Here is a 57,671-nt window from a genome sequence, read left to right on the forward strand (position 1 = left end):
CGAGCCAGCGTTCAAACGCCGGCCAGACTTCGCCCAGCGGTTGCGCGGCATCGATGTTGGCTTGGGTGATGTGCGTCAGCTCGCGGCAAAACGGCGTCAGCAATGGCCGTCGCAAGGGGCGGACGAAGCGCTGGAAGTGGTCCAGTTCACGTCCCTTGCGGTCCACCAGGGTGGCGCCGATTTCAATGATTTCCATATCTTTAATGGGCCAACCACCCTCATCGGTGGTGGCCTCCAGATCAATGACCAGCCAATGAGGCATTGCAGGGTTCCTGGTATCCGCGTCCTGTAGGGTTTGAGCGTAGCCAAACCCGACGGTTCCGCCTAGCGGCTTATTCGACCTCCAACAGAATCTGCCGGTTTTTCACCTGATCCCCGACTTTGACTTGCAGGCGTTTGAGCACACCGTCGATGCCCGATTTCAATGGGTGCTCCATTTTCATCGCCTCCAGGACCACCAGCAACTGGCCCTTGGTGACCGGGCTGCCTTCGTTGACCAGGACGTCGACAATCGCCCCGTCCATCGGTGCCTTGAGGGTGCCGGAGCTGACACTGGCCTGGCCGGTAACCTGCGCCTGAGTGCGATCCACGAACTGCAGACTGCCCGGCCGGGTAAACAGCCAGAGTTGCCCTGCTTCCAGTCGATAGGCATGGCGTTGGCGGATGCCCTCGATTTCGAGGGTGGCCCAGCGTCCGTCGCTGTGGATGAGCTTCAGTTCGAGGCTGCGCTCGGCGACCTGAATGCGCAACGGCTCGCCCGGGGTTGCCTGCAACGCTACCGGCCAGTCCCGGTCCTCAAGGCCAATGCAATAGTGCAATGGCATGCTGGCGTTGTTACGCCAACCGCAAAGGGGGGCCGGATGAGCCTGCGCCGAAGCTTGATAGAACAGGGCGGCGGCGATGGCTACAGCGTGCACGCCCGGATTGTGGGGATGCAGGCAGGCGTGGTCGGCGAAGTGCTGCGGGATGAAGCCGGTAGTGAATTCACCGCAGGCGAACTGTGGGTGATCCAGCAGGCTGGCGAGCAAGCGCTGATTGCTTTGCACGCCCAGCAGCACGCTGTCTTGTACTGCCCGCAGCAATTTGCGCCTGGCTTCTTCGCGGGTGGCGCCGTGGGCGATGAGCTTGCCGAGCATCGGGTCGTAGAAGGGGCTGATGACCTGGCCTTCGATCAGGCCGTGGTCGAATCGAACGCCGTCCTGCAATCCCGGTTCCCAGGCCACCACGCGCCCGGTTTGCGGCAGGAAACCCTGAGCCGGATCTTCGGCATACAGGCGCACTTCCATGGCGTGCCCGTGGAGTTGCACCTGCTCCTGGCGCAATGGCAGCGGGTGCCCTTCGGCGATGTTCAACTGCCAGGCCACCAGGTCCAGCCCGGTGATCAGTTCGGTGACCGGGTGTTCCACCTGCAACCGGGTATTCATCTCCAGGAAGTAAAACTTCCCGCGCGCATCCAGCAAAAACTCCACGGTGCCCGCGCCGACGTACTGCACTGCCCGCCCGGCCTTGAGCGCCGCTTCGCCCATGGCCTGGCGCAGTTCAGGTGTCATCACCGGGCAGGGTGCTTCTTCGATGACTTTCTGATGGCGGCGCTGCACCGAACAATCACGCTCGCCGAGGTAAATCAGGTTGCCGTGGCGGTCACCGAACAGTTGAACTTCGACATGACGTGGTTCGACCAGCGCCTGTTCGAGAATAAGTTCGCCGCTGCCAAAACCGTTCAGGGCTTCGGAACGCGCGGTACGGATCTGTTCCAGCAAATGGCCGGCGTCGTGCACCAGGCGCATACCGCGTCCACCGCCGCCAGCACTGGCCTTGATCATCAACGGATAGCCGATGCGCCCGGCTTCGCGGCTCAGGGTGGCGTCGTCCTGCCCGTCGCCTTGATAACCGTCGATGCAGGGCACACCGGCTTCGATCATGGCGATCTTCGAAAGGCGCTTGCTGCCCATCAGTTCGATGGCCTCGGGGCTGGGGCCGATGAAGGTGATGCCGACGTCCTGGCAAGCGCGGGCAAACCCGGCGTTTTCCGAGAGGAAACCGTAGCCCGGATGGATCGCATCCGCGCCTGTGCGCCGGGCTGCGTCGAGGATGGCCGGGATATTCAAATAAGACTGTTGTACCGCGGCCGGACCGATGTTGACGGCCTCGTCGGCCATCTGCACGTGCAGTGCATCGGCGTCGGCGTCGCTGAACACGGCGACCGTGCGATAGCCCAGCGCCTGGGCCGTGCGCTGGATGCGGCAGGCGATTTCACCGCGGTTGGCGATGAGGATTTTTTTGAGTCCGGGCATGGGTTGGCTCTCTGTATTTTGCGGTGTTTGTTCGGGCCTCTTCGCGAGCAAGCCCGCTCCCACATTTGAAATGCGTTCCAATGTGGGAGCGGGCTTGCTCGCGAAGCTTTTAAGTGGCCCACCCCGGTTTGCGTTTTTGCACGAAGGCCATCGTTCCCTCGACACCTTCTGCCCCGGTCACCGCTTCGCCGAACCATTCGGCGGCCTGATCCAGTAGAACATCCGACGGTTGTCCGGCACTCGCCAGCAGGAGTTTCTTGGTCATCGCATTCGCCTCGGGCGCACAACACAACACATGCGCCAACACCTCATCGAGACGCTCAGCCAGGGCCTGCGGATCATGCTCGACAAAATGCACCAGCCCCATGCGCCGTGCCTGGTGACCATCAAAACGCGCCGCGGTGAGGGCCAGGCGCCGGGTTTCGGTCAGGCCGATGCGCTGCACCACGAATGGCGCGATTTGCGCCGGCAACAGGCCAAGGCTGGTTTCCGGCAGGCCGAATTGCGCCTGATGATCGGCCAAAGCGATATCGCTGACACAGGCCAGGCCGAAACCACCGCCGAGCACCGCGCCTTGCAGCACCGTGATTACCACTTGCGGAGCCTGTTGCACCTCTTGCAGCAGCGCACCGAAGACCCGATTCAAGTCGCGCTGTGCGCTCGAAGCCTGAGCACGGGCGCTGGCCATGTCCTTGAGATCGCCGCCGGCGCAGAAGTGGCCGCCGGCACCGCCGACCACCAGTGCCCGAACGCCTCGGTCATCGCGAACGGCGGCCAGTACCGAGCGCAACTCGCTGACCATCTGCACGCTCATGGCGTTGCGGCTGTCCGGGCGATTGAGGGTGATGTGCAATACGCCGCTGTGCAGTTCCAGCAGCAAGGTCTGGCAAACCGGCAGGCTGCTCATTTCTTTTTCCCCGGCAGAATGCCCATCAGTTTGCAGATGATCCCCAGCATGATTTCGTCGGCGCCGCCGCCAATCGACACCAGCCGGACATCGCGGTAGGCCCGGGCCACCGGGTTGTCCCACATGAAGCCCATGCCGCCCCAATATTGCAGGCAACTGTCACTGACTTCGCGGCCCAGTCGCCCGGCCTTGAGCTTGGCCATGGAGGCCAGGCGCGTCACGTCCTGGCCTTTGACGTATTGCTCGGTGGCCTGGTAGACCAGCGCCCGCAGGCATTCGATTTCGGTTTGCAGTTCAGCCAGGCGGAAGTGGATCACCTGATTGTCGATCAGCGCATTGCCGAAGGTTTTGCGCTCCTTGCAGTATTCGATGGTGCTGTCGACGCAGTACTCCAGGCCCTTGATCATGTTGGCCGCACCGAACAGGCGTTCCTCCTGGAACTGCAGCATCTGCATCATGAACCCCGCGCCTTCATGGCCGATGCGGTTGCGCTGCGGTACACGCACGTTGTCGAAAAACACTTGGGCGGTTTCCGAGCTGCGCATGCCGAGTTTGTCCAGGTGAGAACTCAAGCTGATGCCCGGTGTGTTCATTGGCACCATGATCAGCGATTTATTGATGTGCGGTTTGTCGTCCGAGGTATTGGCCAGCAGGCAGATGAAGTCAGCGCTCGGCGAGTTGGTGATCCACATCTTGCTGCCGTTGATTACGTAGTCGTCGCCGTCCTTGCGCGCGGTGGTTTTCAATCCGGCGACGTCGGAGCCGGCACCGACTTCGGAGACTCCGATGCAGCCGACCTGCTCGCCGCTGATGGCCGGGCGCAGGAATTCGTCGCGCAATTCATCGGAGCCGAACCGTGCCAGTGCAGGCGTGCACATGTCGGTCTGTACGCCGATGGACATCGGTATGCCACCGCAATGAATGGTGCCGAACTCTTCGGCGGCGACGATCGAATAGCTGTAGTCGAGCCCCATGCCGCCGAATTTTTCCGGTTTGGAAATGCCCAGCAAGCCGAGGTCGCCGGCCTTGCGGAAGATTTCGTGGATGGGGAAGCGCCCGGCCTTTTCCCATTCCTCGACGTGCGGGTTGATCTCGTGCTCGACGAATTGGCGCACGGTGCGGCGCAGTGCTTCGTGTTCCTGGGTGAAGATCATTCTTATTGTTCTCCTGTTAGTCGGCTTAGAACCGCGCCACACCAAAGCTGTTGGTTTGCAATGGCCGCACCTCGGCCTCGTGACAAATATCCAGTAAGTAACCCAGCAAGGTCCGGGTATCGCGCGGGTCGATCAAACCGTCGTCCCACAGATTGGCGCTGCCGTAGAGCGCCGTGGACTGGCTGTCGAGTTTCTGCGCGGTGACCTGTTCCAGCATGTCGAGCATTTTCGGATCGGGCACCAGGCCGTCCTTGGCCTGCTTGGCCTCGGTGACGATGCGCAGCACTTTGCCCGCTTGCGCGCCGCCCATCACCGCCGTGCGGCTGTTGGGCCAGGCGAAGATGAATCGCGGGTCGAGGCCGCGTCCGCACATTGCGTAGTTGCCGGCGCCATAAGAGCCACCAACGACGATGGTCAGTTTCGGCACGCGGGCGTTGGCCACCGCTTGAATCATCTTCGCGCCGTGCTTGATCACGCCTTGTTGTTCCGATTCGGTGCCGACCATGAACCCGGTGGTGTTGTGGAAAAACAGCAACGGCGTCTGGCTCTGGTCGCACAGCTGGATGAACTGGGCGGCCTTGCTCGCGCCTTTTGGCGTGATGGGGCCGTTGTTGCCGATGAAGCCGCAGGCGCGCCCCTGAATTTTCAGGTGACCGCAGACGGTCTGCTGATCGAACTCGCCTTTGAATTCAAGAAAGTTCGAAGCGTCGGCGAGACGGGCGATGATTTCGCGCACGTCGTAGGGTTTTTCGGATCATCCGGGATCAGGCCAAGCACTTCGTCGATGGGGTAGAGCGGCTCCTCCCAGCGACGCTCGGGTAGTCGGGGCAACTGCTCGTTCCACGGCAGCAGGCTGACAATCTCGCGTACCTGGCGCACACCGTCGACGTCGTTTTCGGCCAGGTATTCGGCGGTGCCGGCGGTTTGCGCGTGCATCTCGGCGCCGCCCAGCTCTTCATCGGTCGCGACTTCGCCGGTGGCCGCCTTGAGCAGTGGCGGGCCGGCGAGAAACAGCTTGGCCTTGCCGCGCACCACCACCACGTAATCCGACAAACCCGGCTGATAGGCACCGCCCGCCGTGGCCGAGCCGTGGACCACGGTCACCTGCGGCAAGCCCATGGCCGACATCCGTGCCTGATTGGCAAAGCTGCGCGCGCCTTCGACGAAAATTTCCGCCGCGTAATTGAGGTTGGCGCCGCCACTTTCGGCGAGGGTGATCACCGGCAGTTTGTTTTCCATGGCGATCTGTTGCAGGCGCAGGGATTTTTTCAAACCGCTGGGGGAAATGGTCCCGCCCTTGATCGCGCTGTTGTTCGCCACCACCAGCACGCGCACGCCGCAGACATAGCCGATACCGGCGATCAAGCCGCCACCGGCGGAGCTGCCGTCCTTGTCGTCGTGCAGCTTGTAGCCGGCCAGGCTCGCCAGTTCGAGAAACGGCGCGCCGGGGTCCAGCAGCAGGTTGAGGCGCTCGCGGGGCAACAACTGACCGCGTTTTTCGAACCTGGGTTTGGCTTCGGCAGCCTTGTTCAGCAAGTTCTGTTCGAGCGCGCGCACTTGTTCGATGGCGCTCAGCATCGCCGCACGGTTCTGGGCGAACGGCTCGCTGTGGGGATCGAGTTGCGACTGAATCACCGGCATGGGTTATTCCTTGTCCTTCAACACGTCTGGTATGTAGGCGCGGTGGAAGCCGTTGTACGACTCACTGTTGGTTGCCTTGTGGATAGGCCAGGCGCGCCCGCCGAGGCTGGCGGCGCCGTCGATGCGCAGGGTGCTGCCGCTGACGAACGCCGCCGCCGGGCTGAGCAGGAACACAATCGCCGCGCTGACCTCTGATTCGGTGCCGATGCGCTTGAGCGGCACGTGTTCGCGCAAGGTCGGAATCACGGCCTTGAAGGCGCCTTCGTAGGTGTCCATGCCGCTGGAGGCAATCCAGCCCGGCGCCACGGCGTTGACCCGCACCCCGGCATGGCCCCATTCGTACGCGGCGGTCTTCGTCAGGTTGTCCATGCCCGAACGTGCCGCGCCGGAATGACCCATACCGGGCATGCCCCCCCACATGTCGGCGAGCATGTTGACGATGGCGCCGCCGTGCTTGCTCATGGACTGGTTGAACACTTCCCGGGCCATCAGGAAACCGCCCACCAGATTGGTGCGCATCACGGTTTCGAAACCCTTCTGATTGATCGAGGCCAAGGGCGACGGATACTGCCCGCCCGCATTGTTGACCAGGCCATGGATGGGGCCATGCTTGCGGATCAATTCGCTGACCAGGTGCTGCACCGGTTCTTCCTCGCGGATGTCGCAAACCGCCCAATCGGCCGTGCCGCCGTCTTCGGCAATCTCTGCCGCAACGGTTTTGAGCTTGTCGGCCTTGCGCCCGACCAGCAGCACATGGGCGCCGAGGGCCGCCAGTTCGTGGGCGGTGCAGCGGCCGATGCCACTGCCACCACCTGTGACGATGATGTTTTGGCCGGCAAACAGATCGGCTCTGAAAATCGAATCGTAGGTCATGGCGGCGATCCTCTAGTTGAACTGGTCGGCGATGCGTTGCGGCACCGGGATCTGGATTTCCAGCAGTTGCTGGGCGAAGGCTTTGCCTTGCGGATCGATTCGCAGGCTGGCGACACCGCCGCCGCCGAGGGCGTTTTCCAGCAGGAAATTCAGGCTATGGCTGGCGGGCAAGTACCAGCGTTCAACCCGTCCGTGGATTGGATCGAGGACGTGGCCCATCCAGTCGACGATCACTGCCGGGGTCAGGGCTTCGGCGATCCATGGCAGGAATTCGGGCTCGCGGGCCATGACGCCGATGTTGCAGTGGTTGCCCTTGTCGCCAGAACGGGCGACTGCCAGCTTGACCAGAGCCACGCTGGCGTCGGCCAGGCCAATCGGTTTCGGTGGCGCGAGCAGGGCTGGCAGGTCCAGCGGGTCGAGCACATCGAGGGCGGGCAGGGCACACGGGTGGCGTTGACCCATGAAATCAATGTCCAGCGTGCAGGCGGTTTTGTCGATGAGGAACGAGAACAGCCGGATCAGCGGATACACCGTCGGCCGGCCACCGACAATGCCGGTCAGCCCTGGCGCCATGCCGGTGGCGGCCTGGGCGATTTCCCGGGAGAACACGACCAATGCCTGCTTGTCCGGGTGGCGCACCGCGAGTTTGATCACCACTTCGCGGCTGTCCTGACGCTGGCCGTGGGGGCCGTAGGTGGCCTCGCTGCCCAGCAACTCGATATTCACCTCGCTGTACGGCGCCCAGCCGCGCTGGCGGAACATTTCCGAGGTCTTGTCGATGATCGCCGCGCTGACTCGTCGCGCCTTGTCGACGGCATCGATGCCGGCAATCAGGCAACTGGCGGTGCAGCGAAAACCATCGGGGTATGTGGCGCTGACCTTGTATTGAGCCGTCGGCGGCAGGCCTTTGGCGCCGTGCACCTGTACCGCGTTCCTGCCTTGTTGCAGCAGTTTGACCTGAGTGAAATCGCACACCACGTCGGGCAGCAGATACGCGCGCGGGTCACCGATTTCGTACAGCATCTGTTCGCCCACCGTCAGCGGCGTGACCAGCCCGCCGGTACCTTCGGGTTTGCTGACGATGAACTGGCTGTCGGCGCTGACTTCGACGATGGGAAAACCGATGTGTTCGTAGTCGGGGACGTCGCGCCAATCGGTGAAGTTGCCGCCCGTGCACTGGGCGCCGCATTCGTTGATGTGCCCGGCCAGTGCCGCCTGGGCGAGCTTGTCGTAGTCGTGCCACGACCAGCCGAACTCATGCACCAGCGCAGCGCTGACCACCGCACTGTCGACCACGCGCCCGGTGATCACGATGTCCGCGCCCAGACGCAGGGCTTCGACGATGCCGGGGGCACCGAGGTAGGCATTGGTCGAGACGCACATCGATGGCAGGGGCGCGCCGCTGAACATTTCATGAATGCCCAGGCTGCCCAGTTGTTTGAATTGCGGTTGCAGGTCATCACCCAGCAGCACGGCGATCTTCAAGGCCACCCCGGCCTTGTCGCAGGCCGCTTGCAGGGCGGCGGCGCAGGCTTGGGGATTGACGCCACCGGCATTGCTGATGACCCGGATGTTGTGCTGCGCGAGCTGCGGCAACAAGGGGGCGAGGACTTCGATGAAGTCGCCCGCATAGCCGGCCCGGGGATCTTTCATCCGCGCGCCGGCCATGATCGACAGGGTGATTTCGGCCAGGTAATCGAAGACCAGATAGTCCAGATGCCCGTGTTCCACGAGTTGCGCGGCAGCGGTCGAAGTATCGCCCCAGAAGGCGCTGGCGCAACCGATGCGAATTGTTTTAGGCGCAGTCCATTCCATAGCCACCTCCAACCGAAGTGTGCTGACATTACCAAGCAAGCGCTTGGTTTGTAAATGACTTGATTTTCTTCTGCCCAAGCGCTTGCTTGGTGCCATCCGTCAGCTTAAATTGCCGGCGCAACTCCGGTGTTTTCGGGGGATCGGCGTTATCGATTGATCGACTGTAGGAGAGAACGGGTGGACGAGCAAAAAGCCCTGAGGGTCATGCGCGAATTGGTCAACGACGGCCAATTGACCGACCCGGACAGCGCCCGTGGCAAGCTGCTGCAAGTGGCGGCCCACCTGTTCCGCAATAAAGGCTATGAACGCACGACCGTGCGCGATCTGGCCGGCGCCGTGGGCATTCAGTCCGGGAGTATTTTCCACCACTTCAAAAGCAAGGACGAAATCCTGCGCGCCGTGATGGAAGAAACCATTCGCTACAACACCGCGCTGATGCGTGCGGCCATCGCCGAGGCCGGCGATGTGCGCGAGCGGGTGCTGGCGCTGATCCGCTGTGAATTGCAGTCGATCATGGGTGGCAGCGGCGAGGCCATGGCTGTGTTGGTCTACGAATGGCGCTCGCTGTCCGAAGAGGGCCAGGCCAGGGTCCTTGCGCTGCGCGATATCTATGAAGACATCTGGCTGCAGGTACTGGGCGAAGCCAAGGCCGCCGGTTTTATCCGCGGCGATGTGTTCATCACGCGGCGGTTCCTGACCGGCGCATTGTCCTGGACCACCACCTGGTTTCGCGCCGGGGGCAGCATGACCCTCGATCAGTTGGCCGATGAAGCGTTGATTCTGGTGCTGGAAGACCGGCAATAAAGTGGTGTTGGCCAACTTTAAACTGGCTAACTGGATGAAACCGCCTAGCTTGATAGCATTGATGCCGATTTATTGGGGAGTGGGGTCGTTTTGATGGGTTCGCCAATTCGAAAAGCTTCGCGGCTTTTGCTGGCAATGCTTGCAGCGTCAGCGATGGTGCCGTCCCAGGCTGCACAACTGGTGCGCATTGGTGCCGCGCACTTTCCTCCCTACACCGTGCGCCCGGAGTCCGGAGTCGATACCGGGTTGCTGCCGCAACTGGTCGAGGCGATGAACGCATCGCAAAGCGACTACCAGTTTGTCCTGGTGCCCACGTCCATTCCCCGGCGCTTCGGTGACTTCAAGCAGGGCCGGGTCGACATGGCCATCTTCGAAAATCCGGCCTGGGGTTGGAAAGACATTCCCCATACCGCCGTCGACATGGGGCTGGAGGACGCCGAGATTTTTGTCGCGCAACGCCTGCCCGATCGGCAGCAGAGCTATTTCGCCGACCTGAGCGGCAAGCGTCTGGCACTGTTCAGCGGCTATCACTACGAGTTCGCCGACTTCAATGCCGATCCCAAGTACCTGGAGAAAAACTACAACGCCACGCTGACCTATTCCCATGACAGCAATCTGCTGATGGTGTTGCGCGGCCGGGCCGACATTGCCCTGGTCACGCGTTCGTACCTGAGCGACTACTTCCTGCGCAATGAAAAAGTTGCCAGCGAGTTGCTGGCGTCCCAACGCATCGATCAGGTCTATCACCACTACGCCATCCTGCGCCCGACGGCTCCCATCAGCGGCGAGGCATTCGCCAAGGTGCTGCAAGGCTTGCGGGACAACGGCCAGATGTTGAAGATTTTCGATCCGTACAAGATTGCGCTTGTGCCGGCGATCCGGGAATGAGGCGACATCGAAGGATGGAGACGTTTTTGTCCGCGTCATTCGTCGAAAAAGTTCTTTTTTCAGTACAAAACTGTCAACTCTGACAGTAGCCACGATTTCTTGCCGAAGGTTAGATCTCCGTACAACCCTGTGTGGTAACGGGTGCGGTTAACTCTCGATCTGCAAGGAAGATTCGGCATGAATACAATAACATCTGAAAAAGTCCCTCAGGCGCAGTCTTCCGTTGCGGACCTACCGGTTCCGATTGTTGAGGGCGCGACGTCCAATAACATGCTTGATCCCTTTCTGGCGAGGGACGGCGTCAAGGTCACGGTCGAATTTCCGGGTATGAGTGACCGTCACAAGATTCATTTGCGCTGGGACGGTCCGTTAGGTGCAGGCAATCCGACGATACCCGTCAAGGATGGCAGTAACAGCGGCAGTATCGAATTTGAGATCGGTGTCTCGGTGATCGCTGCCTGTATGGGCTACACCGTTGGTATCTGGTACACCGCGATACTTGACGATCAACCATCTGAAGAGTCCATCACGCTTGATTTGACGGTACAGAAACTCAAACCGCAAGTTTCACCGGCGCCGGAACTTCCTGATGTGGTGACTTACCAGGGCACGCGTTGGCTGGACATGCGCAAATTCAGTGGCGACGCCCGGATTCAACTGCAGCCCTGGCCACTTATGGTGGAAGGCCAGCGGCTATGGATTCTGGCGGTCGGCAATGAACACCATGCCGGCAACTACAGGTTCGAGTGGGTGCTGGAAAATCATCGGGTGACTGCGCTGGAAGTTCGACGGGGTTTCACACAGTTATTGTTGTCCCGAGATTGGTTGGAGGGAAATGACGACTACTCGTCAATAACCGTGCAAGCGGCTTTTACTTCCGACGGTTCCATGGGAACACCACCAGCGGATCCGACGGTTTCCTTGCTCCCGGCAAATGCCCTTGAACTCAGGTTCACTACTGAAAACCTGCGGCTGGGTGAGCCGGAACTGGACCTGAAAGCGCCGAACGTGCTGGAGGCCACCGAATGCGGGGCTGAGGGCTGCCTGCTCAACCCGATCAACGCAAAGCATGGCGCGACGATTCGCGTGGTTTACGCAGGGATGGCACCGACCGACTGGGTGTGTGCCTTTTTCGAGGGGGCTGCCGGTGCCGGGACTCCGCCGCTGGAGTGCGTGTATGGTTCGAACAAGGGTTTTGTCGAAGTCCCGGTACCGCCTTCGGCTATCAGTGCCAACTTTGGCCGATCGGTCACTGTGCGCTACACGGTCTTGCGGGACCAGATACAGTGGCCGTCCCTGCCGCTGAACCTAAAGGTGCTTGGTCTCACTGATTTGCCCATGCCAGAGGTCACCCAAGCCACGCTTGGCGAGTTGGATCTCAGAACGTTCTCGGGAAATGCCGAATGCACAGTGGCCCCGTGGTGGTTTATCGCCGAAGGCCAGCCGACCTGGTTATGGGTAACAGGGGAATTGGAAGATGGCACGCCTTACCGCTTCGATGTCTTGATGGGGCAAGGGCTTCCCGCGTCGGGTGAGGATGACGGTGTCATCAGTTGGTTGCCGCGTCATGAGTTGGAAAAACTGGCGGATTGCAGCAAGCTTCAGGTGCATTTCGCGGTCAACTTCAATGGCCAGGTCGATCATCCTAGCTCAGTCAGGTTCCCGTTGCGGGAGCTGACGGTGCATCAGCAAGACCTGAACTTGATCCCGCCGACAGTAGACGAGGCGGCAAGGGATTTCCTCAACCCGGTAAACGCCACAGACGGCGTCACGGTACGAGTGATGTATGACCGTATCAGTCCTCGCCACACGATCCAGCTTCGCTGGGAACGCCCGGATGGAACGACTTTGCCGATCCAGGCCAAACCGGGTAATGACGTGCCAGGTTATGTGGAGTTTAAGGTGTCGCTGGAGGAGGTGATCGCTTGTATTGGCCAGACCGTTTCCCTCGGTTACACCGTGACAAGTCCCTGCAAGCAAGCAACTTCTTTGGATCTCAACCTGAAAGTTCTTGTGCCTAAGCATTGGTCGAAACTCGTCGTGCTTGAGGCGACCCTTGGCATCTTGGACTTGAGTAACTTTGATGGTGACGCCACGATCAAGGTCAAACCGTGGGCCCCTTGGATGGTTGTGGGACAAAGGGTCTGGATCCGCGGTGAAGGCACTGGCAAGGATGGTAGCCCTTACGAATTCGATGTGATGGTCGGTGAGCCAGTGTCTGCGACAGAGGTCGATTCAGGCTTGCAGCGGGTATTGCTGCGTTCAGAGCTTGAGTCGCTGAAGCGTCTTAGTAAGTTGGTCTTGACTTGCCGGTTGACGCCGGATGGCGATACCGATGTCAGCAAGGCCATCGAGCTCCAGCCGTTGGAGTTGATTGTGCGATCGGCATACGAAGATCTGACCGACTTTAAAGACTACTACTGGAATGGCTGGCAAAAAGGCCCTGCTGCGCAAGATGAGAGAGATCTCGTTGTCAGGAGTGATGGCACTGGATGGTTTCTTTTCAATTGGGGGTATACAAGTCCCAACAATGGCATTCATTTGCATAAGACCTACCGCGACCTGGAGCCGAATCGTCTATATGCATTCAACGTGGAACTCCGACGGAATTCCACGGCTAACCCGATTCCCCAACTGTCACTCGAAGCAGACGGGTTGACTGTTGCAGGGCCCATGACGCTCAGTTCACGAACATGGGTAATGCTTGGCGGTGAGTTTATCGCCACTTCCAGCGAGATGGAGCTCACACTCGTGAGTCATGTGAATTCGGTTCCCGGGAATGACTACGATGTAACCCGTATTCAACTCAAAGAAATTTAAATGGACTTGTAGGGAAGCTACGTCCAGGAGGGCCACAGCGTAATTTCGATTACGGCCTTAAATTTTTACCTGTGGCTCACGTCACATCGTTGAATCGTTGACGATTATCGTGAGCCCACCCCATGCCTAATCTGAATCACCTGACTGCCCTGGCCTTACCGTCAGGCAGTCGACTTGCAGCCGATGAAACCGAAAGCCGGCTGAGCCTCAGCCTTGAAGATCAACCGTTGATCCAGCTGCGGCTGACCCGCGACTCCGAACTGCGGTTTCAAGTGGAGGACGCTTTCGGTCGTCTTGACCACCACGTAATCTGGGCTGCCTGTTACTGGCTGTTCACCCGTGACCCGGCCTGCCAGCGCCTGACCTGGCAGCTGGATGAAACCCCGACTGAAGCCTTGTCCAGCGGTTTGCTGATCCCTGCGCAATCCGCTGGCGACTATTGTTGCGAGCGCACCTTTTTCTGGCAGTTGCCGCAGCCTTGGCTGGGGCAGTCGCCCATCAGCAGTTATCCACAGCAAATGGTCATCAGTGGTGGCAAGCGCCATTCGCTGCGTCCGGTCAAGCCGCGTGGAGAAGTCTACCGGCGTTTCGATACACGCCTCGGGATGTGGATTTCCCTGCGCACTGTCGACATCGAAGACGACTTGCCGCGTTTCAACCGTTGGCAGAACAGTCCGCGAGTCGCGAGTTTCTGGCAAGAGGAGGGCAGCCTCGAACAGCATCGCGAGTACTTGAGCAAACTTCAGTCTGCCCCCCACACCCTGACGTTGATCGGCTGTTTCGACGATCAGCCTTTCGCCTATTTCGAAGCCTATTGGGCCAAGGAGGATCGCATCGCACCCTTCTACGATGCTGGTGATTACGACCGTGGCATCCACATGCTGGTGGGCGAAGAAAACCACCGTGGCCCGCACAAGGTGGCGAGCTGGCTATCGGCGCTGGTGCATTACCTGTTTCTCGATGATCCGCGCACGCAGCGGGTGGTTGCCGAGCCGCGTGCCGATAACGCGAAGATGATCGGGTACATGCAGAACCAATGCTTTCACTGCGAGAAAGAGTTCGACTTCCCGCACAAGCGCGCGGCCTTGATGGTGTTGGGGCGGGAGCGGTTCTTTGATCGGTGCACACTGGCGTAATGCTTGAGGCTCAAGATTCGCTGCGGTCCTGAGTCAGCCTTCGCGAGCAAGCCCGCTCCCACAGGGTACTGCGAACGCAGATCAAATGTGGGAGCGGGCTTGCTCGCGAAGGAAGCGACGCAGATTTCAGATATTAGTGGCGAGCAGCCGTATCCCCACGCTTGCCCGACACCTTGCGGCAGTGCACCAGCGCATCGCGAATCATGAAGTTCACCAGGGTCGGCGAGACGCCGAGTTCCCTGGCGATGTCTTTTTGCGGTACGCCGTGCAGGCGATACATCTCGAAGGCGTAGCGGGTGCGGCTCGGCAACTCGGTCAACGCATCGGCAATGTGCTCCAGCGTCGAGAAGTTGATGTGCGACGTTTCCGGTGACGCACCCTGGATCACCACATTCAGCCCTTCCTCTTCAGGACCGGAATATTTCTGCTCCAGCGCCTGCTTGCGGTAGTGGTCGATCGCCAGGTTGCGCACGATCTGGAACAGGTAGCTGAGCTGAGCCTTGATCGAACTGGTGATGGGCGGAGCCGATTGCAACCGGAAGAATGCATCCTGCACAACATCTTCGGCACGGGAGCGGCAACCGGTAATTCTGGCGGCGATCTTCACCAGAATCAGTCGATTGTCGACGAATGCCTGAAGTAGCGGTGTATCGCACCTGCTTGTGGATACTGGTTCCATCATGGAGATCACCCTGCTGCCAAAAGGTTAGCGGGACGGCGAATGAACCGGGGGGGCCGTCCTGCACATCGAGCGACAAATTATTCTTAATGATAATTATTGTCAAATGAGAAAGATAACTAATGCGCCATGAAAGTGCAGAGTGAGAACGGCGGCGCGCTGACTCACTTCGTCCCCCTTCGCGTTCCAGCCTGGCGACTAATTAATTCAAGACGTCATCCGTTCTCATTGGTGAATGGCACAGCGCAATCCTCATAACCCTGTAGGAGCGAGCTCGCTCCGGGCGGCGTTCCGACGATGGTCGTCAACGATAACGCGTAAAACCAGATGCCCAGCGGCGTCCTTGGTTTTTTCGCGAGCAAGCTCGCTCCTACAGCCGAAACCAGGCAGGAAACCTCATGACCGACGCGTTCGAACTCCCCAGCACAATGGTCCACGCCCTTCAGCGTCGCGCGGCCCTGACGCCGGATCGGGTGGCCTTGCGCTTTCTCGCCGAGACCCCGGATCAGGCTGTGGTGCTCAGTTATCGCGAGCTGGATCAGCGGGCGCGGACGATTGCCGGCGCGTTGCAGGCTCAGGCGGATTTCGGTGACCGCGCCGTGTTGCTGTTCCCCAGCGGCCCGGATTATGTCGCGGCGTTCTTCGGTTGCCTGTACGCGGGCGTGATCGCGGTGCCGGCCTACCCGCCGGAATCGACACGCCGTCATCACCAGGAACGCCTGTTGTCGATCATCAGCGATGCCGAACCGCGCTTGCTGCTGACCAGCGCCGGGCTGCGCGATGGGTTGCAGCAAATCGACGGGGCGCCGCCGATGCTGTGTGTCGATACCCTCGACGGTGCCTTGGCCGAACGCTGGATCGCGGCAGACTTGCAGGACGACCACATCGCCTTCCTGCAATACACCTCCGGCTCTACCGCGCTGCCCAAAGGCGTGCAAGTCAGCCACGGCAATCTGGTGGCCAACGAATTGCTGATTCGCCACGGTTTCGGCATTGACCTGAACCCCGACGACGTGATCGTCAGCTGGCTGCCGCTGTACCACGACATGGGCCTGATCGGTGGCCTGCTGCAGCCGATTTTCAGCGGCGTGCCTTGCGTGTTGATGTCACCGGCGTATTTCCTCGGCCGGCCGTTGCGCTGGCTGGAGGCGATCAGCGAATACGGCGGCACCATCAGCGGCGGGCCGGATTTTGCCTATCGCTTGTGTTGCGAGCGGGTCAGTGAGTCAGCCCTGGAACGGCTCGATCTCAGTGGTTGGCGCGTGGCGTATTCCGGTTCCGAACCGATTCGCCTCGATACCCTGGAACGCTTCGCCGGGAAGTTTGCGACCTGCGGCTTCACCGCGGACAGTTTCATGGCCTCCTACGGTTTGGCCGAAGCCACATTGTTTGTGGCCGGCACACCGCGCGGCCAAGGTATTGGCAACCTGCGGGTAGACGATCAGGCCCTGGCGCAAAACCGTGTCGAAGCGGGCGAGGGTAGCCCGATCATGAGTTGTGGTATCAGCCAACCGGGTCACGCCGTGCTGATCATCGAGCCTGTCTCGCTCACCGAACAGGCTGACAACGTCGTCGGTGAAGTCTGGGCCAGCGGGCCGAGCATCGCCCTCGGTTACTGGCGCAACCCCGAGGCATCCGCCAGGACCTTCGTCCGGCACGCTGGCCAGACCTGGCTGCGAACCGGTGACCTGGGTTTCACGCGCAACGGTGAACTGTTCATCACCGGCCGCCTGAAGGACATGCTGATCGTGCGCGGGCACAACCTGTACCCGCAGGACATCGAGCAGACCGTCGAGCGCGAAGTGGAAGTGGTGCGCAAGGGCCGGGTTGCTGCATTCGCCGTCACGATTGATGGACAGGAAGGCATCGGCATTGCCGCCGAAATCAGCCGCAGCGTGCAGAAAATCCTGCCGCCGGAATCCTTGATCAAAGCCATTCGCCAGGCCGTCGCCGAGGCGTATCAGCAAGCGCCGGGCGTGGTGGTGCTGCTCAATCCGGGCGCGCTGCCCAAGACCTCCAGCGGCAAATTGCAACGCTCGGCGTGCCGCAGTCGCCTGGCGGACGGCAGCCTCGACAGCTACGCGGTGTTCCCTTCGGTCGCCACCGAAAGTGCAGGCAAGATCGAGTCGGGCTCCGAGCTGCAAAGCCTGATCGGTCGCCTCTGGTGCGAGCAGTTGCAAATCGGGCAGGTGGGCGCCGACGATCATTTCTTCCTGCTTGGCGGCAACTCCATTGCAGCGACGCAAGTGGTGGCGCGCCTGCGTGAAGAGCTCGGTCTGGAGTTGAATCTGCGTCTGCTGTTCGAAGCCCCGACCCTCGGCGCATTCGCCGATGTCGTGGCCCGTCTGCAACAGGACGGTGGCCTGGCCCAGGGCGCGATCACTGCGCTGTCGCGCCAGCAACCGATGCCGCAATCCCTGGCGCAAAACCGCCTGTGGATCACCTGGCAACTGGACCCCCACAGCAGCGCCTACAACATTCCGGGTGCCTTGCGCCTGCGCGGCGAGCTGGATGAGGACGCCTTGCGCGCCAGTTTCCAGCAATTGATCGAGCGCCACGAATCCCTGCGCACGCGATTCTTCGAGCGTGATGGTGTGGCGTTGCAACAGGTCGATCCGGCCGCCGGGTTCAATCTGCAGATGATCGACATCAGCGACCTGCCGGTTGTCGAGCGTGAAGCCCGGGCGTTGCAGATCCGCGAGGACGCAGCGCGGGCCCGGTTCGATCTGGAGAAAGGCCCGCTGCTGTGGGTGACGCTGGTGCGCCTCGACGACGAAGACCATCAGTTATTGGTGACGATGCACCACATCATCGCTGACGGTTGGTCGCTGAATGTGCTGATCGATGAGTTCTCGCGCCTGTATGCGGCCGCCTCCCTGGGCCAGCAAGCGGTATTGGCGCCATTGCCGACGCAGTACGCCGACTACGGCAGCTGGCAGCGCCAATGGCTGGCGCAAGGGGAGGGCGAGCGGCAACTGGCCTACTGGAAAGACCGCTTGGGTGATGAGCACCCAACCCTGAGCCTGGCCACCGACCATCCACGCTCTGCTCAACAACTGCACAGCGCCGCTCGCCACACCGTGCGTCTGGGCGCTGCCCTGAGCGATGCGATTCGTCAGACCGCCCAGGCCCATGAATCGACCGCCTTCATGCTGTTGCTGTCTGCGTTCCAGACCTTGTTGCACCGCTACAGCGGCCAGCGTGATATCCGCATCGGCGTGCCCAATGCCAACCGTCCGCGCCTGGAAACCCAAGGGCTGATTGGCTTCTTCATCAATACCCAGGTGCTGCGTGCCGAGGTGGATTCACGCCAGCCATTCGCTGAGCTGCTGGCGCAAACCCGACGTGCCGCATTGGGCGCGCAGGCCCATCAGGATCTGCCATTCGAGCAACTGCTGGAAGCCTTCCCACAGGCCCGTGAACAGGGCCTGTTCCAGGTCATGTTCAACCATCAGCAACGGGACCTGAGCGCCTTGCGCCGCCTGCCGGGGCTGTTGGCTGAAGAGCTGCCGTGGCATAGTCGGGAAGCCAAGTTCGATTTGCAGTTGCACAGCGAAGAAGACCGCAACGGTCGCCTGATCTTGTCCTTCGACTACGCCAGCGAGTTGTTCGACGCCGCGACCATCGAACGCCTGGCCGAGCATTTCAGCCATCTGTTGCGGGCTGTCTGTGAACAACCGAACATCGCCATCGGCGACCTACCACTGTTGACGCCTGCCGAGCACCGTCAGCAATCGGAATGGGCCAGCGCAGCGTGCGCACCCGCCAGCCAATGGCTGCCTGAATGGCTCAACGAACAGGCGCACCGGACGCCGCAGCGCACCGCGCTGGTGTGGGACGGCGGCAGCCTGGACTTCGCCGAACTGCACACCCGGGCCAACCGTTTGGCGCATTACCTGCGCGACAAAGGCGTTGGCCCGGACGTCTGCGTGGCCATCGCCTGCGAGCGTTCGCCGCAATTGCTGATCGGCCTGCTGGCGATCATCAAGGCTGGCGGTGCTTATGTGCCGCTGGATACCGATTACCCGGCCGAGCGCCTGGCCTACATGCTCAGCGACAGTGGCGTTGAGCTGCTGCTGACCCAGACCCGGTTGCTTGATCGTCTGCCAGCCACCGAGGGTGTCAGCGTAATAGCCATGGACGCGCTCCATCTGGAGCACTGGCCGAGCCTTGCGCCGGGGCTGCATCTGCACGGCGACAACCTCGCCTATGTGATTTACACCTCCGGTTCCACCGGCCAGCCCAAAGGCGTCGGCAACACCCACGCGGCACTGGCCGAGCGCCTGCAGTGGATGCAGCAAACCTATCGCCTGAACGAAACCGATGTGCTGATGCAAAAGGCGCCGATCAGTTTCGACGTGTCGGTGTGGGAATGCTTCTGGCCGTTGATCACCGGTAGTCGCCTGGTGATCGCCGGCCCCGGTGAACACCGCGATCCGCATCGCCTCGCGCAGCTTGTGCAAGCGTACGGCGTGACCACGCTGCACTTCGTGCCGCCGTTGCTTTCGTTGTTCATCGAGGAACCGCTGAGCGCTGAATGCACCAGCCTGCGCCGGGTGTTCTCAGGGGGCGAAGCGTTGCCCGCCGAACTGCGCAACCGCGTGCTGGAACAGTTGCCGGCGGTGCAACTGCACAACCGCTACGGCCCCACCGAAACCGCAATCAACGTGACCCATTGGCACTGCTCCCGCGCTGATGGCGAGCGTTCGCCGATTGGCCGGCCGCTGGGCAATGTGATCTGCCGCGTGCTCGACAGCGATCTCAATCCCGTTCCGGCTGGCGTCCCGGGTGAGTTGTGCATCAGCGGCGTCGGTTTAGCCCGTGGTTATCTCGGTCGCCCGGCGTTGACCGCCGAGCGCTTCGTGGTCGATCCGTTGGGTGAACCGGGCGCGCGCCTGTATCGCACCGGCGACCGGGCGCGCTGGACGGCCGATGGCGTGATCGAATACCTCGGCCGTCTCGATCAGCAGGTCAAACTGCGCGGGTTCCGGGTCGAGCCGCAGGAAATCGAAGCGCGGCTGCTGGCCCGGGACGGCGTTGCGCAAGCCGTGGTACTGGTGCGCGAAACCGTGGCCGGTGCACAGCTGATCGGTTACTACACCGCTGCGGACTATGCCGGGGACGAAGCCGATCAAACCGCGCACCTGAAAAGCGCATTGGTCGCCGAACTGCCGGAATACATGGTCCCGGCGCAACTGCTGCGCCTGCAGGAAATGCCCCTCGGCCCGAGCGGCAAACTCGACCGTCGCGCCTTGCCGGAGCCGCAGTGGCAGGTGCGCGAACATGTTGAGCCAGTGACAGAGCTGGAACAACAAATTGCCGGTATCTGGCGCGAGGTGCTGGGCTTGGTACAGGTTGGTCTGCGCGATGATTTCTTTGCCTTGGGCGGTCACTCGCTGCTGGCCACGCAAATCATCTCCCGTACCCGTCAGGCCTGCGACGTCGAGCTACCGTTGCGGGCGCTGTTCGAACACAGCGAACTCGGTGCATTTGCCGAACAGATACGCTTGATCCAGGCCAGCGGCTGCACCAATAAACAGCCGTCGATTGAAAAGGTCGACCGCAGCCAACCGGTGCCCCTGTCCTACTCCCAGCAGCGCATGTGGTTCCTCTGGCAGATGGAACCGGACAGCCCGGCCTACAACGTCGGCGGCATGGCACGGCTGCGCGGGGTGCTCGATGTCGCGCGTTTCGAAGCCGCGTTGCAAGCCCTGATCCTGCGTCACGAAACCCTGCGCACCACGTTCCCGAGCATCGACGGCGTCGCCAGCCAACAGGTGCACGCGCAAACCGGCGTGCGCATGGCGTGGAAGGATTTCACTGCGCTGGATGCCGAAGGCCGCGAGTGGCAGGTCCAGCAACTGGCCGACGATGAAGCGCACCAGCCGTTCGATCTGGAAACCGGACCTTTGCTGCGCGCCTGCCTGGTCAAGACCGCCGAGCAGGAACACTACTTCGTTCTGACTTTGCACCACATCGTCACCGAAGGCTGGGCGATGGACATCTTTGCCCGGGAACTCAGCGCGCTGTACGAAGCCTTTGTCGACGACCGCGAGTCGCCGCTCGCGCCGTTGCCGGTGCAGTACCTGGATTACAGCGTGTGGCAGCGTCAGTGGCTGGAGTCCGGCGAGCGTCAGCGCCAGCTCGATTACTGGACCACGCAACTGGGTCACGAACATCAACTGCTGGAGTTGCCAGCCGACCGTCCGCGTCCGCCGGTGCAAAGCCATCAGGGTGAGTTGTATCGCTTTGACCTGAGCGACGACCTCGCAGCACGGGTCCGCGCCTTCAATGCGCAACATGGCCTGACGCTGTTCATGATCATGACCGCCGCCCTGGCGACGCTGCTGTACCGCTACAGCGGCCAGACCGATCTGCGCATCGGCGCGCCGGTGGCCAACCGCATTCGTCCGGAAAGCGAAGGGCTGATCGGCGCATTCCTCAATACGCAAGTGCTGCGCTGCCAGCTCGACGGGCAGATGTCTGTCGGCGAGCTGTTCGAGCAGGTGCGCCACACGGTGATCGAAGGCCAGTCCCATCAGGACTTGCCGTTCGATCATCTGGTGGAAGCCTTGCAACCGCCACGCAGCACGGCCTACAACCCGTTGTTCCAGGTGATGTGCAACGTGCAGCGCTGGGAGTTCCAGCAAAGCCGTACCCTGGCCGGCATGACGGTCGAGTACCTGGCCAACGATGCCCGCGCGACCAAGTTTGACCTCAACCTGGAGGTCACTGACCTCGACCATCGTCTCGGTTGCTGCCTGACCTACAGCACCGATCTGTTCGACGAACCGCGCATCGCCCGCATGGCCGGGCATTGGCGCAATCTGCTGGAGGCGCTGATTGCCGATCCGCAACAACGCTTGAGCGAGCTGCCGCTGCTGGCGTGCGACGAACACCAACGTCTGCTCGACAGCCTCGGTGTCGAGGCGGGCGAACATCGGCTGGACCAGTGCATCCATCACCTGTTCGCCGAGCAAGCCTCGATGCGCCAGGACGCTCCGGCCCTGACTTTCGCCGGGCAGACCCTGAGCTACGCCGAGCTCGACAGCCGCGCCAATCGCCTGGCCTGGATGCTGCGCGAGCGTGGCGTCGGCCCGCAGGTTCGTGTGGGGCTGGCACTGGAGCGCTCGCTGGAGATGGTCGTCGGCTTGCTGGCGATCCTCAAGGCCGGCGGCGCCTATGTGCCCCTGGACCCGGAGTATCCGCTGGACCGCTTGCATTACATGATCGAAGACAGCGGCATTGGTTTGCTGCTCAGCGATGCGGCGATGTTCAAGGCCTTGGGCGAGTTGCCGGCGACCGTCGGCCGCTGGTGTCTTGAGGACGACGCCGCTGCGCTGCCCAACTACCCAGCCACCGGGCTGCCGTTGATCAGCCTGCCGCAGCATCAGGCCTACCTGATTTACACCTCGGGCTCGACCGGTAAACCGAAAGGCGTGGTGGTGTCCCACGGCGAAATCGCCATGCACTGCCGCGCCGTGATCGAGCGCTTCACCATGCGTCCCGATGACTGCGAACTGCACTTTTATTCGATCAATTTCGACGCCGCGACCGAGCGTTTGCTGGTGCCACTGCTCAGTGGGGCGCAAGTCGTGTTGCGTGCCCAAGGGCAGTGGGATGCGCAAGAAATCTGTGGCCTGATCCGTCGTCATCGCATCAACGTCCTCGGTTTCACGCCGAGCTACGGCAGTCAGTTGGCGCAATGGCTGGCAACCCAGGACCAGACCTTGCCGGTACGCATGATCATCACCGGCGGCGAAGCGCTGACCGGTGAGCACCTGGCGCGCATTCGCGCAGCGTTCAAGCCGAGTCTGTTCTTCAACGCCTATGGTCCGACCGAAACCGTGGTCATGCCGCTGGCCAGCCTGGCTCCTGAAGTGCTGGAAGAGGGCACCGGTAGCGTGCCGATCGGCCGTGTGATCGGCGACCGCGTGGCCTACATTCTCGACGTCGATCTGGCGTTGGTGCCGCAAGGCGCGACGGGCGAGTTGTACGTGGGTGGCGCAGGCCTGGCCCAGGGTTATCACCAGCGTCCGGGCATGACCGCGGAGCGCTTCGTGGCCGATCCGTTTGTCGCTGGCGGCGGGCGCATCTACCGCACCGGCGACCTGGTGCGTCAGCGCGCCGATGGCCGGGTGGAATACCTTGGGCGGATCGACCATCAGGTGAAGATTCGTGGTTTCCGCATCGAATTGGGTGAAATCGAAACCCGTTTGCTGGAGCACAAGTCGATTCGTGAAGCGGTGGTGCTGGCCCTCGATGCACCGAGCGGCAAGCAACTGGTGGGTTACCTCGCCACTGACGTCGCCGAACAGAATGAAGCGCAGCACGCTGCATTGCGCGAAGCCCTCAAGGCACACTTGAAATCGCAGTTGCCGGATTACATGGTGCCCACGCACCTGATCCTGCTGGCGAGCATGCCATTGACTGCCAACGGCAAACTCGACCGCCGTGCGCTCCCGGCGCCGGACCCGGAGTCGGGTCGCCAACAATACGTGGCGCCCGTCAATGAGCTTGAGGTCACGCTGGCGCAGATCTGGTGCGAAGTGCTGAACGTCGGTCAGGTAGGCCTCAACGACAACTTCTTCGAGTTGGGCGGTGACTCGATTCTGTCGATCCAGGTGGTCAGCCGGGCGCGGCAGCAGGGCATCCACTTCAGCCCTCGCGACCTGTTCCAGCACCAGACCGTACAGACCCTCGCCGCCGTGGCCACGTGCAGCGAGCAGGTCAGCGCCGAGCAGGGCTTGATCTTGGGCGAGTCGCGACTGACGCCGATCCAGCACTGGTTCTTCAACACCGACATCCCGCAACGCCAGCACTGGAACCAGGCGTTGTTGCTGCAACCGACTGTCGCCCTGGAACCTCATCGTCTGGAGCAAGCACTGCTGGCGGTGATCGAACAGCACGACGCCTTGCGTCTGCGCTTCAGCCGTGTTGCCGGCCGGTGGCAGGCCGTGCACCAGCCGATTTCCGATGCACCGGTGCTGTGGCAGGTGCGCGTTGCGTCCATGGACAAGTGCGCCACCTTGTTCGCCGATGCCCAGCGCAGCCTCGACCTTGAAGAGGGCCGTTGCTGCGCGTGTTGCTGGTCGATGGCCCTGAAGGCCAGCAACGCTTGTTTATCGCCATTCACCATTTGGTGGTGGACGGTGTGTCGTGGCGGGTACTGCTGGATGACGTGCAGACCGCGTATCGCCAACTGGACGCCCGGCAGTCGGTGAAACTGCCGGCGAAAACCAGCGCCTTCAAGGACTGGGCTGCACGCCTGCAGGCCTACGCCGGCAGCGAATCCCTGCGCGAAGAGCTGGATTGGTGGCAGGCGCAACTGGCCGGGCCCGGTGCAGAATTGCCCTGCGATCACCCCACCGGCGGACGGCAGAACCGTCATGCACAAACCGTCAGCGTGCGCCTCGACAGCGAGCGCACGCGGCAGTTGCTGCAACAGGCGCCGAGCGCCTATCGCACCCAGGTCAACGACTTGCTGCTGACCGCTTTGGCCCGCGTGCTGTGCCGCTGGAGCGGTCAGTCATCGGCGCTGATTCAATTGGAGGGCCACGGCCGCGAAGCGCTGTTCGACGAGATCGACCTGACCCGTACCCTGGGCTGGTTCACCAGCGCCTATCCGCTGCGCCTGACGCCGTCGAACATAGAAGAAGCCGCCGGGCAGGGCGCGTCGATCAAGGCGATCAAGGCGCAATTGCGCGCCGTGCCGCACAAAGGCCTGGGCTATGGCGTGCTGCGTTACCTCGCCGATGAGCAGAGCCGCCACGGCATGGTGGCGTTGCCGCAGGCGCCGATCACCTTCAACTACCTCGGCCAGTTCGACCAGAGCTTCGGTGTCGACGCGTTGTTCCGTCCACTGGATGAAGCCATCGGGGCGGCCCACGATGCCAATGCCCCGCTGCCCAACGAGCTGAGCGTGGACGGTCAGGTGTATGGCGGTGAGTTGGTACTGCGCTGGACCTTCAGCGCCGAACGCTTCGATTCGTCAACCATCGGCGAATTGGCCGACGCCTACCTCGGTGAGTTGAGCAGCCTGATCGAGCATTGCCTGCGCGACGATGCGGGTGGCCTGACGCCGTCGGACTTCCCGCTGGCGCGGCTCAATCAGACGCAACTGGATGCGCTGCCGGTGCCGGCTGCCGACATTGAAGACGTCTACCCGTTGACCCCCATGCAGGAAGGCATGCTGTTGCACACCTTGCTGGAGCCGGGCACCGGCCTGTACTACATGCAGGACCGCTACCGCATCAACAGCGAACTCGACCCGCAGCGTTTCGCCGAGGCCTGGCAAGCGGTGATCGCCCGCCACGAAGCGTTGCGCGCCTCGTTCTGCTGGAACGTCGGCGAAGAGATGCTGCAAGTGATCCACAAACCGGGCAGCACGCCGATCGAATACCTCGACTGGAGCGACATTGCTGAAACCGAGCAAGAGCCGAAGCTGCAAGCCTTGCTCAAGACCGAACGCGAGGCCGGTTTCGACCTGCTCAACCAGGCACCGTTCCACCTGCGTCTGATCCGGGTCGGCGCGGCGCGCTACTGGTTCATGATGAGCAACCACCACATCCTCATCGATGCCTGGTGCCGTTCGCTGCTGATGAATGACTTCTTCGAGATCTACAGTGCCCTCGGCGAAGGCCGGGAAGCACAGTTGGCCGTGCCGCCGCGTTATCGCGACTACATCGGCTGGCTGCAACGCCAGAGCCTCGCCGAAGCGCGGCAGTGGTGGAAAACCAACCTGCAGGGTTTCGAACGGACCACACCGATCCCGAGCGACCGGCCATTCCTGCGCGATCATGCCGGCGACAGCGGCGGCATGCTCGTCGGCGACCGCTACACAAGGCTCGACGCCCGTGACGGCATGCAGTTGCGCGAACTGGCCCAGGCCCATCAGTTGACCATCAACACTTTCGCCCAGGCGGCGTGGGCGCTGGTGCTGCGGCGCGAGCGGTGATCGCGACGTGCTGTTCGGCGTCACCGTGGCCGGGCGTCCGGTGGACATGCCGCAGATGCAGCGCACCGTCGGCCTGTTCATCAACAGCATTGCGCTGCGGGTAAAAATGCCCGAGGACGGCCAGCGTTGCAGCGTGCGCCAGTGGCTCAGCGGTCTGCTCGACAACAACATGCAACTGCGTGAGTACGAATACCTGCCACTGGTGAACATCCAGGAACAGAGCGAACTGCCCAAAGGCCAGCCGTTGTTCGACAGCCTGTTCGTGTTCGAGAACGCCCCGGTGGAAGTCTCGGTGCTGGACCGCGCGCAGAGCCTCAACGCGACCTCGGATTCGGGCCGCACGCACACTAACTTCCCGCTGACGGCGGTGTGCTATCCGGGTGATGACCTGGGCTTGCACCTGTCCTACGACCAGCGCTACTTCGATGAGGCCACGGTCGAGCGCATGCTTGCTGAGTTCAAGCGTTTGCTGCTGGCGTTGGTGGACGGGTTCCATGGCGACATGGTCGACCTGCCGTTGCTGGGGGCCGAGGAGCAGGACTTTCTCATCAATGGCTGCAACCAGAGCGAACACGAATATCCGCTGGAGCAGGACTACGTTTCATTGTTTGAAGCACAGGTCGCCCGGCACCCGCAGCGCATTGCCGCCAGTTGTGTTGACCGGCAATACAGCTACCTCGAGCTGAACCAGCGTAGTAACCGTCTGGGTCATGCGTTGATCGCCGCGGGTGTCGGGTGTGATCAACCGGTGGCGTTGCTGGCCGAACGCAGCCTCGAATTGCTGGGCATGATCATCGGCAGCTTCAAGGCCGGTGCGGGTTACCTGCCGCTGGACCCGGGGCTGCCGAGCCAGCGTCTGAGCCGGATCATCGAATTGAGCCGCACGCCCTTGCTGGTGTGCACGCAAGCGTGCCGTGAACAGGCGCAGTCCCTGCTCGACGAGTTTGCTTGCGCCAATCGGCCACGGCTGCTGGTCTGGGAAGAAGTTCAGGCCCTTGCGCTGTCGGCGGACAATCCTGACGTATACAGTGGCCCGGACAATCTGGCCTACGTGATCTACACCTCCGGCTCCACCGGTTTGCCGAAGGGCGTGATGGTCGAACAGCGCGGCATGCTCAACAACCAGTTGAGCAAGGTGCCGTACCTGAACCTGAGCGACACCGATGTGATCGCCCAGACGGCGTCGCAAAGCTTCGACATTTCCGTGTGGCAGTTCCTCGCCGCGCCATTGTTCGGCGCCCGGGTGGACATCGTGCCGAACACCATTGCCCACGATCCGCAGGGCTTGCTGGCCCATGTGCAGAACCAGGGCATTACTGTGCTGGAAAGCGTGCCGTCGCTGATCCAGGGCATGCTCGCCCAGGAGCGCATAGGCCTCGACCGTTTGCGCTGGATGCTGCCAACCGGTGAGGCAATGCCGCCGGAACTGGCGCATCAATGGCTGTTGCGCTATCCGCAGATCGGGCTGGTGAATGCCTACGGTCCGGCCGAGTGCTCGGATGACGTGGCGTTCTTCCGCGTTGACCGGGCTTCGACTCGTGGCAGTTACCTGCCGATTGGCACGCCGACCGACAACAACCGTTTGTATCTGCTCGACGGAGCGCTGGAACTGGTGCCGCTGGGCGCGGTGGGTGAACTGTGCGTGGCGGGCACCGGGGTCGGCCGCGGCTATGTCAGCGATCCGCTGCGCACGGCACCGGTGTTTGTGCCAAACCCGTTCGGTGCCCCGGGTGAGCGCCTGTATCGCACCGGCGACCTGGCCCGCCGTCGTAGCGACGGCGTGCTGGAATACGTCGGTCGCATCGATCATCAGGTGAAGATTCGCGGTTACCGTATCGAGCTGGGTGAAATCGAGGCTCGCCTGCATGAGCAACCGGAAGTCCGCGATGCGGCAGTGGGTGTGCAGGAGGGGGCGAACGGCAAGCATCTGGTGGGCTACCTGGTGGCGGTCGATTCAACGCTCGATCCGGCCGAATGCCTGGAGCGCATCAAACTACGCCTGCGCACCGAGCTACCGGAATACATGGTGCCGCTGCACTGGCTGTGGCTGGACAAACTGCCGCTCAATGCCAACGGCAAACTGGATCGCAAGGCGCTACCGGTGCTGGAGATCGGCCAGATGCAAAGCCATGACTATCAGGCGCCGCGCAATGAACTTGAGCAGACCCTGGCCGATATTTGGGCTGAGGTGTTGAAGGTCGGGCAGGTGGGCGTTCGCGACAACTTCTTCGAGCTCGGCGGACACTCATTGCTGGCCACGCAAATCGCCTCGCGGGTGCAGAAAACCCTGCAACGGGATGTGCCGCTACGGGCGATGTTCGAGTGCAGCACGGTGGAGGAACTGGCCGGGTACATCGAGGGGCTGGCGGCCAGCGAGATCACCGGGGAGAAAGTGGATCGCTTGAATGACTTGATGGCTGAGTTGGAGGGGCTTTGATTTTCTAGCGTCTACTGGGGCCTTTTACCGGGCAGGCCAGCTTCTACAAGGATTTGCAGTGGCTACAGGTTTTGTGAGCGACAAAAATCCACTGTGGGAGCGAGCTTGCTCGCGATAGCCGATTGTAGCCATGGCCTCATTGCGAGCAAGTATCCAACGCGAGTGGGGCTCTGCCACTGTGGGCGATGTTCGAGTGCAACCCGATGGAGGAGCTGGCCGGGGTTAACCACGGGTTCGAGGCGAGCCGGACTCTACCGAGTCAACCCTCTGCGCATCGCTCATCGAGTTATCCGTGCAACCGTTGGATGAAGTTCTGCCTCTCCCTCCAAATGGATCATTCCCATCTCCAGTGCTTTGATCAGCGCCAGCCAGCGCGAGTTGACGCCGAATTTTCGGCGAATATTGCAGAAGTGATAATTCACTCCTGCCTCAGAGCAATTGAGGATCCGTCCGATCTCCCAGGACGATTTGCCAATGGCACACCACTTCAGGATTTCCTGCTCTTTGGCAGAGAGGTTCGGGGGGATATGGGGTGTTTCCGTGTAGCTGTGGGGCTGTACGGGTAGCGTCTCGGGTTGGAACTGGGCTGGGCTCGCAGTGTACATGGCTGGTCTCCCGGGGTAGGGGCGCCCCGGAGGGCAGTGAGTAACTCCAGGAGTCTTTTATAGCGCGATTCAGCGTCGTTGGAACCTGTAAGAAATAACAGGTCGGTGCGATTTATTTTGAGGGTATGTAGCGTTTTTTGCGAAAGCTTGAGTTCTCGCTTTGATAACTGATAGACCCTGATAGAACTGCCAGGTTACGCAAGACGGGATGCCCGGATGCTTGCTGAGAATTGGCTAGCGGTGCAATTAGCTCAGCACTCCTCAATAGGCTGAGTATGGAGTATGGCCACTCCCCCAACAACTGCTAATTGCTGAATCATTTATTAGGCGTCGTTGGCTATTTTGAGGATCTATTTCCAGCGCAATTTTGGATGTTTGATGCCCGTTAGAAAAGGCAGGTGAGAGCGTTATATTCGTTTTTGGAATAATTGTGATGAGTAAGTGCGGTTAAGCGGTTTTAGTTGCTATCAGAACTGATAGTGTGTCTTGGTTTGTTTTTGTGCATAAATGTCTGCGTGTTTTAGTTGGGTGAAGCGTGCAAGGTTGTTTATGTTTATAGTATTTAATGTAAGGGGAAAGAGATGAATGTTTTGGTGAAAGATTCAAAGGTTTCTAGCGAAAATCACGTGGATATATCATATACGGTGCTTGCAGGAAGTGCGTTAATTGGCTGGTATGCGCCGTCCCATCCCTATTATAAAGAGTATCATTTGTTAGGGGGGAGAAACCCTGTGGTGGTACCGGCTTCAGCTCCAGGGAAGTATAACCGAGTGACTTTGGAGGGGTTAGAGTCTGAGGAGACGTATCACATCGATCTTTATGGGGTAATGCATAATGAGGATCGAGTACATCTGGGGGAACAGAGTTTTCGAACTCGTAGTGCAAAAATTGGTTATTTTATCTCGAACTCTACTCGCAACAGTTTTAAGTTGTTTTGGGGTGACATTGACGGGCACTATGAAAATGTTATAGTGCAAATTGAAGATAGAGCGCCAGAAGAGTATCCTAATTTTCGTTCAAAGGTCGTAGACTCGTTCATACCTGGTCAGACGGTAAAGTTTAGACTTAGGTATGCAAGCTCGGACAAATGGAATGAGTATGAGTTCAAAACAGCTAGAGGCCAGCCGACAGCACCTGGCTATTTAGGTAAGTTTGAGCACACTATCAATTCGGTTTTGTTGCATTGGGGGCCGGGGACGGTCGATGGTGGCCCGGTTTTATATAAAGTTCGGCGAGACGAATTAGTATTGGAGGAAACAGAAGATACGGCTTTCAGGGATTTAACTCCAGAGCAAGGTCGCACCTATGTGTATAGCGTTTGTACGGTTGATGATCAGTACAACGAATCGGAGCGGACTACGCTGACCCTCAGCTTCGATGACCTTACCCCACCCACTGAAATATCAAACTTGAGAACCACGGATCTTAGCCTGCAGGTGCTCTGGGATCCAGCGTATGACTCTTCCGGACGTGTTAAATACCATGTTTATCTGGAAGGTGACCATAAGGGAACCACGGAAGAAACTGCATTTTCTTTCACTGAGCTGGAGTCAGGGAAGCGATATCAGATTTGTGTAGAGGCTGAGGATGCTTCCGGTAATAAATCAAATCAAGTATGTGCAAGCTACCCGCCCCTCGGCATTCCTTTAAAAGCACAAGCAGTAACCGTGTAACGCCGTTCGTTTTGCGCGTTTGACCCAGTCCCGATGCCCAGGCATCGGGACTTTTTGTGCTTGGGACCTGTTCCGTCACACGTATGTTCAATCGGTGACAGTTGCCTGGGTGATGCAAGGTAAAAGCCTTTCATCCATTCCCCTGTGTGTTTGAGCACCCACTGACGCCCCGAATGCCCCTCCTCTTCGATCTGCCCATACTGAAATGAACAGCTCGCTTGCGCTGTCAGACGATGGGCGCCCCCCTGTTTCTGAACCCTTATTGAAACGGCAGATTCCCCTTCATTTAGTCTGTCAGCCGAAGCCACTCCCCCTGCATTTGTAGCAAAAACACCTACAAGCGATAGTAGAAAGGCGTGGAAGCTTCCGCTTCAGATGCAGGGATAAGTCCTACAAATAGGTCAGATAACTCTTGCATACCCGTCCTTCAGAAAACGCGAAGATGCGCCCCGTTGAAATGCAATGCCAACTCTCTTAGTTGGAATGACAACCCGGTGCTGGACTTTCGTCACTTGGCTGAAGCTTGCACTCTTACTTAGCTGTTTAAAGGTGAATTTAATGTTCAAGAAAATTGCAATGTCTACCTCCGTGCTGGCTTTGGCTTTGGCTTCTTCGGCTGCACTGGCTGTTCCTCAGCAACACGATATTACGGTCATTGCTGATATTCCGGGTGCTGACTTTTATGTGCAACCGGAAGACATGAGCACCATTCGCGACGAGCAACGTCTGCTTTGGAATCAGACGACCTCGAAGTTGGAAGGCATTAGTCCTATGTTCAAGGTTAAGAGTTCCGCTACTCCTGGGCCTGCCCCTGCTGTCAAGGCAACGCTTATGGAAACCGCTGAGATTGTTGATATTGCCGATTCCAGTAAAAAAATTAGCTTGGGCGTAAGCTTTAACGGTGTTCCGCTGACTACCGTAGGCACCGCTGTAGATGTTGTTCCCGAAGATGGCGCGACAACTGAACAGCGAATGCCTCTGGTAATTACTCCAGTTGAGCCAGCCGCCCCAGGTTACGTTGAAGGTAACTACCGCGGTTTCGTTAAAGTGATGTTCGACGCACCATAAGGGTGAGTTGACTCTAACTGTCAGTACGTTGTTTGTGTGGCCGGCGCTCTAAGCCGGCCGCATTCTTCCTTGCACATGCAAGCGCTAACTTGAGAAATATTTCGATGTTTTCGAAGACTCCTATCGCAGGAGCGCTTGCGCTAATTATTTGCGCGGGTGCGCTTGCCAGTGAAACCAAACTTGCGGATAAAGCCGTCAGTTTGCTGCAACAGGCTGAAGGCTTACCCGCGGAGTTTCATGAATTCTTTTTTGATGTGCCATTGGCTGTTCGCGTCGAAGTCGACCAACAGTTTCTGGGCGAAGCGATGATCCTGTTAAGCCGTGATGAGCGGGTGACACTGATCAACTTTACCGACACGCGCAACAGTGACCTGACTTCGACCGAGCGCGATGAATGGTCTGCGTTCTTGACCCAGGGCGTGGCGCTGGGATCGTGCAAAAGCGCCTGCCCTCGGCAATTGCAGTCGGTTCACTACAGCCTTGCAGACTCCATGGTGTCGCTGGTGACGGCCAACGCCGAGCGCGACCCGCAAACCCGACAGTTTCACGATCAACCGGAAGGCGGCAGCGTCGGGTTGATTTTGCGCAATCAACTGAACATCAGCGGCGGTCAGGAGCAGAACGCGGCCGGTCGTTATGGCCTGGAGGCAAGCGCGAGCCTGGGCAACTGGACTAACACGTTCAACGCTCAACTCTCGCGCATGTCCGGGGTAGACACTGGCGTCAAGCACGCGGTTCACGAGTTGCATGCCCAGCGGGAACTGGAAGGCAGCTTTTTTCGTGCCGGGTACTTTACGCCCAGCGCCCAGGGCTTGACTCGGTCAGCGCGGACGATCGGCGCCGGCCCCGATACAGTGTTCGGCATGATGTACGGCAGTTCCGACAGCCTGGCGGTCGACGACCCCAAGCCGAGCCTCTATCCGATTTCGGTGACCGCCAATCGACAGGCGATGGTGGAGATTTATCGCAACGGCGTGCTGATCAACAGTCAGCAGGTGGCCAGCGGCCTTCAGACTCTGGACACGCGTCCGTTGCCGGGCGGCATCTACGAGGTGGAAGTACGCCTGATCGAAGACGGTCAAGTGATTTCCACCAATCAGGAGCTTATTTACAAGCCCACCAACTGGCGCAACCCGGAAAATCGCTGGCGTTACAACCTGTTTGCCGGTCGCGAAAGCAAGTTGCTCAGCAATTGGCAAGAAAGCGATGACGGCGATCTGACGGCAGGCGCTGCCTTCAACTTTCTGCTGCACCCACGAGTGGTCCTGGGCTTGTCCGCCCGACAGGTCAAGGAGCAGATGCAACTGGGCACTTCCGCCGAGTTGACGGTGAGCGACAAGACCTCCGTCTTTAGCAGCCTGTCCCAGACCAAGGGCGAAGGCACGGGCGTGGAAGTGCAGGGCGTGCATCAATATAACGGTGGCAGTCTGGTGTTGCGCCACCAGCGCAGTTGGCTGGACACACGCAACACTTACGAAACGCTGCCGGACGGAACGCACATCCGCCAACGCAACACGTACAACGGGCAAACCAGCAACACGTCGCTGTCGATGAACCAGCGCCTGAGCAGCAGGAGTTCGATCAGTGCGCAAGTCTCTCAAAGCCAGGGTTATTCCGAAGGCATGGGCATCGATTTGAGTTGGACCCGTAATGCACAGTTGTTTGGCAACGCTGCCGACTGGCGCGTGGCCGTGTTCGACCGGCCGGGTACCGTAGGTACTGCCGACCAGCGTAATCGCGGGATCGATATCAGCCTGCGCCTGGCACTGGGTTCAGACGGTCACCAGGTGTCCGGTAGCATCGGTCAGCGTACATCGCGTGACGGTGGTCGGGATTCCAATGCATCCGTTACCTATCGTCGGGACCTCAAGGATCACGTTTTGCAAAGTGTATCCGCCACCGCAACCAGAGATGTATACGGGACCGGCCAGGCGGGCACGGTCGACTTCAAGACGGACCAGGTCAACGGCTCCATGCATGCGCAACGTTCTTCCTTCAACGGTCAGATCAGTGGTGGTTTGAATCTGGACAGTACCTTGGCCATCAGTGGCAAAAACATAGTACTTAGCAGCCAGGCCACAACTCGCGAGGCGGGCATGATCGTTGATGTCGAGAGCGACGTGGATGATATCCAGTTGCGCGCCGACGATTTCTCCGGCACCCACTCCATGCTGCGGCCAGGTCGTAATTTCATTCCGGTGTCGGCCTACAAGAACGGCACCGTGAACTTCGATTTCAACGGGACAGATGTACCTGCGGCGACCATTCAGCCGGCACGTACTACCTATCACCTGAATAAGGGTGGCGTGGATTATCGCCAGGTGCGCATCTTGAAGACCGTGACAGTCATGGGCCGACTGGTGGATGCCAATGGAAAGCCATTGAAAGGTCACCATGTTATCAACCATGCCAGTCGTGGTGTCAGCGAAGTCGACGGGTTCTTTTCCATGGAACTCAGTGAAAAATCTCCTACACTTGAGGTGCGGCACGACAGTCAGTTGTTATGCCAGTTCAGGCTCGAACCCGCCTCCCAACGTCGAGAGAATGATGTGCTGATGGTAGGCGATCTCAAGTGTCATCCAGACACTTTAGCCGAAGCTGCTTATAAGTCTGAGAAAGCCAGTTGATGGTTACTTATACGACAGCGGTCTGAATATGGCGTACACTGGAAGGTCAAATGAACAAGTTAATGAATCGCCTTGTATTGGCAGGGATGCTTTGCGGGTTTTATGCAGGTTCTGCCCATGCCGCCACATTGAACGTAGAGGCAGAAATAAAGCCGGATCCGAGTAATCCGGCCAGTGCTGAAATTATTAACAACACCCCAGTTACCGGATTTTGTCTGGAATACCCGGGCCAATGTGCTAGCAATCGTATTCGAAGTAATACTTTTAATATTACTTTTCAATCGTCTGGGGCTATTCCACAGGATGGCAACCTGCCCTTTCATTTTCCAGCGGCATGGCGCAAATTTAATGTTGCGCATGAAAGTATTCCTGGCGAAACTGCAGAGATCGAAATTCGGATTGCTGGCGTGGGAACCCGATATAGCTTGAGTCACACCGCGAAAGAACTGACGGGGCGCACAGATACTGTCACTCCTCATGAATACCATGTCACTCTTTGGAGGCCCTCATGGGCTAACGCGATTGCCCCCTGTACGTCATTGATTTCTGATGGTGCTGATCCAAATGGAAGGGACTACACCACTTTCTGGAAAATCTCTGAAGACGCCAGCACCTGTGGTCCAAGAACCGCACGATTTGCAATTCCGGGGATGACTTTAAGCAAACTCGATGTAGCTTATGAGTTACGAGCAGTTCGCCCGGAAAAATTGATCGGTGGCAACTATGTAGGATCGTATACCTACACAATACCCAGCGACTTGAACATGGGGAATCTGATTGCCAGTGATCCGTCGATGACATTCAACCTGAACCTGTCAGTGAAACAAGACGTCAAGGTCGTCATGTCCTCCGACAGGGTTGCCCTCGCACCCAAGGGCGGCTGGATGGACTGGATCACTCACGGTCGCAAAGACGAGAGTTTACTGGGGGACCTGCGTTTTTCCATATTGAGCTCTGCGCCGTTCAAGATGGAACTTACTTGCGAGCGTAGTTTGAATGATACTTGTGCGATCAGCAATGAAACCAATCATACGGTACCGGTCTATATAAGTGTCAGTCTGCCACCTCCGTGGGTCGACGATATGAACCAGCCAATATCGCGGCGTCCGCTGAGAGTGGCCGGCACCGGTTTGCAACATCTAAAACTGATGGGGTCGCCCACTGGGCAACCCAGTCTTTTGCACTTCGAGGTGCCACCAGGCGCAGTCAATCTTATGCGAAGCGACAGCAGTTATCGCGGAACCGTCTATGTCACCTTTGATTCGAACATTTAATGGCAGTAGCACGGCCTGAGGCTTGATCAGGCCAGTTTCCAGCACGAGGCTCATCTCATGAAATTTTTTTATACGTTGCTTTGCACATTGATGTTCAGCCTGAGCGCTCATGCAGGCCCGAGCCTGCAAATTGGTACCTTCTATGACTTTATGGGAGGCAATCAAAGTAGTTATCTGAAACGTATTCATAACGGCGGTACATCTACGGCATTCGTAAAAATCGAGATCAAGGAGATTTTTTACGAAAAAAATGCAGATTCCCGTGAAGAGCCTTTGAAGATTGTCGAGGGCAGTACCCGTGATGGTCTGGTAGCCAGCCCGGCCCGATTGATTGTGCCGGCCAAGGGTACTCAGGGAACGCGCCTGCTCTATACCGGTGATCGTAGTAAGGAGCGGTATTTCCGGGTTCGATTTTTACCCGTCGTCCCCGAAAAAGAAGACAAGTTTGCCGTCTCGGACACTGAGCGCGAATCCTATGAAAAGAGCATGTCCGCCGGTTTCAACGTAATGGCCGGTTATGGCTCGGTATTTTTTGTCCGCCCGTCCGATACCCGGTTTGATACCAAAATCGAAAACACTGCCAATAGTTATCAAGTGAAAAACAATGGCAATAGTGTCGTTGTCATCGACGCCTTCAAGGATTGCTCGGCGAAGAACGAAGATGATTGCAAACCGACCAGAAAAGTACACTTGATTCCAGGTCATGATTTCGCGTTCGACAAACAAGCGGGTCGAGTCTATCGCTACAACCTGATCGAGGACGAAAAGAAAACACCTGTGCAAGTGAAGGGATAGTCAGCGTTCATGAGTCATGTTTCACAAACCAGACGCAAGAGCTCGGTCAGCGCGCAAGTCTCTCAAAGTCAGGGTTATTCCGAAGGCGTGGGCCTCAACCTGAGTTGGAACCGCAACGCACAGTTGTTCGGCAATAACGCTGACTGGCGCGTGTCGTTGTTTGATTGACCAGGCACGGCTGACCAGCGTAATCGCGGGATCGATATCAGCCTGCGTCCGGCGCTGGGGTCGGACGGTCATCAAGTGTCCGGAAGCGTCGGTTCGCGCACATCGCGTGATGGTGGCCGGGATGCCAATGCGTCCGTGACCTATCGCCGCGACCTCAAGGATCACGTTCTTCAAAGCGTTTCTGCAACCTCAGCAAGGATACCTACGGGACGGGTCAGGCAGGCACGGCGGATTTCAAGACTGACCAGGTCAATGGCTCGATACATGCGCAACGTTCTTCCTTCAACGGTCAAGTCAGCGGCGGCTTGAATCTGGACAGCAGCCTGGCCGTCAGTGGCAAAAACGTGGCCTTGAGCAGCCAGGCCACTAACGGAGAGGCGGGAATGATCATTGATGTCGAGAGCGACGTGGATGATATCCAGCTGCGGGCCGACGATTTTTCCGGCACCCATGCCACGTTGCGGCCAGGACGAAACTTCATTCCTGTTTCGGCGTACAAGAACGGCACGGTCAATTTTGATTTCAACGGGACTGACGTCCCCGCGGCGGCCATCCAGTCCGCGCGTACGACCTATCATTTGAACAAGGGTGGGGTGGACTATCGCCAGGTGCGTATCCTGAAGACCGTCACGGTGATGGGGCGCCTGCTGGATGCTGGTGGAAAGCCTTTGAAAGGCCATCACGTTATCAATCACGCCAGTCGTGGCGTCAGCGAAGTCGATGGGTTCTTCTCCATGGAACTTAGCGAGAGTTCTCCTACACTTGAAGTGCGGCACGACAGTCAGTTGTTATGCCAGTTCAGGCTCGATCCGACCTCCCAGCGTCGAGAGAATGATGTACTGATGGTAGGGGATCTGCGGTGTCATCCGGACACCTTGGCCGAAGCTGCTTATAAGTATGAGAAAGCCAGTTGATGGGCACTTTTATAACAGCAGTCAGAACATGGTGTACACAGGACAGTCAAATGAACAAGTTAATCAACCGTCTGGTGTTGGGATCGGCACTCTGCGGATTTTATGCAGGTTTATCCAATGCCGCTGTATTGGAGGTACAAGGCGAGATAAGGCCGGATCCGAGTAATCCGGGAGGCGCGCAGATTATCAATAACACTCCTGTTACCGGGTACTGTACGGAGTTTCCGGGTATGTGTGGCATGCTAAACCTTCGAAGCAACACCTTTAACATCAGTTTTCACTCGTCAGGGAGCATTCCCGTCGGTCATGTGATCCCGTTTGGTTTCCCGGCGACATGGCGCACGTTTACGGTCTCGCATTCGAGTATTCCTGGCGAAACGGCGGAGATTCAAATTCGCATTGCCGGAGTGGGAACCCGTTATCGCTTGAGTCAAAAAGCGCAAGAAATAGTGGGCCTGCCGATAGGTATGGATGAGTTTTATTATCATACTACTCTCTGGGGTGCCTCATGGGTTGAGGCAACTCCTCCTTGCCGACCAGCAACCGAATGGGGCCGAGGTGCGGATGCTAATGGTACAGATTTTACCGTTTTCTGGTTGACACCCGAGGACGTTACCACCTGCCCAAAGAGTCCAAGATATGTAATCCCGGGGATGTCCTTGCAAAGGCTCGACGTGCACTACGAGTTGCGGGCTGTTCGGCCGGAAAAACTAATAGGTGGTAACTATCAGGGTTCGTACACCTATTCCATGGGTAGCGACTTCGATATGGGCAGCCTGAATGCCAGTGACCCTTCAATGACATTCAATTTGAACCTGACGGTAAAACAAGACGTGAAAGTCGAAATGTCCGCCGACCGGGTCTACCTGGCACCCAAAAGCGGCTGGATGGAGTGGATCACTCACGGGCGAAAACCCGAGAAATTATTAGGGGACCTGCGGTTTTTCATTCTGAGCTCTTCGCCGTTCAAAATGGATCTGAATTGCGAGCGTCCGGGAATTGATACTTGTTTGATCTCTAACGGTTCACATCAAGTACCGGTCGACATCGGTGTCAGCCTGCCAAGTCCCTGGGTGGATGATACGGGCCAGCCAATAGCACGGCGTCCGCTGAAATTGGGTGGTGCTGGCCTGCAAAATATAAAACCTGCAGGCTTGCCCAATCATTTGCCCAGCCTGTTGCACTTTGCAGTGCCGCAAGACTCAGTTAAAGATATGCAATCCGGCAGCAGTTATCGTGGAACCGTCTATATAACTTTCGATTCGGATATCTAATTGCAGTAGCAAAGCCTGAGGCTTATTCAGGCTGGTTCTCCAGTACGAGGCTCATCACATGAAATTTTTTTATACGTTGCTCTGCACATTGATGTTCAGCCTGAGCGCTCATGCAGGCCCGAGCCTGCAAATTGGTACCTTCTATGACTTTATGGGAGGTAATCAAAGTAGTTATCTAAAACGTATTCATAACGGCGGTACATCAACGGCATTCGTAAAAATCGAGATCAAGGAGATTTTTTACGAAAAAAATGCAGATTCCCGTGAAGAGCCTTTGAAGATTGTCGAGGGCAGTACCCGTGATGGTCTGGTAGCCAGCCCGGCCCGACTTATTGTGCCGGCCAAGGGTACTCAGGGAACGCGCCTGCTCTATACCGGTGATCGTAGTAAAGAGCGGTATTTTCGGGTTCGATTTTTACCCGTTGTCCCCGAAAAAGAAGACAAGTTTGCCGTCTCGGACACTGAGCGCGAAACTTATGAGAAAGACATGTCTGCCGGTTTTAACGTAATGGCGGGTTATGGCTCGGTATTTTTTGTCCGCCCGGCCAATACCCGTTTTGATACCAAGATCGATAACACTGCCAATAGTTATCAAGTGAACAACAATGGCAATAGTGTTGTTGTCATCGACGCCTTCAAGGATTGCTCGGCGAAGAACGAAGATGATTGCAAGCCGACCAGAAAAATCCACCTGATTCCAGGTCATGATTTCGCGTTCGACAAACAAGCGGGTCGAGTCTATCGCTACAACCTGATCGAGGACGAAAAGAAAACACCTGTGCAAGTGAAGGGATAGTCAGCGTTCATGAGTCATATTTCACAAACCAGACATGCAGGCAAGTGGGACATGGGGCAGCGCTGGGATAGTTCGGTTTGCGTGGCCACTGTCATTTTGACTATGGCCACGCTTGCTTTTGGGGTCTGATTACCAGTTCATGTGGCAGCTCAACCTGTGCTGATCAAGCAGCGTCATTTCGGTCCGAGAATCTTCACCAGCTTGTCCGGCGACGGCGCGCCTTGCTGCTGTTGCAGATTGCCCTTGTCGTCCATGTAGAAAATCGCCGGCGTCGCCTGCAACTCCAGCTCTTCCATCAACTGCATGTTGGCCGCCAGTTTTGCCTGAATCGCTGGCGGCACTTCCTTCAGGGCCTTGAGCGAGCTGCCCTTGCCAGCGGCTTCGTGGTCCTGCAGGGCTTTTTCCGGGTCTTTGGCCGCGAGCAGTGCGGCGGATTTCCCCGGGCTGTCTTCGCGGATGATGCCCACCATGATGTGGCGCAACTGCACCTTGCCGGCCTTGACCCACGGCCGGGCCTGCTCCCAGAACATGTTGCAGTACGGGCAGTTCGGGTCACTGAACAGGTACACCACGCGCGGCGCATCCTTCTTGCCGTCACCGATCCAGTTGCTTGTTTCGAACTTGGCCCAGACTTCCTTGGCCATCGGCGCGTACACCAGTTTCTGCAATGGCGCGCTGCTCAGGTCATTGCCCTCGGCGTCATACAAGTTGCCCAGCAACACGTGTTTGCCATCCGGGGTCAGGTACAGCGCCATGCCGCGGTTCTGGAATTGCGCGGCATAACCGCGCAAGCCGTCGGGGGCGTCGAACTGGCCGACGATTTTCGCGCCCTTGGCCTCGATTTTCCTGATGGCATCGGGCAATTCTTCGGCCTGCACCGATGGCAGGTGCAGCAGGGCAGCACCGAGGCTCAGGGTCAGCAGGTGGCGGAGGCGGGGCATGGCAATTTCCTTGAAGAGGTGGCGGGTACAATGTCGAAGTTTTCCAGTGCGCGGGCCAGGCTGGCGTCCGACAATTCGCCCAGATGGCTGCCCAGCAGGCGACCTTCGGGGCTGTAGAACAGCGTAGTCGGCAATGCCATGGAACCGACGGCCTGGCTCAGACGCCCGCCGCCGTCGAACAGCACGTTGGACAGGCTCAGGCCCTGGGTTTCCAGGAAGGTCGCGACGCTTTGCATGCTTTCCGCCTGATTGACGAACAGGAACGTCAGGTCGGGCCGTTGTTGCTGGGCGTTTTCCAGCACCGGCATTTCCCGGCGGCACGGCGGGCACCAGGAATGGCCCATAGATTGATCACCAACGGGCACCCGCCCAGCCAGTCGGCCAGTTGCACGGTTTCACCGGCGGCATTGCGCAGGGCAATTTCCGGCAGGCGTGTGCCTTGTTCATAAATCGACAGGGAGAACGTCGCCAATAACCAGAACGCCAGGCCACTGGCCACGCCAAAACCCAATGGGCGGCGCAAACCCGGGCGACGCCAGCCGCGACCACAGCGTGGCACCCAAAACGACAATCACTCCCGGCCAGGCGAGGAAGCCGCCATCGCGCAGGTCGATGACCTGCCACGGATCGTTGCGATAGTGCGCCCAATAGGCCGCCACGAAACCGAATCGGGCCGCCAGTATGCCCATTAGAAACAGGCTGAACAGCACCGACTCGGGGTTGTCGCCGCCACGCTTGGCCACCCGCCAGCCGACAAACGTGGCCAGCGCCAGCGCACTGATCAGCAGCAGATGATTAAGCGCGATGGCAAAAGTGCCGAGGGTGAAGGTCAGCATTAATGGGCGTCTCGGGTGTTGGTCCAGCGTTGCAGGAAGGTATCGGCATCGACCTCGCCGGTGATGCGCTGGCTGCGACGCTCTTCACCGTCAGCGCCAATCCACAGCAGGCTCGGTGGCCCTGGCACTTTGTAACGGCCGAGCAGTTCGCGGCTGGCGGCATTGTCGGCGGTCACATCCAGCCGGAGCAAGCGCACGTCGCTCAGGGCTTGCAGGACGTTGGCTTTGCCGAACACCTGTTTTTCCATGATCTTGCACGACACGCACCAGTCGGCGTAGTAGTCCAGCAGCACCCACTGGCCACGAGCCTGCGGCGTCGAGTTCCTGTTGCAGTGCCTGCGGATCCTTGATAGTGGTGAAGGCATCGTGGCCAATAGGCACGGCAGCCACCGCCTGGTTCGAGGCGCGGAATACCTGCAACGGCTTGAACGGATCGTCACTGCCACCGGCCGCCCCGATCACCAGCAGGCCGCCCCACAATCCAAGCAGCAACGAACCGGCGCCAAACAGGTGCGCGATACGGCCGAAACCTTCCGACTGTTTCCAGGCGCTGTAGGCCGCGATCAACAGCAGCGCACCGCACAAGCCGACCCACGGGGATTCGTCCAGCACCGGGCGCAGCATCAATAACGCGGTGGCGAGGAACAGGAAGCCGAAGATGCCTTTTGACCAGGTTCATCCAGGCACCGGGTTTGGGCATGAAGCGATTGCCGACGGTCACCAGCAACAGCAGCGGCACGCCGATACCGATGCCCATGGCGAACAGAATCAATCCACCATGCAACGCGTTACCGCTTTGCGCGATGTAGAGCAGGGCGCCGGCCAGCGGTGCGGTCATGCACGGGCCGACCAGCAGGCCGGACAGGGCGCCCAGCACCCCGGCGCCGATCAGACTGCCGCCGCGCTGATTGCGCGAGACATTTTCCAGACGATCGCGCAGGGCCACCGGCAGTTGCAGTTCGAAGTAGCCGAACATCGGCAGCGCCAGCAGCACGAAAACTGCCGCGAAACTGCCCAGCAGCCAGGGGTTCTGCAGCCAGGCTTGCAGGTTCGCCCCGAGGGAGGCGGCCAGGACACCCATCGCCGCATACACCAGCGCCATGCTGACCACGTAACTGCCGGCCAGGGCGAATCCCCGTTTGGGCGTGGCGCCGCTACCGACGATCAACCCGGCCAGAATCGGCAGCATCGGCAAAGAACAGGGGGTGAAGGCCAGCAGCAGGCCGAGGCCGAAGAACACCAGAAGACTCCAGCCCAGTGCCCGCTGTTGCAGGCCGCTGGCCAGTGCCTGGTCCGGTGCTTCGTTTGCTGCAACGGTGACCGCTTTGCCACCCAGATCGACGACCTGCGTCTGCGGCGGATAACACAAGCCGGCATCGGCACAGCCCTGGTAACTGACCTTGACCGTGCCACTGGCACCGGCCGGGATCTTCAGTTCAAGGCCCTGGCGATAAACCTGCTGTTCACCGAAAAACTCGTCGCTGTGGGCTTCACCTTCCGGCAACGCGGGATGTTGCGCGACAGGCAAACCGTCGAATTTCAAACGTTTCTGGTACAGGTAATAGCCGTCGGTGATCTGCCAATAGAGCTGGGTTTCACCGGATTCCAGGCGTTCAGAGGTAAACGTGAACGCTTTATCGACCGGGAGAAACTCGGGTTTGGTGTCGAACGGATTGGTTCCCGCCTGGGCCAGGCCCGCGATCAAAAGGGTAAAAAGTAAAAACAGACGACGCATGGATAAGCCTTTGTCCTGTGCTATTGAGGTGCACAGTGGCGGGTGGCGATTAACCGATGATTAACCGCCCCGGCCTTGTGGCGTTGGCGCTTGCGGCATAATGTCGACTTAATCGGTCAACGGCTTAATAGGCTTTATTTCTACGAGGCTCCCCATGCACGTACTGGTTTGCGAAGACGATGAATTGATCGCCAGCGGTATCGTCGCCGGCCTGACCGCCCAGGGCCTGACCGTGGAACACGTCGCCACGGCGTCCGCCGCCCGGGCGATGCTCAAGGTCGCGGAGTTTGATGTCATGGTGCTCGACCTTGGCCTGCCGGACGAAGATGGCCTCAAGCTGCTGCAACAGTTGCGTCATCAAGGCCTGGAGTTGCCGGTCTTGATCCTCACTGCACGTGATTCGGTCACTGACCGCGTCGATGGGCTACAGGCCGGTGCCGATGATTATCTGCTCAAACCGTTCGACCTGCGTGAACTGGCTGCACGCTTGCACACACTGTTGCGGCGGGTGGCGGGCCGCAGCGTCAATCTGATCGAACACGGCGCCCTGACCTACGACCCGAGCAGCCGCGAAACCACGCTCGCGGGGCAGCCGGTGGACCTGTCACGCCGCGAGCAGTCGCTGCTGCAAGCCTTGTTGCACAACCGTGGGCGGGTGCTGTCCACCGAGCAACTCAAGGACAGCGTCTACGGCTTCAACGACGAGCTGGAAAGCAACGCCCTCAACGTCCATATCCATCACCTGCGGCGTAAACTCGGCAACGGCATTGTCGAGACCGTGCGCGGCCTGGGCTATCGCCTGGGGCCGGCTGATGGCGGAGAAGAATCGAAGTGATGAGCCTGCGTTTGCGCCTGAGCCTGATGCTCGGCGCCGCATTTGCGTTGATTTGGGCCCTGGCCGCGGCCTGGATGCTCAGCGATTTGCGCAATCAGATGATGTTTTCCCTCGACCAGCGCCTGGTGGCGTCGGCACGCATGGTCGCCGGCCTGATGGAGCAACTGCCGCCCGTGCCGGGCAAGGGCGAGGGCACCCACTTCAGCGCCGAACAACTGAACATTCCGGGTGGCATGGCGTGCCAGGTCAGCTCGCTGCGCGGTGAAATCCTGGCCCGCAGTCACACCGATCCGCAACAGGCCCTGGAGGCCGAAAAACTCGGTTTTCACGATCAGATGATCGACGGTGCGCCGTGGCGCAGTTTCACATTGGCCCGGGGCGATCTGCGTATCACCACCGCCGACCGGCAGATCGAGCGTGAAGCCTTGAACATGTCGATCCTGCTGGCCGCTTCGGTACCGGTCGGCGTGGCCTTGCTCGGGTGCCTGTGCCTGCTCTGGCTGGGCATCGGCCAGGGGCTGGCGCCGCTCAACCGCATGCGCGACGCCTTGATGCGCCGCAGCGCCGACTCCCTCGAACCCTTGCAGATCCAGCCATTGCCCAGCGAGCTGCAACCCTTGCTGGAAACCCAGAACCAGTTGCTCCAGCGCATCGGCAAGACCATCGAGCGCGAACGTCGCCTGACCGGAGACGCGGCCCACGAACTGCGCAGCCCGCTGACTGCGATCAAGACCCACCTGCAGGTGGCGCGGATGACCGACGGCAACGCTCGGGATCAGTCCTTGGCCCGGGCCGAGGAGGGTGCGGATCGCATGCACCGGACCCTGGAACAATTGCTGTTGCTGGCGCGGGTCGAGGGCAGTCTGTCGTTTGACGACGGTGTGCAATGCAACGCCGAACAAGTGGCAAAACTGGCGATTCAGGACGCGGCGAGCGGCGATCGTCAACGCATCAGGTTTCAGGTGCCGGGCAAGGTCTCCGCTGCGCCTGTACAAATGCCTGCCGTGCTGTCGATTGCCGCGCTGCGCAACTTGCTCGACAACGCGCTGCGCCATACTCCAGCCGACAAAACGGTGGAGTTAAGCCTGGAAACCACGGGCAATCGTGTGCAGTTCGTGGTACGCGACCATGGGCCGGGGATTGCCGAAGAGGATATGCAACACCTGACCCAGCGCTTCTGGCGCAATGGCCAGAGCACAGGTTGTGGTCTGGGCCTGGCGATTGTCCAGGCCATCGTTCAGCGTTGCGGCTGCACCTTGCATTTCGATAGCCGGCCGGATGGCTTGCGGGTTGAGCTGACGATGCCGCTGCAATCCATCTGACATACGCCACATACCACTGTAGGAGCGAGCTCGCTCGCGATGGTCGATAACGATAATGCGTGCTTTCTGAATGCACGCGGTGTTCTTGAGTCCATCGCGAGCAGGGCTCGCTCCTACAAGGTTTGCGTGTTACCGCCTAAATCCCTCAAGCGCCGATGCGTTTCCAGAACAGGAAAACCTTATTGAGGGGTCGAGAGATGTCAGTCGCTACCAGCCTTATCGAAGATCAGCCGGCGACGTCCGCCGAGACGCTTTATCAGTTCAATGAATCACCGCTGCTGGCTCGTCAGAGCCGGCAGGAGTCCAATGCCCGCAGCTATCCGCGACGCATTCCCCTGGCGCTCAAGCGCGCCAAGGGCATATATGTCGAAGACGTCGAAGGCCGCATGTTCATCGACTGCCTGGCCGGTGCCGGGACCCTGGCCCTGGGGCACAACCACCCGGTGGTGATCGAAGCCATTCAACAAGTGCTGACCGATGAATTGCCACTGCACACCCTGGACCTGACCACCCCGGTCAAGGACCGGTTCGTCCAGGATCTGTTCGGTCTGCTGCCACCCGCCCTGGCCGCTGAAGCGAAGATCCAGTTCTGTGGTCCCACGGGCACCGACGCCGTGGAGGCCGCACTGAAACTGGTGCGTACCGCCACCGGTCGTAGCACCGTGATCTCGTTCCAGGGTGGCTATCACGGCATGAGTCAGGGCGCGTTGAGCCTGATGGGCAGCCTGGGGCCGAAAAAGCCCTTGGGCGCCTTGCTTGGCAGCGGCGTGCAGTTCATGCCGTACCCTTACGATTATCGCTGCCCGTTCGGGCTTGGCGGTGCTGCAGGGGTCAAGGCCAATCTGAGTTACCTGGAGAACCTGCTCAACGATCCCGAGGCCGGCGTGCAATTGCCGGCGGCGGTGATCGTGGAAGTGGTGCAGGGCGAGGGCGGGGTGATCCCGGCGGATCTGGACTGGTTGCGTGGCGTGCGGCGGATCACCGAAAAAGCGGGTGTCGCGCTGATCGTCGATGAAATCCAGAGTGGCTTTGCCCGCACCGGCAAGATGTTCGCCTTCGAGCATGCCGGGATCATTCCCGATGTCGTGGTGATGTCCAAGGCCATCGGCGGCAGTTTGCCGCTGGCTGTGGTGGTCTACCGCGACTGGCTCGACACCTGGCTGCCGGGTGCCCATGCGGGAACCTTCCGTGGCAACCAGATGGCCATGGCTGCCGGTTCTGCGGTAATGCGTTATCTGGTCGAGCACAAGGTCTGCGAGCATGCCGCCGCCATGGGCGAGCGCCTGGCCGAGCACCTGCGCATCCTGCAACGGGACTTCCCGCAACTGGGTGATATTCGTGGGCGTGGCCTGATGCTCGGCGTCGAACTGGTCGACCCGACGGGGGCACTGGATGCCCAGGGACATCCGCCGGCCTTCGCCCGCCTGGCACCACTGGTGCAGCGCGAATGCCTCAAACGTGGCTTGATCCTGGAGCTCGGCGGCCGCCATGGCGCGGTGGTGCGCTTCCTGCCGCCACTGGTGATTACCGATGCGGAAATCGATCGCGTGGCCGAGATTTTCGGCCGGGCCCTGGCCGCCGCCAGTCTTTAAATTTTCCGCCCTGCGGATCGTTCCTTCTACATGACGGTTGTGCACACAGCACAGCCCGCCCGAAAACGATGGAGAGACACCATGACGTCAGTATTCGACCGCGAGGACATCCTCTTTCAGGTCGTGGTCAACCACGAAGAGCAATACTCGATCTGGCCCGACTACAAAGCCGTGCCACCAGGCTGGCGCACCGTGGGCAAAAGCGGGCTGAAGAAGGAGTGTCTGGCCTACATCGAAGAAACCTGGACCGACATGCGACCGTTGAGCCTGCGGCAGAAGATGGACGAGCAGGCGGCCGTGGTGCACTGAGCCGTCACGCAAAAGGAAGCCCGCTGGACTGGTGACGGTCAGCGGGCTTTTTCATGCCTGGAGTTTGTGTTGTCTATCCGGCCGCCTTCGCGAGCAAGCCCGCTCCCACATTTGGAATGCGGTTCCCTGTGGGAGCGGGCTTGCTCGCGAAGAACGATAACGCGGTCTAACCGAAGCTACGCGCCGCTCAACCCCTTGATCAGCACGTCCACATTCCCCTCCAGCTCGGCCACCGGGTCCTCGGCATCGATGCTCAACACCACCAATCGACTCCCAGTCTCGGCAATCACCGCTTTCAGCGCATCCGACGGCTGCCGGTGATGCAGCACCACCGCCACGCCATTGTCCTTGAGCGTTGTGCCCAATTGCTTGAGCGCTTCAGGTGTCCACTCGGCATCGGGGCGTGTGTCCTGGCCGATCAATTCCAGGTTGAGACTGCCGGTCAGGTAACCGAAGTGATCGCTGAGGCTCATCACACTGAGGTTGTCTGCATTGGCCAAGCGCGCTTCGCTGTCGGCGCTGAGCTTGAGTAGACGCTGCTTGAGCGCTGCCAGGTTGGCGTCGATTTTCGGCTTGGCCTCGGGGGCCAGGCGCACCAGGTCCGCCGCCATCACATCGGCCATGCGCCCCATGTTATTGCTGGAGAACCACGGCTGACTGTTCAGCCCGTCGACCTTGTTGTCGGGCTGCAAGGCAATTCCGGGCAGGGCGCCATCCACCGGGCGGGCGGCATCGACTTCGACAATACGGATATTGCTGCGCCGGGAGATCGGATACAGCGGGTCATCCGGCCACAGTGAGCGCAGGCCGATCACCGCGTCGGCATCGTTCGCCAGTTTGGCCAGCGCCGGGGCGCCACGCCCGGTGAAGTAGGCGGTCTGGCGGCTGCCGGGCAGGTTGGCCGGGGCGGCGCGTTCGAGGCTGACATCGGTGCCCTTGAGTAATACTCCACCGAGACCATAAGTAATCGGCAAGGCGGCCAGCACACGCAACGGTTTGCTGCTGTCGGCGCCGAAGGTTGTGGTGGCAAGTCCGCACAGGGCAACGGCGAGGGTCAGTTGGCGCAGTGAAAAAATCATTTATCCAAGGTTCCCTTTCAGGCTGGGGACGACACCGCGCGCGAGGGCGGCCAGGGCGAAGGCGATACCGGCCACGAGAATGATCGCGGCGCCGGACGGGATTGGCAGGTCGAAGACAATCGGCGCGAGAATCCCGCACAGCGTGCTGACGGTGGCGATCAGCACCGAACACCAGAAAAAGCCCTTCAGCGATTGGCTGAGCAAGCGTGCCGCTGCCGCCGGAATCACCAGCAGGGCACCGACCAGAATCGCACCGATGACCTTCACGGCGGCGACGGTGATCAGCGTCACCAGAATCACGAACAGATAATCCAGGACCTTCACCGCCACCCCGCGCACTGCCGCCAGTTGCGGATTGAAGCTGGCGAGCATGATGCGGTTGTACAAAGGCAAAGCCAGGGCCATTACCAGCGAACCGACGATGGCCAGCACCAGCAGGTCGTTGCCGTTGACCGTCAGCACCGAGCCGAACAGCACATTTTCCAGAATGTGCACGTTGATCTTGCCCGCCAGAATCAACAGCAGGCTCGCGCCCAAGGCCAGCGACACGGAGAGAAACACGCCGATCAAGGTATCCGGCGCCAGGCCGGTGCGGTTGCGCAGGTAGTTGAGCAAGATGCCGAACAGCAGGCAGTAACCGAAGAGGCTACCGTAAGGCCCGGTGTAGGGTTCGCCGAGCAGGATGCCGATGGCCACGCCGGTCAACGCGGCATGACCGACGGCTTCGGAGAAAAACGCGAAGCGCTTGACCACCACCAGTGTGCCCAGGCCACCCAGCACCGGGCCGATCAGCAGTCCGGCGATCAATGCGTTGACCACGAACCCATAAGCCAGCGCCTCGGGCAGATAACCCGACGACGCCCAGCCCTGGACCATCAGGCGAAAAGCTTCGTAACTCATCAGGCAAGGCTCCGGGGATGGGTCGAGAACAGCGTCAACAGACGCTCTGGTGTCAGCGCCTGTTGCGGCGTGGCGTCGAACAGCACCCGACGATTGAGTCCGGTGACGTGATCGGCCAGGCGCCCGACCGCTTCCAGATCGTGCTCGATCCACAGCACGGTGATGCCCGCCGCCCGCCAGTCACCGAGCAATCGTTCGAACACCTGAATGCCGGCCTCATCGAGGGCGGACATCGGCTCATCGAGCACCAGCAATTGCGGAGGTGGAATCAGCCCCTGGGCCAGCAACACCCGTTGCCGTTCGCCGCCGGACAGCGCGCCCATGCGGCGCTTGCGTTTGTCCTGCATGCCGACCCGTTCAAGGGCCTCGCCAATCGCCGCCGCGTATTGTTTGCTCAAACCGAGAAACGCCGGGCGGCGCTGGCACATGGCGGCCATGAAATCGTCGACGGTCATCGGCAAGCCCCGGTCGAATTCCAGCGCCTGTGGCACGTAACCGATGGTGCCGGGCTCGCCCGACCATTGCAGGCTCAAGCGGCCCAAGTGTGGCATTTGCCCGAGCAGGGTCTTGATCAGCGAACTCTTGCCGCCACCGTTGGGGCCGACCAGTGCGTGCACGCTGCCGGGTCGGACTTGAAACGTCACGTTGTCGAGGATCGTCGTGCGCCCGAGCGTCAGGCTGACGCCTGCAAAATCAATGTCGGCCCCGAAACCTGTGGGAGCGGGCTTGCTCGCGATTGCGGTGCGTCATTTGACAATAATGTTGACTGACTGGACGCCTTCGCGAGCAAGCTCGCTCCTACAGAGTGTTCGGCGCTCTGGGTGATGAACGTTTCTTTCGATGTCATGCGCCCGACTCCTGAATTGCCCGCACCACGGTGTTGAGGTTGCCGGTCATTTCTTTTTCGTACTTGTCGGCGGCGTATTCGCCGTAGGAAATGTGCGACAGCGGGTACAGCTTCACGCCGGATTCGCGCTGGATGGTGTCGACGTAGGTGGAGGGAAAATCCATCTCCGAGAAGATCACCTTCACGTCCAGTTCACGCAGTTGATCGATGGTTTTTTTCAACTGGCTCGGGCTCGGTTCGATGCCGTGGGCCGGTTCGACCACGGCGGTCACTTCCAGGCCGAATTCACGCAGCAGGTAGTCGTAGGCCGCGTGCACCGTGGCCACCCGCAGTTCGGCGTTCGGTGCCTGGGTCAGTTTGGCCAGGGCGTCGGCGCGCATCTTGCGCAGGCGCTTGCCGTAGGCGCGGGCGTTTTCGGTATAGGCCCTGGCATTGGCCGGATCGAGCTTGCCCAGCTCCCGGGCGATGTTGTTGACCTGGGCAATCGAGGCGCTGATCGACAGGAAGGTGTGCGGGTTCACCACTTTGCCCGCGCCGCGTGCGGCAATGCCGGTGGCGGCCAGCAGTGGCACGTTTTCGTTGGCTTCGATCACCGGGACGTTCGGGGTTTCGCTGGCGGCGATCATGCGGTCGGCGAAATCATCATGACCGACGCCGTTGAGCACGATCACGTCCAGCCCGCTGATGCGCTTGATGTCTTCGGCGCGGGGTTCGTAGGCATGCGGGTTGAAGCCGGCCGGAATCAGCGGCACAACGTCAGCCTTGTCGCCGACGATGTTCGCCACATAACTGTAATAAGGGTGCAAGGTGATGCCAATGCGCAGGCGCTTGGCCTCGTCGGCGCTGGCCAGTGATGGCAGCAGGCAAGCCAGCAGGCTCGCCAGCAGCAGTCGCAGGAAAGAGCGTTGAGTTGAAATAGGCATGGGAAAGCAGTCTTCTCTCGGGTAAAGGCGAGGGTTCAGTGCCGGTGCTGGCGGGTCACACCGGCATCGAATTGCGCGACGACCTGCTGCCAGCCGGCGCTTTCGAGCGCGGCGTCGCTGAAGTCGGCCGGAGCCGTGAGCCTGTTTTCGCGGTTGAGCCAGATGTCCGGTGCGGCATCGTCGGCTGCGCTCAGGCGCAGCAGAAACGAACCGGCGACTGTCGGCGCCCGGCTCTGGCCGAAGTAGGCCCTGGCATCCAGTAGTTGCCAGGCATGGCTGCCCCGGCTGACGGCGCTGGCATCCTGGGCAAACGGGGCAAAACCTTCCTCGGCGAGGGCCTCGGGAGTCGGCAGCGTTTGCTGTTCCTGGCGCAGCAAATGGATCTCGTCCAGCGTCACCCGCAAATCGGCGTAGATGCCTTGCTCGGAAGCGCTGAGGTCACGACGCGCATCCAGTTGATGGCTGCCGACACGGCTCACCGCATGGGATTCACCACGCCAGGTCACGACCGAGCCGGCTACCGCCAAAATGATCAGGCACAGCAGCAGAACGTAGAGGGTTTCGTGACCGGCCCCGGCCGGGCGCACGACTTGGGTCGTTGGAATGCTCATGGCGCCTCGATATCCGCTTGGTCAATTTCCACGACGTGGCCGGGGCCGGCATCGAACAGCACATAGAACTCGGCGCCGGGCTTCTTGAAGGTCAGGGTCGAGTCGGCGCCGAGCTTGCCCGGCACCAGAATGGTTTCGTCGTAGCCGATCACATCGAGGGTCACGCCCGGCGCGCCGCTGCCGTCGGAAAAACCGCCGGTGCACTTGATCTGCTCGGCGTCGATGGCCTTGCATTCGCACATCGGGTTGTGGGCCAGGGCGCCGGCGCTGAAACCGGCGCAGAGCACCAGCAACACGGCGTTGAGCGGGCGAAAAGGTTGGATCATGGTTTGCCTCCTTGTTTGTTCAGCCAGGCGATGGTGGCGGGGGAGGCCTGGCTCAAAGGAATGGATGCCTGATGCATGGCGCCGTCCCAGCCTTCCATGGTGATCCACAGTTCGGCGTCGGCCGTGGTCTTTTCCGGGACGGGTAGCGAGGCGCCCATGCGGTACGGCGTGCCGAAGAAAATCACCCCGGCCGCGCGCAGGCTGCGGGGCTTGCCGATGCGCAGGTACGTGGCCTTGACCTGCCCGATACAGGCATCGCACAGCGCTGCGTTGAAGCCCTTCATGTAGCCGACCGGGCCGTCGCGCATGGGCGCGGCGTTGCGCAACTCCGCCAGGCGCAGGCTCCATGGGCCGACCTGAACTTCGCCGACCTCCCGTTCGCCAAGGCCACTGTCGCCACGCATCAGCGCCTCGTCGGCGAAGTACTTGGGCATGAAGCCGAGTGGAATCAGCAGCAACAGGACGTTCAGGTGGAAGCGCCATTTGTGCCAGAACAGGCTCAGGCGCGAGGGTTGTGCGACCGCGGTGACTTTGCTCACAGGTTGGCCTCCGACGCTTCGTTGCGGGTGGCCGGTTGCGCCGTGGTGCCGCGCTGTTTCTTGTTGCCGCGCTTGAAGGCATTGGCCGTGGCCAGTGCCGTGCGCTTGGTCCAGACCAGCAACCCGCTGAGCACCATCATGCTCAGCAGCAGGCCGAAGAACGCCCAGATCAACTTGATCCACAAGCCACCGAAGTCGCCGGTGTGCAGCGGGCGCATGGACTCGGTGACGAACTCCAGGGTCGAGCGGTCCGAAATCAGGCGCGAGGCAGCGATTTCGCCGTTGTACGGGTTGAGGGTGGCGGTCTGGAACATCAGCGGATACCAACCGCGTCCGCCGACATCCAGGTGGCTGTAGGCATTGCCCGGCAGGCTGACGAAACTGGCCTCCAGCCCGGAGATTTTCTGTGTGGCGATTTCAACCGCGCGATCAAGGTCGATACGCGGTGGGGGCGAGCCATCGGCTGACAGTGGCACCGCTTCACGGGACATCGCCGGGATGATCTTTTCGGTAGAAATGGAAATCTGGTTATCGGACAGCAATGCCTGGATCAGAAACCAGGTGCCGGTGATGGAAATCACCGCGATGAACCAGATCGACCAGATGCCGCTCAAGCGGTGAAAGTCGCCCCAGAAAATCCGTGCGCCGTGGCGAATGCGCAGGGTCGGGCGGAAAAAGCCTTTCCAGAAACGTTTGTAGACCACCAACCCGGTGATCAGCGATGCCAGCAACGGCAATCCGAGAAACGACACCAGGTACCAGCCCCAGCTATAGCCATTGGTGAACGGCACCAGCCACCAAGCGTGCAGGGCGCGGGTAAAGGCGCGGAAGTTGAATTCCGGCGCGACACCCTGGATCACGCCGCTGTATGGATTGACATAAATCACCACCGAGCGCCCGTCGGGGTAGCTGACTTCGACATCCAGGGCGAAGTGCGATTCGTCGGGGCGGCTGATGCTCTGCACCACGGTCTGCGGTTCAGCCCGGTTGATGGCTTCGAGGACCTGCTGATAGCTGAGCAATGGTGCATCGTCCGAGGGCTGGCTGGCGCGCATCGGCGGATTGGCCAGCCAGACGATTTCCTGGCTGATCACCGCCAGGGTGCCGGTCACACAGACGATCAGCACGAAAAACCAGATCGGCAGCGCCAGCCAGCTATGGACCAGGAACCAGATTTTTGAACGGGACTTCTTTGACATGTTGGAGGTCTTGCCTGGATGAGAGGCAACTCGGCTGCGGGCTTCGCAGGGATGAGCGCCCTGAAGGTCCAGTCGTGGCTTTTGCCTACGCGAAAGGACTGCATCTATGTAGGACGGATGAGCAGGGGAAATCCCGAAAGGGGAAATGAAAGAAAATGTTTCGCGAGAGGCGGAGAGGCAGGGCAACCTGCGGAGGATTTACATTCACTGGATATCAAACGGTGGGAGCGGGCTTGCTCGCGAAGGCGCAGTGTCAGTCAACAGATCTATTGGATGTGCCGGCCTCATCGCGGGCAAGCCCGCTCCCACAGGGGGCTTCAGTGGTCACAAGTCCCGCGCAAGATCGGGGACCCAATGTGGGAGCGAGCTTGCTCGCGATGAGTGCCGGGAGGGTAACGAAAGTCTCAACCCTGGCTGAACATCTCCTTCGCCCGTTGCTCGATCTGTTCCTGGGTCAGGTCTTCCTTGCGCGTGGCCAGGAACCACAGGTGCCCGTAGGGATCCTTCAAGGTGCCGGTGCGGTCGCCATAGAATTGATCCTTGACCTCGGATACAACGGTCGCGCCGGCAGCGATGGCCTGTTTGTAGGACTTGTCGACATCCGTCACGTACAAATGCAAACCCACGGACGGCGAATTGTCCGGATTGCTCAGTGGCCCTTGATCGCATGGTGTGCCCAGCATGATCGGACAATCACCGATGCGCAGTTCGGCGTGACCGACACCGCCATCGGGCATGTTCAGGCGCATGACTTCAATGGCGCCAAAGGCTTTCTTGTAGAAGGCGATGGCTTCGGCGGCCTTGTTGATGCCCAGATAGGGGGTGATGCTGTGATACCCCTCTGGAATGGGTTTGACGCTCATGATGGATCTCCCTGTTCTTGTTGTCTGAATGAAAAGTGCCTGTGCCATTACATGGCCGAATAAATATAGGCCAGCCTCTTTCACCTCACCGAGCGCCCGACGAGCAGCAATGCCACACAAGTGCCATCGTCCAGGCCAGCGACGATGGCCGGCGCGTGCTCAATTTTCTGCAATGGCAAACCCGCGAAGCCGGGGAGGCTGCGTTTCGAGCCTTTGAAAACGGCGAACCGGATTTCTGGTAGTTGATCCGCGCCCATCAGGCGAAGGCAGTGACCTTCGGATCGTTCCAGGTCCTTCACAGTCTGCAGCGCAGCGACGACAACGCATTGCATTGCAGCCTGGTGGACCCGTGCTGATCAGGGCAATGATCGCCATTTCCTGATAGCCACTATTGAAAGCGTTGATTTCTGCTGCCCGGGAGGCGCGGGTAGCCTGTGTTCATTGCCACGAACCCAGTCGCCAGGACGCCAGAAATGAAACCGATGATCGCCACTTTGCTGATGCTCGCCGTCTCCGTACTCGCCGGATGTGCCAGCCATGTTTCCCCGGAGCTTCGCCCTTACACGGCTGAAGAAACCAGGGAACTGGCGCTGGAAGCGCTGAACCGCCGCGGATTGTCCTTCGACGAATACCACGCGAAAAAAGCCGAATTGCTCGGCCAGCCGAAAAAGTCGTTCGGCTTCGACAACCAGGGTGAAATGAACGCCGGGCGATCTGTACAGCTTCACGGTCGTCCGAGCTGAGGCGAAACTGTACTGGCCCAAGTTTCGTGTAACTGTCCATGGGTTTCGCCCTAGGTGTGCGATAGGGTCAACACCTGACCGACCCTGACGGACTACCACCCATGACGCTCTCACTCGATCTGCTGCTGGGCTTTGCCCTGTTCGCCCTCGTCACCTCGATCACACCCGGCCCGAACAACACCATGTTGCTGGCATCCGGGGTGAACTTCGGCTTCAACCGCACGATTCCGCACATGCTCGGCATCACCTGTGGCTTCTTCGTACTGGTGGTGGCGGTCGGTTTCGGCCTTGGCGCGGTATTCCAGACCTACCCTTTGCTCTACACCGTGCTGCGTTATGTGGGGGCGGCGTATTTGCTGTACCTGGCGTGGAAAATCGCCCATTCCGGGCCAATGTCGGAAAGTCAGCAGAGCGAGGCGAAACCGATCAGTTATTTGGGCGCCGCCGCGTTCCAGTGGGTCAATCCCAAGGCCTGGATCATGGCCATTGGCGCCATCAGCACCTACACGCCGATGCAAGGTTACTTCACCAATGTGATCGTGATTGCGGCCGTTTTTGCCATCATCAACCTGCCGAGCGTCGGTGTCTGGGCCGCTTGCGGCACGCTGCTGCGCAACGTTCTGAAGGATCGCCGCTGGCTGCGCCTGTTCAATTGGGGCATGGCCGCGCTGCTCGTGGGGTCGCTGTATCCGCTGATGCTCGAAAGCTTTAGCTGACGCATTGCTTCAACCGGTTGCCCGATGCCTGTTAAGCTGACTTTTCAGGAGCGTTCCTACGCACTATTAAATGAAGTAGTCCTTCTTTAACGGCATCCGATCAGGTATTGGTAACGTTCTGAAAACAGCGCGCAGCTCACAAGGCTGCGCTTTGCCGTTTACAGTCACGAGCTTCCTGATCCCGGAACACGCTCTGCGAGTCCTTTATGAATAAACGTCCGTTGTATTTCGATTACGCCGCCACCACGCCGGTGGATGAGCGGGTCATCAAGGTGATGGTCGAGTGTCTGGGTTTTTCCGGCAATTTCGGCAACCCTGCTTCAAGCTCCCACGTCTTCGGCCAGCAGGCCCGGCAATCGGTGGAGCAGGCGCGACGCCAGGTCGCCGAACTGGTCGGCGCGACACCGGAGCAAATCGTCTGGACTTCAGGCGCCACCGAATCCAACAACCTCGCGCTCAAGGGCGTGACCCAGGCCCGCGGTGCTGGCGGCGGCCATATCATCACCAGCCAGATTGAACACAAGGCCATTCTCGATACTGCCAGGCAACTGCAGGATGCCGGTGTAGCCGTGACGTACCTGGTGCCGGACGCCGGAGGGCTGATCACCGCGCAAGCGGTCAGCGAAGCTATGCGCGAGGACACCTTCCTGGTGTCGCTGATGCTGGTCAACAACGAACTGGGTACGCTCAACGATATTCCCGCCATCGGCCAGGGGGTGCGTGACCGCGGGGCGTTGTTCCATGTCGACGCTGCACAGGGCGCGGGCAAAGTGGCAATCGACCTCGCGCAGTGGCCGGTGGACCTGATGTCGTTTTCCGCGCACAAGCTCTATGGCCCCAAAGGCATCGGTGCGTTGTACGTCGGTCCGCGTGCACAACAACGATTGCAGGCGCAGATCCATGGCGGCGGGCATGAGGGCGGCTTGCGTTCCGGCACCCTGGCGACCCATCAGATCGTGGCCATGGGTTCGGCATTCGCTCTGGCGGCAGCGATCTTCGATGAAGAGAAAGCCGTCATCGTGCGTTTGCGTGAACGCTTGCTCGAGCAATTGCAGAGCGTTCCCGGTGTGCGGCTCAACGGCAGCCCGACCCGGCGCATCCCCCATACCCTGAGCCTGACCTTCAGTGAAGGCGAGTTCAACCCGGCAGCGTTGCAGGCTTCGATCGCGTTTTCCGCGACCTCGGCCTGCAATTCTGCGAGCAATACCCCATCCCATGTACTGCTGGCCCTGGGGCATGATGCCCGCTCGGCCAGTCGCACCATCCGCTTGAGCCTCGGGCGGTTCACCACCGAGCAGGACATCGACCAGGCGGTTCAACTGATCAAGGCAGCCTGTGCCAGTGCTCCGGCATTCTGGCAATAGGGCGACGAAGCGCCGACGTTGATCGGCACTCAACAATAATGATGAAGTGGTTAGCAGGAGACACGATGAATACGCAGCTTTCGACCCATGGATCGGTGCCCCAGCGCCTGGCGCAAACCCGCGAACTGATGAGCCGGGAGGGCATTCACGCCTTGCTGGTGCCGTCGGCCGACCCGCATCTGTCCGAATACCTGCCGGGTTACTGGCAGGGGCGCCAGTGGTTGTCGGGGTTCCATGGTTCGGTCGGCACCCTGATCGTGACCCCGGATTTTGCCGGCGTCTGGGCCGACAGCCGTTATTGGGAACAGGCGACCAAGGAACTCAAGGGCAGCGGTATTGATCTGGTCAAGCTGCAACCGGGTCAACCCGGGCCATTGGAATGGCTGGCCGAG

37 protein-coding genes and 6 pseudogenes (2 of these 43 running past the window's edge) are annotated in these 57,671 nt (G+C 59.9%); 22 read left to right on the forward strand and 21 right to left on the reverse strand.

Features of this window, described 5'->3' with window-relative positions; translation table 11 throughout:
* The 7 genes and pseudogenes from RS887_RS17530 to RS887_RS17560 all read right to left on the reverse strand — a co-directional run.
* Positions 1–262, reverse strand: partial view of an exonuclease domain-containing protein gene (locus RS887_RS17530; RefSeq protein ID WP_008020376.1) — the beginning only. 281 nt of this gene lie to the left of the window's left edge; 262 of the gene's 543 nt are visible here — the first part of the coding sequence; its start codon is at positions 260–262; its stop codon lies beyond the left edge, outside the window.
* Between the two features lie 70 nt (positions 263–332).
* Positions 333–2,294 carry an acetyl/propionyl/methylcrotonyl-CoA carboxylase subunit alpha gene (locus tag RS887_RS17535; RefSeq protein ID WP_322616309.1) on the reverse strand — a complete coding sequence of 654 codons (1,962 nt, stop codon included), beginning with the start codon at positions 2,292–2,294 and terminating at the stop codon, positions 333–335.
* A gap of 109 nt (positions 2,295–2,403) precedes the next feature.
* Positions 2,404–3,201 (reverse strand): enoyl-CoA hydratase/isomerase family protein, encoded by a 798-nt coding sequence (locus tag RS887_RS17540; protein ID WP_322616310.1) that lies wholly within the window; start codon positions 3,199–3,201, stop codon positions 2,404–2,406.
* The gene (gene atuD, locus RS887_RS17545; RefSeq protein ID WP_322616311.1) at positions 3,198–4,355 is read right to left on the reverse strand and encodes a citronellyl-CoA dehydrogenase; all 1,158 of its coding nucleotides are present in this window, start codon (positions 4,353–4,355) and stop codon (positions 3,198–3,200) included. The genes RS887_RS17540 and atuD overlap by 4 nt, the downstream gene beginning before the upstream one ends.
* Before the next feature lie 25 nt (positions 4,356–4,380).
* Positions 4,381–5,996: pseudogene (gene atuC, locus RS887_RS17550) on the reverse strand (geranyl-CoA carboxylase subunit beta).
* 3 nt (positions 5,997–5,999) lie between these two features.
* On the reverse strand, positions 6,000–6,869 hold the full coding sequence (locus tag RS887_RS17555; RefSeq protein WP_008020381.1) for an SDR family oxidoreductase: 870 nt from the start codon (positions 6,867–6,869) through the stop codon (positions 6,000–6,002).
* Between the two features lie 12 nt (positions 6,870–6,881).
* Positions 6,882–8,684: an acyclic terpene utilization AtuA family protein gene (locus RS887_RS17560; RefSeq protein WP_322616312.1), complete on the reverse strand. Its 1,803-nt coding sequence runs from the start codon at positions 8,682–8,684 to the stop codon at positions 6,882–6,884.
* Between the two features lie 177 nt (positions 8,685–8,861).
* Here RS887_RS17560 and RS887_RS17565 point away from each other — a divergent pair, with 177 nt between their 5' ends.
* From RS887_RS17565 to RS887_RS17580, 4 genes are all read left to right on the forward strand, one after another.
* On the forward strand, positions 8,862–9,488 hold the full coding sequence (locus RS887_RS17565; RefSeq protein ID WP_111289099.1) for a TetR/AcrR family transcriptional regulator: 627 nt from the start codon (positions 8,862–8,864) through the stop codon (positions 9,486–9,488).
* Positions 9,489–9,581: 93 nt separating this feature from the next.
* Positions 9,582–10,376 (forward strand): transporter substrate-binding domain-containing protein, encoded by a 795-nt coding sequence (locus RS887_RS17570; RefSeq protein ID WP_322616313.1) that lies wholly within the window; start codon positions 9,582–9,584, stop codon positions 10,374–10,376.
* Between the two features lie 177 nt (positions 10,377–10,553).
* Positions 10,554–13,196: a hypothetical protein gene (locus RS887_RS17575; protein WP_322616314.1), complete on the forward strand. Its 2,643-nt coding sequence runs from the start codon at positions 10,554–10,556 to the stop codon at positions 13,194–13,196.
* Positions 13,197–13,318: 122 nt separating this feature from the next.
* A complete protein-coding gene (locus tag RS887_RS17580; protein WP_322616315.1) occupies positions 13,319–14,332 on the forward strand; it encodes a GNAT family N-acetyltransferase in 1,014 nt (337 codons plus the stop codon).
* Positions 14,333–14,465: 133 nt separating this feature from the next.
* On the opposite strand, the gene RS887_RS17585 is transcribed toward RS887_RS17580, so the two are convergent.
* Entirely contained in the window at positions 14,466–15,014 is a 549-nt protein-coding gene (locus tag RS887_RS17585) for an RNA polymerase factor sigma-70 (RefSeq protein ID WP_057396492.1), read from the reverse strand.
* 395 nt (positions 15,015–15,409) lie between these two features.
* On the opposite strand from RS887_RS17585, the pseudogene RS887_RS17590 reads away from it, so the two are divergent.
* Positions 15,410–28,405: pseudogene (locus tag RS887_RS17590) on the forward strand (non-ribosomal peptide synthetase).
* A 278-nt stretch (positions 28,406–28,683) separates the two neighbouring features.
* Here RS887_RS17590 and RS887_RS17595 read toward each other — a convergent pair.
* Complete coding sequence (locus RS887_RS17595) at positions 28,684–29,010, reverse strand: LuxR family transcriptional regulator (protein ID WP_322616316.1); 327 nt, start codon at positions 29,008–29,010, stop codon at positions 28,684–28,686.
* Between the two features lie 581 nt (positions 29,011–29,591).
* Between RS887_RS17595 and RS887_RS17600 the strand changes: the two genes are divergently transcribed.
* The 8 genes and pseudogenes from RS887_RS17600 (at position 29,592) to RS887_RS17635 (ending at position 39,599) form a co-directional block, all read left to right on the forward strand.
* The gene (locus tag RS887_RS17600) at positions 29,592–30,683 is read left to right on the forward strand and encodes a fibronectin type III domain-containing protein (protein ID WP_322616317.1); all 1,092 of its coding nucleotides are present in this window, start codon (positions 29,592–29,594) and stop codon (positions 30,681–30,683) included.
* Between the two features lie 558 nt (positions 30,684–31,241).
* Positions 31,242–31,751, forward strand: coding sequence for a CS1 type fimbrial major subunit (locus RS887_RS17605; protein WP_322616318.1), 510 nt, complete (start codon positions 31,242–31,244; stop codon positions 31,749–31,751).
* 104 nt (positions 31,752–31,855) lie between these two features.
* Positions 31,856–34,378 carry a TcfC E-set like domain-containing protein gene (locus tag RS887_RS17610; RefSeq protein ID WP_322616319.1) on the forward strand — a complete coding sequence of 841 codons (2,523 nt, stop codon included), beginning with the start codon at positions 31,856–31,858 and terminating at the stop codon, positions 34,376–34,378.
* A gap of 50 nt (positions 34,379–34,428) precedes the next feature.
* On the forward strand, positions 34,429–35,652 hold the full coding sequence (locus RS887_RS17615; protein ID WP_322616320.1) for a hypothetical protein: 1,224 nt from the start codon (positions 34,429–34,431) through the stop codon (positions 35,650–35,652).
* Between the two features lie 57 nt (positions 35,653–35,709).
* On the forward strand, positions 35,710–36,447 hold the full coding sequence (locus RS887_RS17620) for a molecular chaperone (RefSeq protein WP_322616321.1): 738 nt from the start codon (positions 35,710–35,712) through the stop codon (positions 36,445–36,447).
* Between the two features lie 36 nt (positions 36,448–36,483).
* Positions 36,484–37,529 (forward strand): annotated as a pseudogene (locus RS887_RS17625) (CS1-pili formation C-terminal domain-containing protein); the annotation flags it as partial.
* Between the two features lie 50 nt (positions 37,530–37,579).
* Positions 37,580–38,803, forward strand: coding sequence for a hypothetical protein (locus tag RS887_RS17630; RefSeq protein WP_322616322.1), 1,224 nt, complete (start codon positions 37,580–37,582; stop codon positions 38,801–38,803).
* A gap of 58 nt (positions 38,804–38,861) precedes the next feature.
* Entirely contained in the window at positions 38,862–39,599 is a 738-nt protein-coding gene (locus tag RS887_RS17635) for a molecular chaperone (protein WP_322616323.1), read from the forward strand.
* Between the two features lie 173 nt (positions 39,600–39,772).
* Here the strand turns inward: RS887_RS17635 and dsbG are convergent, their stop codons facing one another.
* The 3 genes and pseudogenes from dsbG to dsbD all read right to left on the reverse strand — a co-directional run bounded on the left by dsbG (position 39,773) and on the right by dsbD (position 43,111).
* Positions 39,773–40,540, reverse strand: coding sequence for a thiol:disulfide interchange protein DsbG (gene dsbG, locus RS887_RS17640; RefSeq protein WP_322616324.1), 768 nt, complete (start codon positions 40,538–40,540; stop codon positions 39,773–39,775).
* Positions 40,516–41,376, reverse strand: a pseudogene (locus RS887_RS17645) (prolipoprotein diacylglyceryl transferase family protein). Before RS887_RS17645 ends, dsbG begins: the two are co-directional and overlap by 25 nt.
* Positions 41,376–43,111, reverse strand: a pseudogene (gene dsbD / locus RS887_RS17650) (protein-disulfide reductase DsbD). Before dsbD ends, RS887_RS17645 begins: the two co-directional pseudogenes overlap by 1 nt.
* Positions 43,112–43,265: 154 nt before the next feature.
* Here dsbD and RS887_RS17655 point away from each other — a divergent pair.
* The 4 genes from RS887_RS17655 (at position 43,266) to RS887_RS17670 (ending at position 47,169) form a co-directional block, all read left to right on the forward strand.
* The gene (locus tag RS887_RS17655; protein WP_008020398.1) at positions 43,266–43,946 is read left to right on the forward strand and encodes a response regulator; all 681 of its coding nucleotides are present in this window, start codon (positions 43,266–43,268) and stop codon (positions 43,944–43,946) included.
* Positions 43,943–45,268, forward strand: coding sequence for an ATP-binding protein (locus tag RS887_RS17660; protein WP_322616325.1), 1,326 nt, complete (start codon positions 43,943–43,945; stop codon positions 45,266–45,268). The genes RS887_RS17655 and RS887_RS17660 overlap by 4 nt, the downstream gene beginning before the upstream one ends.
* 197 nt (positions 45,269–45,465) lie before the next feature.
* Positions 45,466–46,860, forward strand: coding sequence for an aspartate aminotransferase family protein (locus tag RS887_RS17665; RefSeq protein WP_322616326.1), 1,395 nt, complete (start codon positions 45,466–45,468; stop codon positions 46,858–46,860).
* 81 nt (positions 46,861–46,941) lie between these two features.
* Complete coding sequence (locus RS887_RS17670) at positions 46,942–47,169, forward strand: MbtH family protein (protein ID WP_322616327.1); 228 nt, start codon at positions 46,942–46,944, stop codon at positions 47,167–47,169.
* A 176-nt stretch (positions 47,170–47,345) separates the two neighbouring features.
* Here the strand turns inward: RS887_RS17670 and RS887_RS17675 are convergent, their stop codons facing one another.
* The 9 genes from RS887_RS17675 to RS887_RS17715 form a co-directional block, all read right to left on the reverse strand.
* On the reverse strand, positions 47,346–48,248 hold the full coding sequence (locus tag RS887_RS17675) for a metal ABC transporter substrate-binding protein (RefSeq protein WP_322616328.1): 903 nt from the start codon (positions 48,246–48,248) through the stop codon (positions 47,346–47,348).
* Positions 48,249–49,148: a metal ABC transporter permease gene (locus tag RS887_RS17680; RefSeq protein WP_322616329.1), complete on the reverse strand. Its 900-nt coding sequence runs from the start codon at positions 49,146–49,148 to the stop codon at positions 48,249–48,251.
* On the reverse strand, positions 49,148–49,885 hold the full coding sequence (locus RS887_RS17685) for a metal ABC transporter ATP-binding protein (protein ID WP_322616354.1): 738 nt from the start codon (positions 49,883–49,885) through the stop codon (positions 49,148–49,150). Before RS887_RS17685 ends, RS887_RS17680 begins: the two co-directional genes overlap by 1 nt.
* A gap of 106 nt (positions 49,886–49,991) precedes the next feature.
* Positions 49,992–50,918, reverse strand: coding sequence for a metal ABC transporter substrate-binding protein (locus RS887_RS17690; RefSeq protein WP_322616330.1), 927 nt, complete (start codon positions 50,916–50,918; stop codon positions 49,992–49,994).
* A gap of 35 nt (positions 50,919–50,953) precedes the next feature.
* On the reverse strand, positions 50,954–51,529 hold the full coding sequence (locus RS887_RS17695) for a DUF6162 family protein (RefSeq protein ID WP_322616331.1): 576 nt from the start codon (positions 51,527–51,529) through the stop codon (positions 50,954–50,956).
* The gene (locus RS887_RS17700; RefSeq protein ID WP_322616332.1) at positions 51,526–51,855 is read right to left on the reverse strand and encodes a hypothetical protein; all 330 of its coding nucleotides are present in this window, start codon (positions 51,853–51,855) and stop codon (positions 51,526–51,528) included. Before RS887_RS17700 ends, RS887_RS17695 begins: the two co-directional genes overlap by 4 nt.
* Positions 51,852–52,394 carry a thiamine pyrophosphate-binding protein gene (locus tag RS887_RS17705; RefSeq protein WP_322616333.1) on the reverse strand — a complete coding sequence of 181 codons (543 nt, stop codon included), beginning with the start codon at positions 52,392–52,394 and terminating at the stop codon, positions 51,852–51,854. The genes RS887_RS17700 and RS887_RS17705 overlap by 4 nt, the downstream gene beginning before the upstream one ends.
* A complete protein-coding gene (locus RS887_RS17710) occupies positions 52,391–53,593 on the reverse strand; it encodes a PepSY domain-containing protein (RefSeq protein ID WP_322616334.1) in 1,203 nt (400 codons plus the stop codon). The genes RS887_RS17705 and RS887_RS17710 overlap by 4 nt, the downstream gene beginning before the upstream one ends.
* Positions 53,594–53,997: 404 nt before the next feature.
* On the reverse strand, positions 53,998–54,456 hold the full coding sequence (locus tag RS887_RS17715; RefSeq protein ID WP_322616335.1) for a VOC family protein: 459 nt from the start codon (positions 54,454–54,456) through the stop codon (positions 53,998–54,000).
* A 119-nt stretch (positions 54,457–54,575) separates the two neighbouring features.
* On the opposite strand from RS887_RS17715, the pseudogene RS887_RS17720 reads away from it, so the two are divergent.
* The 5 genes and pseudogenes from RS887_RS17720 to RS887_RS17740 form a co-directional block, all read left to right on the forward strand.
* Positions 54,576–54,812: pseudogene (locus RS887_RS17720) on the forward strand (antibiotic biosynthesis monooxygenase); the annotation flags it as partial.
* 117 nt (positions 54,813–54,929) lie between these two features.
* Positions 54,930–55,199, forward strand: coding sequence for a hypothetical protein (locus RS887_RS17725; protein ID WP_008020425.1), 270 nt, complete (start codon positions 54,930–54,932; stop codon positions 55,197–55,199).
* Between the two features lie 101 nt (positions 55,200–55,300).
* Positions 55,301–55,915 carry a LysE family translocator gene (locus RS887_RS17730; RefSeq protein WP_111289043.1) on the forward strand — a complete coding sequence of 205 codons (615 nt, stop codon included), beginning with the start codon at positions 55,301–55,303 and terminating at the stop codon, positions 55,913–55,915.
* A gap of 206 nt (positions 55,916–56,121) precedes the next feature.
* Positions 56,122–57,279: a cysteine desulfurase family protein gene (locus tag RS887_RS17735; protein ID WP_322616336.1), complete on the forward strand. Its 1,158-nt coding sequence runs from the start codon at positions 56,122–56,124 to the stop codon at positions 57,277–57,279.
* Between the two features lie 65 nt (positions 57,280–57,344).
* A protein-coding gene (locus tag RS887_RS17740) for an aminopeptidase P family protein (protein ID WP_322616337.1) crosses the window boundary here: on the forward strand, positions 57,345–57,671 show its 5' end (the start). 1,482 nt of this gene lie beyond the right edge of the window; the window shows 327 of its 1,809 coding nt (coding positions 1–327); it begins with the start codon at positions 57,345–57,347; the stop codon falls past the right edge of the window.

It is taken from the genome of Pseudomonas sp. BIC9C, assembly GCF_034541995.1.
GTDB lineage: Bacteria > Pseudomonadota > Gammaproteobacteria > Pseudomonadales > Pseudomonadaceae > Aquipseudomonas > Aquipseudomonas fluorescens_CC.

Coding starts and splice junctions, on each gene's coding strand:
- RS887_RS17535 (WP_322616309.1), bottom strand. CDS start 2,294: ATGCCCGGACTCAAAAAAATCCTCATCGCCAACCGCGGTGAAATCGCC.
- RS887_RS17540 (WP_322616310.1), bottom strand. CDS start 3,201: ATGAGCAGCCTGCCGGTTTGCCAGACCTTGCTGCTGGAACTGCACAGC.
- atuD (WP_322616311.1), bottom strand. CDS start 4,355: ATGATCTTCACCCAGGAACACGAAGCACTGCGCCGCACCGTGCGCCAA.
- RS887_RS17555 (WP_008020381.1), bottom strand. CDS start 6,869: ATGACCTACGATTCGATTTTCAGAGCCGATCTGTTTGCCGGCCAAAAC.
- RS887_RS17560 (WP_322616312.1), bottom strand. CDS start 8,684: ATGGAATGGACTGCGCCTAAAACAATTCGCATCGGTTGCGCCAGCGCC.
- RS887_RS17570 (WP_322616313.1), top strand. CDS start 9,582: ATGGGTTCGCCAATTCGAAAAGCTTCGCGGCTTTTGCTGGCAATGCTT.
- RS887_RS17575 (WP_322616314.1), top strand. CDS start 10,554: ATGAATACAATAACATCTGAAAAAGTCCCTCAGGCGCAGTCTTCCGTT.
- RS887_RS17580 (WP_322616315.1), top strand. CDS start 13,319: ATGCCTAATCTGAATCACCTGACTGCCCTGGCCTTACCGTCAGGCAGT.
- RS887_RS17585 (WP_057396492.1), bottom strand. CDS start 15,014: ATGATGGAACCAGTATCCACAAGCAGGTGCGATACACCGCTACTTCAG.
- RS887_RS17595 (WP_322616316.1), bottom strand. CDS start 29,010: ATGTACACTGCGAGCCCAGCCCAGTTCCAACCCGAGACGCTACCCGTA.
- RS887_RS17600 (WP_322616317.1), top strand. CDS start 29,592: ATGAATGTTTTGGTGAAAGATTCAAAGGTTTCTAGCGAAAATCACGTG.
- RS887_RS17605 (WP_322616318.1), top strand. CDS start 31,242: ATGTTCAAGAAAATTGCAATGTCTACCTCCGTGCTGGCTTTGGCTTTG.
- RS887_RS17610 (WP_322616319.1), top strand. CDS start 31,856: ATGTTTTCGAAGACTCCTATCGCAGGAGCGCTTGCGCTAATTATTTGC.
- RS887_RS17615 (WP_322616320.1), top strand. CDS start 34,429: ATGAACAAGTTAATGAATCGCCTTGTATTGGCAGGGATGCTTTGCGGG.
- RS887_RS17620 (WP_322616321.1), top strand. CDS start 35,710: ATGAAATTTTTTTATACGTTGCTTTGCACATTGATGTTCAGCCTGAGC.
- RS887_RS17630 (WP_322616322.1), top strand. CDS start 37,580: ATGAACAAGTTAATCAACCGTCTGGTGTTGGGATCGGCACTCTGCGGA.
- RS887_RS17635 (WP_322616323.1), top strand. CDS start 38,862: ATGAAATTTTTTTATACGTTGCTCTGCACATTGATGTTCAGCCTGAGC.
- dsbG (WP_322616324.1), bottom strand. CDS start 40,540: ATGCCCCGCCTCCGCCACCTGCTGACCCTGAGCCTCGGTGCTGCCCTG.
- RS887_RS17655 (WP_008020398.1), top strand. CDS start 43,266: ATGCACGTACTGGTTTGCGAAGACGATGAATTGATCGCCAGCGGTATC.
- RS887_RS17665 (WP_322616326.1), top strand. CDS start 45,466: ATGTCAGTCGCTACCAGCCTTATCGAAGATCAGCCGGCGACGTCCGCC.
- RS887_RS17670 (WP_322616327.1), top strand. CDS start 46,942: ATGACGTCAGTATTCGACCGCGAGGACATCCTCTTTCAGGTCGTGGTC.
- RS887_RS17675 (WP_322616328.1), bottom strand. CDS start 48,248: ATGATTTTTTCACTGCGCCAACTGACCCTCGCCGTTGCCCTGTGCGGA.
- RS887_RS17680 (WP_322616329.1), bottom strand. CDS start 49,148: ATGAGTTACGAAGCTTTTCGCCTGATGGTCCAGGGCTGGGCGTCGTCG.
- RS887_RS17690 (WP_322616330.1), bottom strand. CDS start 50,918: ATGCCTATTTCAACTCAACGCTCTTTCCTGCGACTGCTGCTGGCGAGC.
- RS887_RS17695 (WP_322616331.1), bottom strand. CDS start 51,529: ATGAGCATTCCAACGACCCAAGTCGTGCGCCCGGCCGGGGCCGGTCAC.
- RS887_RS17700 (WP_322616332.1), bottom strand. CDS start 51,855: ATGATCCAACCTTTTCGCCCGCTCAACGCCGTGTTGCTGGTGCTCTGC.
- RS887_RS17710 (WP_322616334.1), bottom strand. CDS start 53,593: ATGTCAAAGAAGTCCCGTTCAAAAATCTGGTTCCTGGTCCATAGCTGG.
- RS887_RS17715 (WP_322616335.1), bottom strand. CDS start 54,456: ATGAGCGTCAAACCCATTCCAGAGGGGTATCACAGCATCACCCCCTAT.
- RS887_RS17725 (WP_008020425.1), top strand. CDS start 54,930: ATGAAACCGATGATCGCCACTTTGCTGATGCTCGCCGTCTCCGTACTC.
- RS887_RS17730 (WP_111289043.1), top strand. CDS start 55,301: ATGACGCTCTCACTCGATCTGCTGCTGGGCTTTGCCCTGTTCGCCCTC.
- RS887_RS17735 (WP_322616336.1), top strand. CDS start 56,122: ATGAATAAACGTCCGTTGTATTTCGATTACGCCGCCACCACGCCGGTG.